This window comes from uncultured Gelidibacter sp. (assembly GCF_947500795.1).
Classification (GTDB): Bacteria; Bacteroidota; Bacteroidia; order Flavobacteriales; family Flavobacteriaceae; genus Gelidibacter.
On the sequence record NZ_CANMTE010000002.1, the window covers coordinates 346,030 to 403,700 of the forward strand.

The window sequence follows — 57,671 nt, forward strand, 5'->3', positions numbered from 1 at the left end:
GGTATCGGGTCAGAAATTATCTTGAAGACCTTTGAGGATTCTCGAATGCTTGAGTTTTGCACACCTATTATTTTTGCATCCATCAAAACTATGTCCTTTTTTAAAAAACATTTTGATAGCGCTATCAATTTTCATGGTATTAATGATTTGACACAGGTCATTGAAGGGAAAGTGAATGTATTGAATGTTTGGAAAGAAAATGTAGACATCGCTTTTGGTGTAGAAGATTTGAAAGCTGGAGAATACGCAATCAAATCACTAGAAAAAGCTACTGAAGCATTAAAGAATGACGCTGTAGATGTATTGGTTACGGCACCTATTAACAAACTGACCATTCAGTCCGATAACTTTAAATTTCCAGGTCATACCAATTACTTGGCAAAGGAACTTGGTGGCAATAGTCTTATGTTTATGGTTACTGATAAGCTTAAAGTGGGATTATTGACTGACCATGTACCAGTAAAAGATGTTCCATCGCATATTACGGCAAAGCTTATTGAAGAAAAAGTGCAAACGGTTTATGATTCCTTAGTCAAAGATTTTAGAGTGAACAGACCTAAAATAGCCGTCATGGGCATCAATCCGCATGCTGGAGATAACGGTGTAATAGGAGAAGAAGACGATAAAATTCTAAAACCGACACTTCTAAAACTAAGAGAAAAAGGTAAATTGGTGTATGGTCCATATTCTGCTGACAGCTTTTTCGGATCTAAAAACTATCAAAATTTTGACGCCATTATCGCTTCATATCACGATCAAGGCTTAATTCCTTTTAAGACTATTACATTTGGCGAGGGTGTTAATTACACTGCCGGACTCAATAAAGTAAGGACATCGCCGGACCATGGTACTGCATTTGAAATCGCAGGAAAGGGAACTGCGGACGAAACTTCATTTAAAGAAGCGGTTTTTACTGCCATTCAGATTTTTAAGAACAGAAAGGAATATTTAGAGCTTTCTAAAAACCCTTTAAGAAAGGCGCCAAAAAAGATATAAACATTTTTTGTTAATAGCTTCTTTCTAATACAAATATATTTTCTATATTTGCGGGCTCAAAATGAATGCGATCATGAAGCCTTTGAAAGAGTATGATATACAGTTTGTAGGTCTAAAGTTAGGAAAGCACCATTTTGATTATCAAATCGGTAAAAAGTTCTTTGAGTATTTTGAGTATGATGATTTTAATGATGTCGATGTAAAAGTGGATTTGCTTTTTGAAAAGAAAACAACACTTTTAGAGTTGAACTTTAAAGTTTCAGGCACTGCAAATATCAATTGTGACACCAGTAACGAGCCTTATGATCAAGAAATTGAAGGCGAATTTGATTTGGTGGTCAAGTTTGGAGATGAATATAATGATGAAAATGAAGACATTTTAATTCTGCCTCATGGAGAGTATGAACTGAATGTAGCTCAAAACATCTATGAATTGATTATTTTATCGATGCCAATAAAACGGATTCATCCGGGAATAGAAGACGGCACATTGCAGTCAGAAGTACTTAAAAAATTAGAAGAGTTGAGCCCTAAAGGCTTGGAAGAAAAAGAACAAACAGAGGAAATTGACCCTCGTTGGAATACATTAAAAAAACTATTAACGGATAAATAACAATATAAAATGGCACATCCTAAAAGAAAGATTTCTAGAACTAGAAGAGATAAAAGAAGAACACATTACAAAGCGGTTGTTCCTACAATTGCAACGTGTCCTACTACTGGAGAAGCACACTTATTCCACAGAGCTCATTGGCATGAAGGAAAACTTTATTACAGAGGTCAAGTGCTTATTGACAACTCAGAGAAAGAGGAAAATTTAGCATAATTATTATGCATGCATATAATAAAACGCTCAATCTTGAGCGTTTTTTTGTGTTTAATTTTCCAAAGTCTTAAAAACAACTTAATTTGCATAATATTTGACTAGGTTTTTAGTAAATTCAATTATTATTTACTGTTTTTTGCTGTTTTTAGTCAAATTTTAGGTCATTCTAATATAAAATAATGAGTAAAATCACTGCTGCAATTACTGCCATAGGTGGATATGTGCCTGAATATGTATTGACAAACCAAATTTTGGAAACTTTAGTCGATACGAATGATGAATGGATAACCACTAGGACAGGAATTAAAGAGAGAAGAATTCTCAAAGAAGATGGCAAAGGTACTTCTTATTTAGCCATCAAAGCCGCCCAAGATCTCATCCAAAAGAATGGTTTAGACCCTTTAGAAATAGAATTGGTAATTGTTGCAACAGCAACGCCAGACATGAAAGCTGCTGCAACCGCTGCCTATACTGCTACGCAAATAGGTGCTGTAAATGCATTTTCATTTGATTTGGAAGCCGCGTGTTCAAGTTTCTTATATGGTATGTCAGTTGCTGCGCGCTACATTGAATCAGGAAAATATAAAAAAGTCTTATTGATAGGCGCAGATAAAAACTCGTCCATGATCAACTATAAGGACAGGGCAACCTGTATTATTTTTGGTGATGGTGCAGGTGCTGTTTTATTTGAACCAAATATGGAAGGCTTCGGACTTCAAGACGAACTATTAAAAAGTGATGGAACGGGACGAGAGTTTTTGCAAGCCACTTATGGAGGTTCTTCTTATCCATCCACTCCAGAAGCCGTAGCGGAAGGAAAACATTTTATCTTTCAAGAAGGGAAAATGGTTTTCAAGAATGCTGTATTTAATATGGCTGACGTTACTGAGAAAATATTGGAACGAAACAATCTTGTAAACGATGATATTGCATGGTTGGTACCACACCAAGCCAACAAACGTATTATTGATGCCACAGCTAACAGAATAAACCTTGATGAAAACAAGGTCATGATGAATATCCATAAATATGGAAATACAACTTCGGCTACCCTGCCGTTGTTATTATTTGACTACGAAAACCAACTAAAAAAAGGAGACAAATTAGTTTTTGCAGCTTTTGGTGGTGGTTTTACATGGGGGTCAGTTTATCTAACATGGGCATACAATTCATAAACTAACTAACTAACTTTAAATATTTAAAATTCAAATTATTATGGATATAAAAGAAATTCAAAACTTAATCAAGTTTGTGGCTAAATCTGGCGCGAGTGAGGTTAAATTGGAGATGGACGATATCAAAATCACCATTAAAACTGGTGGAGATGATAAAGGAGAGTCCACAACTTATGTGCAACAAATTCCTATGGGAACAGCTCATGTTGCTCAAGCTCCTGCACCAGCAGCTGCACCAGCGCCAACTCCGGCACCTGCGGTTGATGAAAATTCAAAATATATTACTATTAAATCGCCAATTATTGGAACCTTTTATCGCAAGCCATCTCCGGACAAGCCAATGTTCGTGGAAGTTGGTACGTCAATAAAAGAAGGTGATGTTTTATGTGTTATTGAAGCAATGAAATTATTCAACGAAATTGAATCTGAAGTTTCAGGTAAAATCGTGAAAGTTTTAGTTGACGATTCTTCACCAGTTGAATTTGATCAACCATTGTTCTTAGTAGATCCATCATAATATATAATCACTCCTGAATATTCGGGATCAATTCGAGAATTTCGATGTATAAACGTTGGAATTTGTGTTTTGAATAGTGAAAATTTGAAGAATTTATGTTTAAAAAAATATTAATAGCCAATAGAGGTGAAATAGCACTACGTGTTATTAGAACCTGTAAGGAAATGGGCATTAAAACAGTAGCGGTTTACTCCACTGCTGATGCAGAAAGTTTGCATGTTAAGTTTGCTGATGAAGCCGTTTGTATCGGACCACCTTCAAGTAGTGAATCTTATTTAAAAATGTCAAATATCATTGCTGCTGCAGAAATAACAAACGCTGACGCCATTCATCCTGGTTACGGGTTTTTATCTGAAAACGCTAAGTTTTCAAAAATTTGTGAAGAGCACAATATCAAGTTCATTGGTGCCTCTCCAGAAATGATTGAAAGAATGGGCGATAAAGCATCTGCTAAAGCGACCATGAAAGAAGCTGGTGTTCCTTGTGTTCCAGGAAGTGAAGGCATCCTGCAATCTTATGAGCAGACTGAGATGTTGGCAAAAGAAATGGGATTTCCTGTTATGTTGAAAGCTACCGCAGGTGGTGGTGGAAAAGGAATGCGTGCCGTATGGAAAGCAGAAAACCTTAAGGCAGCATGGGAATCTGCACGTCAGGAAGCTAAAGCTGCTTTCGGAAATGACGGAATGTATCTTGAGAAACTGATTGAAGAACCACGTCATATTGAAATTCAAATTGTTGGTGATTCTCGCGGAAAAGCATGTCATTTATCAGAACGCGATTGCTCTATCCAACGTCGTCATCAAAAGTTGACAGAAGAAACGCCTTCGCCATTTATGACGGACGAGCTTCGTAATGAAATGGGATTAGCCGCCGTAAGAGCTGCAGAATACATTAAATATGAGGGTGCTGGTACAATAGAATTTTTGGTGGATAAACACCGTAATTTCTATTTTATGGAAATGAATACACGTATTCAGGTTGAGCATCCAATTACTGAGCAGGTGATCGATTTTGATTTGATTAGAGAGCAAATCATGGTGGCCGCTGGCATTCCAATCTCTGGTAAAAATTATACTCCAAAATTACATTCTATAGAATGTCGTATCAATGCGGAAGATCCGTATAACGATTTCAGACCTTCACCAGGAAAGATAACAACACTTCATGCGCCAGGTGGTCATGGTGTGCGTTTGGATACTCACGTATATTCAGGATATACAATTCCTCCAAACTACGATTCTATGATTGCAAAGTTGATTACCACTGCGCAAACACGTGAAGAAGCTATCAATAAAATGAAGCGTGCGTTGGATGAATTCGTCATTGAAGGCATTAAAACGACGATTCCGTTTCATAGACAATTGATGGACCATCCTGATTATTTGGCTGGTAATTATACTACCAAATTCATGGAAAGCTTTAAAATGGAAGCACCGGTTGAAGAATAACAATAAAAACTCCGAAAGTCATTTTCGGAGTTTTTTTATGCACCAAACTTGTCTACTTTTATCCTCACGTTCTGTTGATTTACAGCCGTAATTTTTATAGAGCGATTTAATAATTCTTACTTTTATATCCTTAAATCCATTGATCATGAATCTTTCTTACTGGGAAATAAAGAGCTATCTCTCCAATGTCGATTATACAATTGTTGGAAGTGGCATCGTAGGACTTAATTGCGCTTTACGATTGAGGCAACGTTTCCCAAAAGCCAAAATTCTGATTTTAGAAAGAGGTTTTTTACCTCAGGGCGCCAGTACTAAAAATGCAGGATTTGCATGTTTTGGAAGTCTTAGCGAGATTTTAGATGATCTTAAATCGCATTCAGAGGAAGAGGTTGTAAACTTAATTCAAAAGCGACGTAGCGGTTTAGATCTCTTAAGACAAACGCTATCCAATGCAGCCATCGGTTATAAACAATATGGAGGGTATGAATTATTTGATCAAAATGATGAAGGTCGTTATGAGTACTGCATGTCACAAATGGGAAAAGTAAATGCGCTGTTAAAACCTCATTTTAAGGCTGATGTATTTGAAGTTAAAGAAAATTTATTCCAGTTTATAAACATTCAAAATCTACTTAGTTTTACGCCTTTTGAAGGTCAAATTGATACTGGAAAAATGATGCGTTCGCTCACCGATTTGGTATTGAGTAAAGGCATTCAAATCTTGAATTCCGTAGTCGTAGAACATTTTGAAGAATTGAATGAAAAAATACATATCAAAACTAATTATTTCGATTTTAAAACGAAACGAATGCTAATTTGCACAAATGGTTTCGCATCAAAACTAATTGATGTTGAAGTAAAACCTGCTAGAGCACAAGTGCTGATTACGAAGCCAATCAAAAATTTACATATCAAAGGAACTTTTCACCTTGAAGAAGGGTATTATTATTTCCGTAATATTGATGATCGAATCTTACTGGGTGGCGGACGTAATCTCGATTTCAAAACTGAGGAAACTACCGAAATGGCCCAAACAGAACTCATTCAAAACAAATTAAAATCACTTTTACAATCGACCATTTTGCCTCATACGCCTTTTGAAATAGCCCATAGTTGGAGTGGTATTATGGGTGTTGGCAGCACCAAAAAACCTATTGTAAAACAGTTAAGTGCCAATGTGTTTTGTGGCGTCCGAATGGGCGGAATGGGTATTGCCATAGGTAGTCATGTTGGTAGAGAATTAGCCGACTTGGTAAATTAACATGTAGGCCGTACTTTTTTAACTTTGCTCATCTATTCTCATAAAAATCCAAATCAACTAACTGACCCCAAGTTTATACTATGATAAAAACATTATTCAAATTCATCTTCAAACTAATCTTATGGTTTTTGGCGATTCCTTTAATTGGAGTTGTCATTTACAAATGGGTGCCCGTACCAGCAACACCGCTTATGGTGATCAGATATATTGAACAAAAACAGGCAGATGCTGAGACCGTTTGGAAACATGATTGGGTGCCTATTGAAGAGATTTCTAAAAATTTGCAATTGGCAGTTATATGTAGTGAAGATCAAAATTTTTTGCAGCATAATGGTTTCGATATGAAGGCGATTGAAAAGGCTTTTGATAATAACAACAAAGGCAAAAAGGTTCGAGGTGCCAGTACCATCAGTCAGCAAACCGCTAAAAACGTGTTTTTGTGGCCACAACGCAGTTGGGTTAGAAAAGGAATGGAAGCTTATGTGACATTTCTAATCGAGTTGATATGGACAAAGGAACGGATTATGGAGGTTTATTTAAATAGTATTGAAATGGGCAACGGTATTTATGGTGCCGAAGCAGCATCGCAGCATTGGTTTAAAAAATCGGCTTCAAAGTTATCGAAGAGTGAAGCAGCGGCTATTGCGGCCATCTTACCGCGACCTTTAAAATACCGCGCTAATCCAGCCACGCCTTATATTGCTGGACGTAAAAACTGGATTGTTAGGCAAATGGGATTCTTCGGAGTCTTGAATTATGAAAGAAAAGATGACAAGTAATTTGGACATAAAACAAGTGCTCTATACCCAATGTGCTGCTTTTGTAGAGGAACGCTTTACAAAAATTCAGGCTCAAATTAATGAAATTCAGGAATCGTTGACTTCGGAAACCAAAAGTAGTGCGGGTGATAAACACGAAACAGGAAGAGCGATGCTACAATTAGAGCGTGAAAAAGTTGGACAACAACTGGCTGAGATAGAAAAAGTAAAGGAGAACTTATCTAAAATTGATGTTACTATAACTGTTGACCGCATTGGTTTAGGAAGTGTGGTTTTTACTTCTCAGGCCAACTATTTTATAGCCATTAGCGCTGGTCAATTAAAATTCAATACTGATTCTTTCTATGCTATTTCACCTCATACACCTATTGGCTTACTGCTCATGGGGAAAAAAGTGAATGACATCCTCAATTTTAGGGAACAACAATTTGTAATTAAGTCTGTATTTTAAAATTTACATGGTTTTTTATTCGTTTTTAGGGACTTAGAATAAATCTAATGCACCATTCTCTAATCATCACAGTATCTTTTTCAAACAAAACCTTTTATCTTTAGTAAAATTAATTGCAAAATAATTTTGTCTGAAGAATCTAGAAAACACATTTGATGTACTGATTATCGGGGGTGGATTGGCTGGACTTTCGGCGGCAATTCATCTTCATAAAAAGGGTATAAGTGTCGGACTCATTGAGAAAAATGACTATCCTAAACATAAGGTTTGTGGGGAGTATATTTCTAATGAGGTCCTTCCATATTTGAATTATTTAGGAGTCGACGTCTTTAGTTTGGGAGCGAAGAAAATTACAAAGTTTCAAGTATCTAGCGTTAAAAGTAAACTCCTGACAGCAGATTTGCCATTGGGCGGATTTGGAATCAGTCGTTACTCTTTAGATGAAGCGCTTTTTTTAGAGGCTAAAGCAGTAGGTGTGCAAGTGATTCAAGATACAGTAATGGAAGTACGGTTTTCAGATGATAAATTTATGATAGAGACTAAAGATAATGGGAGTTATGTCGCGAAAATTACTATTGGCGCTTATGGTAAACGCACAAATTTAGACGTCAAATTAAACCGTGATTTTATCAAAAATAAATCACCTTATTTAGCTGTCAAAATCCATGTAAAAGGTGATTTTCCTGAGGATGTAGTGGCCTTACATAATTTTGAAGGCGGTTATTGTGGCGTTTCTAAAGTAGAAGATAATAGCATTAATCTCTGTTATATTACGAATTTGGAAGCGTTTAAAAAGTTTAAGGATATTGACGAATTTCAGCAACAAGTAATGTTCAAAAACACCCATCTAAAATCCATATTTGAAAATTCCATACCTGTCTTTGACGCACCGTTAAGTATCAGCCAGATTTCTTTTGACAGGAAATCGCCTGTGGAAGCGCATATGCTTATGTGTGGCGATTCCGCAGGAATGATCCATCCTCTGTGTGGTAATGGCATGAGTATGGCTATTAGAAGTGCTCAAATAGCTTCAGAACTTGTTCTTGACTATTTTGAAAATGCCATATCTCGAAGTAATCTAGAGATAGCTTACGCTAAAGCTTGGAATCAACACTTTAAGAACCGCTTGAAAGTGGGTCATATCGTTGCTAAGGTATTCGACCATCAGAACTTATCGGAAACAGCGCTTAGTGCACTTAAAAAAATGCCGTTTCTGATGCCTTTTATTATCAAGCAAACCCACGGCAAACCAATGCAAATAAGATGAGTTTATTAGTAGACACTAGACATCGGACTGACGCGGAAGAACTTATGGATGATTTTTCCATTCAGGGTCCTATGCTTACCGATGCGCTTGATAAGTTAGCAACAATAAATAAGTTTTTGGGTGGGAATGCGGTGACTATAAACGGACTTAAAACACTCTTAAAGCACCATCCAAAAGAGACTCCTATCACAATTATCGATTTGGGTTGTGGGGGCGGTGATATCTTGAGAGCGATTGCAGATTTTGGTAAAAATGAAGGATATCAGTTTCTGTTGATTGGAATCGACGCCAATAAAAATGCCACAGCCTATGCTAAAACCTTATCTTCAGCCTATAAAAATATTGAGTTTCTCGATATCGATGTTTTTTCTGAACCCTTTAAACAGATGCAATATGATGTTGCGATCAGCACATTATTTCTGCATCACTTTAAGGAGCGAGAACTGAATGAACTCTTAAAACATCTCTTAGAAACTGCAACGTTAGGAGTCGTGGTCAACGATTTACACAGACACCGATTGGCGTATTATTTGTTCAAACTGATTACGATTCCGGTACACAATAAAATGATTATTGAAGACGGATTAATCTCCGTTTTGCGAGGATTTAAAAGAAAAGAGCTCGTTGCCTTAGCATCACAATTACATTGCAACTACCAACTCAAATGGAAATGGGCATTTAGATACCAGTGGATTTTGAGAAGGAGGTGCGAGGATTGAGGTTTTGGGTTTGAGGTGAATGGAAAAGACATTGAAGTTATATAAAGATTTGAGATTTCTCCGTATTAGAGTATCGGGGCAACTATTTAAAAATATCCATTAAAATCAGCAGTATCAGCGTCATCAGCGTTCCATAAAAGTATCATTATCATGAAAGTAAAAATTACGGCCGTCGCCAAGCAATTACCAAAATATTCTAGAAACACTAAGGATATCATTCCCTATTTAAACGTGTGGTTGGAGGGTCAGGAAGAACGTTTTCAGCGTAAAGTGAACAAGTTATTCGAAAATGCAGGTGTGGACAGGCGGTATTCCATTATGGATGCAGAAGAAGTATTTTTGAATAGCTCTTTCGAAGAAAAAAATGACATTTACACCCGCGAGGTGATCAAATTAGGTGAACAAGCTTTGTTAAAATCCTTGGAAAAAGCCAAGCTTCAGCCTACAGATATTGATTATATTATTACGGTCAGTTGCACCGGCATTATGATTCCCTCTTTGGACGCTTATCTCATCAATCGGTTAAAAATGCGTCAGGATATCATCCGCTTGCCGGTGACAGAAATGGGTTGTGCCGCCGGAGTTTCGGGCATTATATATGCCAAGAATTTTTTAAAGGCGAATCCCAACAAACGCGCTGTAGTCATTGCGGTAGAATCGCCCACCGCGACCTTCCAACTCGACGATTATTCCATGGCAAATATTGTAAGTGCTGCTATTTTTGGTGACGGCGCCGCAAGCGTGATCTTGTCTTCTTATGAAGCGGATTCAGGTCCGGGAATTCTCGACGAAGCCATGTACCATTTTTACGATGCGGAACAAATGATGGGGTTTAAGCTTGTTAATACGGGATTGCAAATGATTTTGGATAAAGCAGTCCCCGAAACCATTTCAAACCATTTTCCTAAAATTGTTTATCCGTTCTTAGAGCGGAATCAGATGCATATTGACGATGTTGACCATCTCATATTTCATCCTGGCGGTAAAAAAATAGTACAAACGGTGGAGGAACTGTTCGGTAGTTTGGGAAAAAACATTGATGATACCAAAGAAGTCCTTAAATTGTATGGCAACATGAGTAGCGCGACCGTGCTCTATGTGTTGGAACGTTTTATGGAACGTGACTTGCCGAAAGGCGATATCGGACTGATGTTAAGTTTTGGACCGGGTTTTTCAGCGCAACGGATTTTGTTACAATGGTAGATTACAAGAGCAGCGTTAGCATGGCAATTTAGTTTGGATATGAAAAAGGATTTTGAAGATAAAAATTATTGGGCGCTTATTTTGGGTGGCTCCAGTGGATTGGGTTTGGCCACGGCTAAGACTTTAGCCAATCACGGTATGAATATTTGTATCATCCACCGTAACCCACGCGCCCAGGAAGAGCGCATTGAAGCGGAATTCCATAGTATCCGCAACACCGGCGTGGAGTTTAAAGCCTTTAATGCCGATGCTTTTAGAGTTGAAAAGCGCAACGAATTGGTGTCAGAAATAAGCAAGCTTTGTGGTTCAGAAGGGCGCATTCGGACATTGGTGCATAGCGTAGCCAAAGGCAATTTAAAACCGATGCTTTCAGAAGATCAACCTAGATTACAAACTGACGATTTTAATTTGACCATCAATGCAATGGCCATTAGTTTATACGATTGGACGCAAGCCATTTTTGAAGCAAAACTATTTGCTGACGATGCCAGAATCATCAGTTTTACGAGTGAAGGTAATACCAAAGCTTGGAAGAATTATGCCGCAGTTTCCGCAGCGAAAGTGACCTTAGAAGCGATTACCAGAAATATTGCGTTAGAATTTGCACCCTTAGGAATTCGGGCCAATTGCATTCAAGCGGGTATAACAGACACGGCATCTTTGAGAATGATTCCCGGCAGTGAAGCACTTAAAACGCATGCCCTAAAGAGAAATCCGTTCAAACGCTTAACCACTCCAGAGGATGTAGCCAATGCGGTGTATCTGCTGAGTAAAGACGAGGCGCGTTGGATTAATGGCTGTGTGATTCCTGTGGATGGCGGCGAACATATCTCTTAAAAGCTTTAAATTAATCTCAGAGATTTTATGATAATGGATACAGAGCACATTCTTAAACTTTTGCCCTACAAACCGCCGTTTCTTTTCGTGGATGGACTTTCCAGAATTTCAGAAGCAGGGGCGACCGGGTACTATACCTTTAAAGAAACGGAATATTTTTATAAAGGACATTTTAGAAATCAACCTGTTACTCCTGGCGTCATTTTAACCGAGTGTATGGCGCAAATTGGTGTGGTATGCTTAGGAATCTATCTGTTAAAGGATCAAATTACTGAGAATTTTAAGCCAGAAATCGCCTTAACCTCAAGCTTAGTGGATTTTTATCTGCCTGTTTTTCCTGGCGAAACCGTAACTGTTGTTTCAGAAAAAGTGGTTTTCCGATTTCATAAATTAAAATGTAACGTCAAACTTTTCAATCAAAAAGAGGAATTGGTTTGCAGAGGCACCATTTCAGGAATGTTAAAACCTAAAGGGAATGACTAGAGTTGTAATTACGGGTATGGGGGTTGTAGCACCAAACGGTGTGGGCTTGGAAGCGTTTACTAAAGCGATTAAGTTTGGGACATCCGGCATTGCCTATCATGACAATTTAAAAGCGGCTAATTTTTCATGCTGCATTGGTGGAATTCCGCAGGTTTCAGAAGAAAAAAAACTGGAATACCTCACACCATTACAACTCCGCGGATTTAATAGCTCAGGGATTTTATATGGGTGTATGGCAGGAATGGATGCTTGGAAGGATGCCGGTTTAGAAATTGATGCGGAGAGTGATTTGGATTATGACAGCGGCTGTGTGTTTGGAACTGGAACTTCGGGGGTTGATAAATTCCGCGAAGCGATTTATAAAGTGGATGCCGGTGAAGTGAAACGCATGGGCAGTACGGTGGTCTTACAAACTATGGCCAGTGGCATCAGCGCATATCTTGGTGGGATTCTCGGATTGGGAAATCAGGTGACTACCAATTCGTCCGCATGCACCACTGGAACGGAAGCTATTTTGATGGGATTTGAACGGATCAAAAACGGTCAGGCCAAACGAATGTTAGTGGGGAGTTGTAGTGATGATGGACCTTATATTTGGGGCGGATTTGACGCCATGCGGGTCATGACTTATAAACATAATGATTCCCCGCAGGGAGGATCGCGACCAATGAGCGCGTCGGCAAGCGGATTTGTACCCGGAAGTGGCGCCGGTGCCATGGTGTTAGAATCATTAGAAAGCGCCTTAAAACGTGGCGCTACCATTTATGCAGAGGTCTTGGGAGGTCATGTCAACTCGGGAGGCCAACGCAACGGCGGCACATTGACAGCTCCTAATGCGGAAGCTGTGCAACGCTGCATTGTAAGTGCTATTAAAAATTCAGGAATTGAAGCCAGCGCGATTGATACGATTAACGGCCATTTGACCGCCACTTCAAAAGACAGTCTCGAAATTGAAAACTGGACCAAAGCCTTGGGTCGTGAAGGTGCTGATTTTCCGTATATCAACTCTTTAAAATCGATGGTGGGCCATTGCCTTGCAGCAGCGGGAAGCATTGAAAGTGTGGCAACAGTTTTGCAATTGAAGGAGCAGTTTGTGTTCCCAAACATTAATTGTGACGATGTGCATTCTGAAATTTTAGAGCTCATTGCTGACGAAAAGATTCCGAAACAAATGCTCAATAAACCGTTGAACATAGCCGCAAAAGCGAGCTTTGGTTTTGGTGATGTTAACGCTTGTATTATCTTTAAGACTTATAACTAAATCTTTATACAAATTCTAGAGCCTACAATTTATGAAAAACGAAGATTTAATTGCCAAATTGAAAACTATTGTCCAACCTTATGTGCAGGATGAAGACGCTTTTAATAATTTGTCAGAAGAAACAACTTTTGTGGGCGATTTAAAAATAAATTCCGCGAATTTGGTGGACATTATTTTAGATGTGGAGGACGAATTTGACATCCGCATCGAGAATGAGGAAATGGAACAAATGCTTTCCGTAAAAGCAGCTATGGCCATTGTCAATTCTAAAATCGCTTCCTAATGATTGGTAACGATATTGTCGATTTAGAATTTGCGAAACGCAATTCCCGTTGGCAAGAACAACGCTTTTTAAACAAGTTATTCACTATTGAAGAACAGGATTTCATTCGTTCTGACGACCAGCAATTTCAAAGTATTTGGCGCTTATGGACGATGAAGGAAAGTGTTTATAAAATCACATCAAGAGCTGAGGGAAAGATCCGGTTTAATCCAACCGATTTTAAATGTATTGTGTTAGATTCTAATCAAGGACACGTCATTTATAAAAATCATTCTATAGCAACAGCTACAACAACGAATCTGAATTTTGTCCAGACTACGGCGTGTTTAAATCCGCAATGGATTTCAAAAATGTTTCAATGTTCAAGTTTAGATTATCCTACCCAACATTCTGAAAGTGTCCAACAGGCTATAAAAGCCTATGCTGCTTATAAAAATGTAGTTGACAAGTCTGTCGCAGTTATCAAAAATAGTAGAGGAATTCCGCAATTTTATATGAACGGGCATTTACAACCCGAACAGCTTTCTCTTACACATCATGGCCTTTACGGCGCGTTTGCGATTAGCGTGACAGAATCTTAAGGAAAACTTCTGAATCAACTTCTAAAGCCGTAGGATGCTCAAATCTGAGGATTATATCCTCATGTTCAGCTTCAATTAAATAATACGGCCCTTTAAAATAGTTTCGAATCACTCGAGCTTTAAGATTCGATTCTTCAACAGATTGGAGTTGATGTGCATATATAATTTCGGTATTCAGCATATTTACTTCACCAAAAAAAGATGCAATTAATGGTGTTTCTGGGTTGCGATACAGCTCTTGAGGCGAATTGTTAGCGATAATCTTAGAATCGTGAATAACTAACATCCGATCTGCGAAACCTAACACATCTTCTTTATCATGCGTGGCCACAAGGCAAGTGATTTGCTTTTCTTTCAAATACTTAAAAACACTTCGACGTAAGGATTGTTTCTGAAAATTATCAATATGACTAAAAGGTTCATCTAAGAGAATAATCTCCGGTTGTTTTGCTAATGCCCTTGCCAAGGCGACACGTTGCTTTTGCCCACCACTTAAAGTTTTGACCTTCGTTTTTGCAAAATCCTCTAATTCGACAACTTCTAAAAGTTCCTTAATACGCTCCTTTTTCTCTTCCGGGAAAAAGTTGGATAAGTGTTTGCCCACATTTTCTTCAACGGTGATATAAGGCATCAAATCAAATTCCTGAGCTACGTATTTCATATACTCATAACCTACAACGAGATTGTATTTAGGGCCTAAAATTTCATTGTCTTTCCAAAATATTTGACCTTCATTTAAATCATATTCGCCGTAAATCAGTTTTAAGAGGGTCGATTTTCCCGAACCACTTTCCCCAATAATGGAGAGGTGTTCACCTTGTTCTACCACAAACTCTAAATCCTTCAACACAGGATTTTCCGTGTCTTTGTCGTTGTATGAAAAAGTAATGTTTTTAACGTTTAGCATGTTGTCTATAAAACAAAACCTTTCAATCCATAGAAAAGACTGAAAGGTTTTTATAGTTTAAAAATTGATTTTATTATCCTTTAATCTTTGCCTTAGTTTTATTTGGCAAAACTTTATAACCCATGTTGTAAAGTGTGAAACCGAATATGTCAGCATATTGCTCAATGGTTTTGCTTACAGGAGTTCCTGCACCATGGCCTGCATCCGTTTCAATTCTGATTAAGGTTGGATTCGTACCCGTTTGTTTACTCTGTAATTCCGCAGCAAATTTAAAACTATGAGCAGGAACCACGCGGTCATCATGATCTCCAGTAGTAATCATGGTTGCTGGATATTCCACACCTTTTTTCACATTGTGAACAGGTGAATAGCCTTTTAAATAATCAAACATTTCCTTGTTGTCTTCAGATGTCCCGTAATCATAAGCCCAACCTGCACCTGAGGTAAACGTATGGTAACGTAACATATCCAACACTCCAACTGCAGGAAGTGCCACTTTAACTAAATCTGGACGTTGCGTCATGGTTGCACCAACTAATAATCCACCGTTAGATCCACCACGAATTGCTAAATAATCTGATGAGGTATAGTTGTTATCAATTAAATATTCTGCAGCAGCGATAAAATCGTCAAATACATTCTGTTTTTTCAACTGAGTACCTGCATCGTGCCATTTTTTTCCATACTCGCCACCACCACGAATGTTAGGAACGGCATATACGCCGCCTTGCTCCATCCAAACAGCATTAGCAATGCTAAATGAAGGCGTCAATGAAATGTTGAATCCGCCGTAACTATATAAAATAGTCGGGTTCTTTCCATTCAGTTCGGTACCTTTTTTGTAGGAAATAATCATCGGAATTTTTGTGCCGTCTTTAGAGTTATAAAACACTTGCTTGCTCTCAAAATCGTCAGGGTTATATTTAATTGCAGGCTTTTTATACACTTCAGAAGCTCCCGTATTAGGGTTTAGAGCGTAAATTGTACTTGGTGTGATATAGTTAGAAAACGAAAAATAAATTGTTTTATCTTCTTTTTTACCTCCAAAACCTCCTGCGCTACCAACTCCTGGAAGCTCAATTTCTCTCACCAATTTACCATCGTAGTCGTATTGTTTCACTTGTGATACAGCATCAACCATATAACTCGCGAAAATATAGCCGCTTCCCGTAGATGCGCTCAATACATTTTCTGTTTCAGGAATAAAATCTTTCCAGTTTTCTTCACTAGGATTTGAAGCATCAACAGTAACGATTTTTTGATTAGGCGCCTTTCTATTAGTGATTAAATATAAGGTGCTGCCTACGTTTTCCATCACCATAGTATCACTGTCAAAATCGTCTAAAATAGTAACGATTTTACTGTTTGGCTTGGATAAATCTTTCATCAACAATTTAGATCCTGAAGTAGAACTCTTAGGATAGATGAACAAATAGTTGCCATCTTCCGTAACACTTCCGCTTACATAACGGTGCTTTTCTTCAGGTGTACCGCCATAAATTAAATGGTCTTGCTTTTGGGATGTTCCTAATTTATGATAGTAAAGTTTGTGTTGATCTGTTTTAGCTGAAAGTTCACTTCCCTTAGGTTTGTCATAACTTGAGTAGTAGAAACCGTCATTGTCTTTCCATGAAATACCACTGAATTTTACGTCAACTAAAGTGTCTTCGATTTGCTCTTTGGTTTCGATGTCCATAACGATTACTTTACGCCAATCGCTACCACCTTCTGAAATAGAATAGGCCAAAATTTTACCATTCTTAGAAAAACTAATGCCTCCCAAAGACACGGTACCATCTTTACTGAAAGTATTTGGGTCTAAAAATACCTCTTCTTTATCATCGTCATTTTTCTTTCTGTAAATAACCGATTGGTTTTGAAGGCCGTCATTTTTATAGAAATAGGTGTAATCGCCTTCAATGAAAGGAGCGCCAACTTTTTCATAGTTCCAAATTTCCTCCAAACGTTCTTTCAATTCTTGACGGTAAGGAATGTTTGCTAAATAGTCGCCAGTAACCTTGTTTTGAGCTGCTACCCACGCCCCAGTTTCCTCGCTTCTATCATCTTCGAGCCATCGGTATGGATCATTTACTTGTTCTCCAAAATAGGTATCTATAGTGTCTACTGTTTTTGTTTCAGGATAAGTCACAGCAATTGCATTGGAATTTTTAAGTTCATTTTCGTTTTTGCAGGCGGTTATTGTAGTAAGAATTACCACTGCAAGCGCTAAGTTTTTCATAAGTGTAAACGTGTTAAGTGTTGTGTTTCAAAAATAAACAAAAAAGCCCCTACAAACGGATGTAGAAGGCTTTTTAATATTTCATTAAGAAATAAATTATACTCTAAAATGGCAACTAATCATTAAAGCAGATTGTTAGCAATAAGATATTCAGCAATCTGAATGGTATTGGTCGCAGCACCTTTTCTTAAGTTGTCGCTTACAATCCATAAATTCAAAGAATTTGGCTGTGAACCATCACGACGGATTCGGCCCACAAAGACGTCATCTTTTCCATTGGCGTAAATTGGCATCGGATACGTGTTGACGTCAGTATTATCTTGAACCACAACACCTGGGGTTTGGCTTAATAATTTGCGAACTTCAGTAACATCAAAATCATTTTCAAACTCAATGTTTACAGATTCACTATGGCCACCTTCCGTAGGGATTCTGACTGCCGTTGCAGTAACAGCGATTGTGCGATCATCAAGAATTTTTTGCGTTTCCCTAACGAGTTTCATTTCCTCTTTTGTATATCCATTTTCTTCAAACACATCACAATGTGGAATGGCGTTTTTATGGATTGGGTAATGGTAGGCCATCTCACCTTGAATTCCTGCCATTTCATTTTCTAATTGTTTTACGGCTTTCAATCCTGTACCTGTAATAGATTGATAGGTTGAAACAATAATGCGTTTAATGCGGTATTTTTTATGAAGCGGCGCCAAAGTCATCACCAATTGAATGGTTGAACAATTTGGGTTCGCAATAATTTTATCCTCCTTTGTAAGTTGATCTGCATTGATTTCTGGAACAACTAATTTTTTAGTGGCGTCCATTCTCCAAGCTGAAGAATTATCAATAACGGTCGTTCCTGCTTCAGCAAATTTTGGAGCCCATTCTAAAGACGTGTCGCCACCTGCAGAAAAAAGGGCGACGTCTGGTTTACTGGCAACAGCATCGGCTAATCCAATAACCTTATAAGTCTTATTTTTAAAAACAATTTCTTTACCCACCGACCTTTCTGAGGCAACAAGCATCAATTCTGTAAATGGAAAATTACGTTCTTCAAGAACTTTTAACATCACTTCGCCAACCATTCCAGTGGCACCAACAACAGCTACTTTCATAATAAAAAAATTTAAGGAGCTAATGTAACCAATAATTGAGCGGGGTAAAAGAAGTATTTTAAAAAAAAGAACCCGATTCTTTTAAGGAATCGGGTTTAATTAGAATATGAGGTGTAGCGGAATTATTTTTTTAACGCGTCTCTGATTTCTTTCAATAAATCAATTTCAGTTGGTCCTGCTGGAGCAGCTGGAGCAGCTGGTTTTTTAGTTTTATTGTAAGCTTTAACAATTACAAACAATACGAATCCAACAATTAATAAGTTAATGATAGAATTTACCCAATTCCCGTACATAATTGCGTTTTCTGGTTTAGTAATCGTACCATCAGCAGCAATGTCAGCTGGAGATAAAACATATTTTAAGTCAGCAAAATCTACTCCTCCTGCAAAATTACCTACAATTGGCATCATGATGTCAGTAACAAATCCATTAACCACAAGGCCAACGGCACCTGCAAGAATTACAGCAACTGCTAAATCTATGACGTTGCCTGTCATAATAAAGTCTTTAAATTCTTTCCACATAATTATTGTTTTTTAAGTTAGTTATTGAGAAGCTAAAGTATGAAAAATAAAGAAATGTTAAAATTTTAAGATGCTATTATTTTTTTATGACCCGTTTTACACGTTGGGATATTGCACTGATTAACTCATAGGAAATGGTATTTGCAGCATTCGCTAGATCTTCTGCAGTATGCGCGCCATCAAATATGATTACTTCATCGCCTTCTTCACAATCAATTCCTGTAATATTAACCATAATCATATCCATACACACGTTGCCCACGATGGGTGCTTTTTTGCCATCAATGATTACAAAACCTTTACCTTGTCCGTATTGTCTTCCAATTCCATCAGCATGCCCAATAGGAATTGTCGCTGTGGTTATAGCTTCTTCACTTTTATAAGCACGATTATAGCCTACCGTTTCGCCTTTTTCAATGCGATGGATTTGGGAAATAACCGATTTCAATTTAGCAATAGGTTTGAAATTCTTATTTTCTTCTTCCGAATTTCCAAAACCATAAAGTCCAATGCCGCTCCTAACCATATCCAGATGCGCTTCAGGATAGTTTAAAATTCCGGAAGTATTGCTCAAGTGAAGAAAAGGCGCGTAATTGAAAACTTTTGTAAAGGTTTCAGTGATGGTTTTAAAAGTGCTTATTTGTTGCTCCGTAAATTCCTTTTCCTTTAAATCTTCACTTGCCGCCAAATGCGAAAAGATGGATTTAATATGTATGGCTTCCGTAGAATTTGTTTTAGAATGTATCGTTTCAATATCTTCAAGATCAAAACCTAATCGATTCAGTCCTGTATTAAATTTTACATGAACAGGATAGTGCTTTTGATTTTTTTCTGTGGCAACTTCCAAGAATTCATTCAAAACTTTCCAATTATAGATGCTTGGTTCTAAACAACGCTCTATAATAGTATGGAAACTTACCGGTAACGGGTGCAACACTAAAATAGGTTTTGTAATCCCAGCATTTCTGAGGGCTACGCCTTCGCTTGTATAGGCGACTGCAAAATAATCGACACCTAAATCTTGAAGATAAAGTGCAATATCATCAGCATCATTGCCATAAGCAAAAGCTTTTACAACCGCTAAAAATTTAGTTTCCTTTTGGAGTTTTGATTTAAGGTATTCAAAATTGTGTTTTAGAGCAGAAAGATCAATTTCGAGTACCGTTTCTTGCGCTTTAGGCATTGGGATTGTTTAATTTATCAGTAGGTTCTTTTTCAGTGTTTACCTTAATAGAGCTTGCTTTGTCTAGTGCCATCGCTTTATAAAATGCAGCACGACTCAATGGCTCATATTCGTCCACTTCGCCCAGCATCACTAAAGCATCATTTCTAGATTTTCGGTAACTGTATTGTGCTAAATTTCCGGTGCGTGTACAAATAGCATGTACTTTGGTAACATACTCGGCTGTAGCCATTAAATTTGGCATCGGACCAAAAGGATTACCCTTAAAATCCATATCTAATCCAGCAACAATTACCCTAACACCTTTGTTGGCTAAATCATTACAAACACGAACGATTTCGTCATCAAAAAACTGAGCTTCGTCAATGCCAACCACCTCGCAACCATCTGCCAAAATAGGAATATTTGCTGCTGCAGGAACTGGTGTAGAACGGATTTCGTTAGCATCGTGGGAGACTACCATGCCTTCATCATAACGTACATCTATAGCAGGTTTAAAGATTTCCACCCTTTGTTTTGCAAATTGTGCGCGTTTGAGACGTCTGATTAATTCTTCGGTCTTCCCCGAAAACATTGACCCACAAATAACCTCAATCCACCCAAATTGTTCTTTAGGATTTACTGTATTTTCAAGAAACATTTCGTAATTTTAACACTAAAACAAAGGTCATCCTTGTTTTACTTAAAGGTGGTGTAAATTTATTAAAAATCATAAGCATAAATTAGAATAAAAGTTAAAAGTTATGAAGAAGAAGTTGGAGTCGGAATTAATGAGCATTGCACATAGAATTCTTAGATTAAAGGGGAAAGAGAACGTTACCGAACTGCATCGTGAAACAGGTCTATTATATGAAAAATTAAGTGTTTTAAAGTTTGCCCATGAAAATTTAGAACAAGGGTTGCCTACTATTGGAGTGGATTCTTCATTCTTTGAAATGTTAGACGTGGCGTTTAATAATGAAGTCAGTGATAATATAGAGCGTGGTGATAAAATATATGTAAATCTTGATGAAGTTGAAGATGATGGCATTATGGAGCCGGTAATGGAGAAAATTAAAGATTTGGTAGCGCAAATGCCTCATGAAACGCGTGAAGTAGATGCGCTATTTGAGGAAACACCGCCACCAGCGGCACCTGAGCCTAAAGACCATTTTGAAGAGTTAACTGCAGGATTTAAGGATATGCCGGTTTTTGAGCCAGTTTCTGCTTCAAAATCTAAAGAACAGCTTAGAAAATCTTTAAATGATAAACTAAAACACGGCCTTAATATTGGTCTTAACGATAAAATAGCTTTTATAAAACACCTTTTTGATGGTGAGCGCGAAGATTATGAACGCGTCCTTTCACAAATCAATACTTCAAGTTCTTTTGAGGAGGCTAGAAATTTAATTCAGAATATTGTTAAGCCAGAATACAACAATTGGGAAGGCAAGGAAGCGATTGAAGAACGTTTTATGGGTGTTATAGAAGGTAAGTTTGATTAATAAATGAGTAAATTATATATCGTACCAACACCTATAGGCAATCTCAAGGATATGACCTTTAGAGCTATTGAAGTTTTAAAAGAAGTTGATTTGATTTTAGCCGAAGACACGCGCACCTCCGGAAAGCTCCTAAAACATTATGAAATTTCTACCCGTGCTCAATCACATCACATGCATAATGAGCATAAAACGGTGCAAAATTTAATAGACAAAATTAAATCAGGCACCACAGTTGCTTTAATTAGTGATGCTGGTACACCTGCAATTTCGGATCCTGGATTTTTATTGGCACGTGCCTGCATTGAACATAATATTGAAGTGGATTGTCTTCCAGGAGCAACGGCTTTTGTGCCTGCTTTGGTGAATAGCGGGTTGCCTAACGACAAGTTTGTTTTTGAAGGTTTTCTGCCGGTTAAAAAGGGCAGACAAACCCGATTTCTCCAACTTGCTGAAGAAACACGAACCATGATTTTTTATGAAAGTCCGCATAAACTCATCAAAACGTTGGGGCATTTTTGCGAGTATTTTGGTGAAGAGCGGCCTGTCTCCGTTTCTCGCGAATTGACAAAACTCTATGAAGAAACCATCAGAGGCACCGCTAAGGAAGTTTTGGAACATTACACACAAAAACCACCAAAAGGCGAAATTGTAATTGTAGTTGGTGGGAAACCAAAAGAGTAATTAATTCTTAATCAGCTAACATTTAGATTTTTCATAACATATTCTGACTAAAACTTCAGTATCTTTTTAGTCTTATATAGAGCTTATGAAAAAGAAACATTACAACGTATTTATAATTGGTAGTGGCGTTGCGGGTCAAACTGCGGCAGAAATTTGTGTGGAAAACAATTTGAGTGTTGCCATTGCTGATAATAGAGAATATGGAGGCACTTGTGCGAATAGAGGCTGCGATTCAAAAAGAATATTACTTCAATTTTCAAAACTGATTTACCAATGTCAGAATCTGAAAGGTTCTGGTGTGGAAAAGCTTCCTAAACTCAATTGGAAAAAAGTCCAAAAATTTAAAAACTCGTTTTCAGATCCCATTCCGCCAAATACCGAAGATAAAATGAAAGGTATGGGGATTGATATGTACCACCAATCGCCAAAGTTTATAAGTAAAAATGAAGTTGAGGTAGAAGGTAAAGTGGTATCTGCCGATTATTTTGTGATCGCTACCGGAAACATTCCGAGACCACTTGATATTGATGGCAATGAGTATTTGAACGTCAGTGAAGATGTTTTGAACTTGAAGAAAATCCCCAAATCCATCACCTTTATTGGGTCTGGTTACATCACCATGGAGTTTGCCTGCATGTTGGCAACCTTGGGTTCCAAAGTGACCATTTTGGAACGGGCAGAAACTGCGCTGGGCGATTTTGATCAATATTTAGTGAAAAAATTGATTGCGAAACTGGAAAGCTTAGGTGTGACGTTTGTGTTTAATGCTGAGGTTACTGGGGTAGTGCAATTGAAGAAAAATAAAAAGATTTCTTACACCTATGATGGCAACTCCAAAACCCTTAAATCGAGAATCGTTATTAATGCCACGGGTAGAATCCCTGCCATTGAAGCTTTAGAATTGGATAAAGCGGGTATTGAAGCCGATAATAATGGGATTGTCGTTAATGATTATTTGCAAAGTAAATCCCATCCAAATGTTTATGCCTGTGGAGATGTTTCCAATAAGTCGCCGTCATTGACGCCACTTTCTGGACTTCAAGGGTATATCGTAGGGAACAATGTGGTAAAGGAGAAATCAAAAATTTTGGATGTGCCGTGTGTGCCGTCCACTGTGTTTACAACGCCAAATCTATCGTCAGTAGGCTATGGCGAAGAAGAAGCGAAGGCACGCTACAAAAATGTTAAAGGCTATCAAGGTGATACAAGTGGTTGGTATAATGCCAAAAAGGAAAACGAAGATACCTATGCATACACCATATTAGTAAATGAACGCACCGATGAAATTGTGGGCGCTCATATTTTAAGTTCTGAAGCAAATGAAAGCATCAATGTGTTTGCGGCCGCTATTTACAATAAAATGACTACCAAAAATTTTAAATGCATGATGATGACCTATCCTTCGTTTGGTATGGATATGAAAAAAATGATGGAAAATAAGTAATCATTGGTATGCAAGATTTACATCATCGCATAAAAAACTGCACGCTGTGTAAGGCCCATTTGCCATTAGGCCCACGACCTGTGGTTACTTTCAATACAGATTCAAAAATCGTAATTATTGGTCAGGCGCCAGGAACAAAAGTGCATAAATCTGGAATTCCATGGGATGATGCTAGCGGGAAGCAATTACGGAGTTGGTTAGGTGTAACCGCTGACGAATTTTATAATGATCAGAATTTTGCGATTGTCCCGATGGGCTTTTGCTATCCCGGTCGTGGAAAAGGTGGCGATTTACCACCGCGACCGGAATGTGCCCCGCAATGGCATGAGCAATTATGGGACGTGATGCCAAATGTAGAGTTGGTGCTGCTAATTGGAATGTATGCGCAAAAATATTATTTAAGGAAAGATGCAAAGAAAACTTTAACGGAAACGGTTGATAATTTTCAACAGTACCTGCCGAGGTTTTTTCCGTTACCGCATCCTTCACCGAGGAACCGATTTTGGTTGACACGGAATCCATGGTTTGAAAAGGAAGTTGTGCCTGAGTTGAGGCAAAAAATATATATTATACTGAGAAATTAACTTGGTCACTAAATAATTTTAAGATTGTTATGAATTCATTTGTTTCAAGACCTAAATAAAGTAAGTTCAGAATTAAGATAATCACGCAGCTAAACCAAACCGCGATAAACTTTAGAAATTTTAAGATTATTTTTAGGCACTTCAGCGTATATTTTCCATTTAAATTTATTTTAATTAGTTCCATAATTAGATTATTTAGTATCAAAATAGAGTTTGTTAAAGGTGTTTCTTTAGATCAATGATTTTAAAAATTTCTTTTTATTTATGTCATAAGTAAAACTAGCATAATTGAAAATGTTCACTCGTTACAAATAATGAAAATAAGGGTTTCGTTCTGCCTTGATTATCTATGGACTGGCTTTTCACCAACTTTGTTGGGGATATTGCTTGCTATTTTCAAAGATCATATTAGTTCTTAAATGGATAGGTAAACAAAGTTTACTTTCTATATAACTTTTTTAGGTACTATTCTATTTATTGAAAATATCTACGGCTGCATTCTTGATATTATGTAGTATTTTTGATTACTCAAATTCATTATTAAAAATCATTAAAAACTCAAAATATGGATCATAAAGTTATTACCCATTGGAAAGGAAATTCTCAATTTGAATCTGATAATCCAAGTGGAAAAACCCTTTTAATAGATACTTCAGAGGAAGATGGCGGCAACAATTCAGGCTTACGTCCAAAAGCGATGATGCTTTCGGCTTTAGCAGGTTGTTCAGGTTTGGATGTGGTTTCTATTTTAAAAAAGATGAAAGTTGAAATTTCAGATTTTAGAATGGATACTTATGGCGAATTAACTGAAGAACATCCTAAAACTTACCATACGGTGTCTGTAGAATATCACTTTTACGGAAAAGATTTAAATGAGGATAAAATCAAAAAAGCAGTTGATTTGTCCATTGAAAAATATTGTGGTGTTATGGAAATGTTTAGAAAGTTCGCTAGAGTGAACACGTCCATTCATTATCATAATGACTAAATTTTTTACCAAGACCTCACAGGTTTTCCAATTCTGTGAGGTCTGATTTATTACAAAACCATCCAACCAGAAACCTTCATGACCTATGCGCTGGACTTTAAAACCAAAACCAGAGCTTTCTAAAATTAAACATTTATCTGAAGTCCTTCAGGTGGAGGATTCCATTGCTTCGTTATTGCTGCAACGTGGCATTGAAACCTACGAGGCCGCCAAAAAGTTTTTTAGACCAAGTCTGAGTGATTTGCATGATCCTTATTTAATGAAAGATATGGACAAGGCAGTTGCGCGTATTGAGCAAGCTTTTGCCAATGGCGAAAATATTCTGGTTTTTGGCGATTATGATGTAGATGGTACTACCTCTGTGGCGTTAATGGCATCCTATTTAAAAACCCGAATCGATACGGTGGCTACCTATATACCAGATCGGTATGAGGAAGGGTATGGCGTCTCAATAAAAGGAATCGATTTTGCAGACGATAATGATTTCTCATTAATCATCGCACTCGATTGTGGCATAAAAGCCATTGATAAAGTGGCCTATGCGAATGAAAAAGGCATCGACTTTATTATCTGCGACCATCACAGACCTGGTGCTGAACTTCCAGATGCTGTAGCGATTTTGGATCCGAAACGGGACGATTGTCATTATCCTTATGACGAATTATGTGGATGTGGGGTCGGTTTTAAATTGGTTCAGGCCTTAGCTTCAAATGAAGGCAAATCTATCGAAGATTTAACGGAATATCTTGACCTCGTGGCGACCGCCATTGGTGCCGATATTGTCCCTATTACCGGCGAAAATAGAACCTTGGCTTATTTCGGACTGCAAGTGATTAATGCATCGCCTCGTGCAGGAATTAAAGCAATCATTGATCAAACCAAGAAAACCGAAATGACCATAACTGATGTGGTCTTTATAGTCGCGCCAAGAATAAACGCTGCAGGACGTATGAAACATGGTAATTATGCGGTGACCTTGTTGACAGAGGAAAATGAAGTGCTTGCGCAAACCTATGCTGCACAAATTGAAGAATTTAATTCGGATAGGAAAGAAACAGATCAACAAATAACCCAAGAAGCTTTGCTCCAAATTGAAGCGTTTAACGAGCAAGAACGTTTTACTTCTGTGGTGTATCATGAATCTTGGCATAAAGGGGTGATTGGTATTGTAGCTTCAAGATTGATTGAAACCTATTACAGGCCAACGTTGGTGTTTACTAAAAGTGGCGATAAATTGGCTGCTTCCGCACGTTCTATTAGCGGATTTGATGTCTATAATGCCCTTGAAGCCTGTAGTGAACATATTGAACAGTTTGGAGGTCATAAATATGCCGCCGGCTTGACTCTTAAATCTCAAAATTACGAAGCATTTAAGCAAGCTTTTGAAGATGAGGTTTCCAATACCATAGACAAATCGTTGATGACTCCGGAAATCAAAGTAGATATGGCGATTGACTTTAAGGACATCACACCGAGATTTTATCGTATTCTCAAACAATTCGCGCCTTTTGGGCCAGGAAATATGGCGCCTATTTTCATGACTGAAAACATACAGGATACAGGTTATGGAAAATGTGTGGGAGGTGACGATAAACATTTAAGAATTACCGCCAAACAAGCAAATTCTGAATCTATTGTGGGAATTGGGTTTAATTTGGGAGATAAATTAGAACTCATTACCAATAGAAAACCGTTTAAAGCAGTCTATTCCATTGATGAAAATCATTGGCAAGGTAATGTGAGTTTACAACTGAAATTGCGGGATATCAAGCCTTAATTCTATATTTTTCTTCCCATCAAACAGTAGTAATAGCAGTTTGTTTTATTTTTGCATTCAATTAAATAACCTTTAAGGATGAACAATCCTGTATCTCGAAAGGACTGAAGCTCATGCAGAAAGAAAAAACCAAGAAGGATCCATACGCTGCGCTTCGCATTAAGGAATTCAATATATTCTTATTAGTTCGTTTTGCACTTGTTTTTGCTTGGTCCATGCAGTTTATTGTAATTGAATGGCAAGTATATTCCATAACAAAAGATCCGTTGTCTCTAGGTCTTATTGGACTTATGGAAATTATTCCAGCCTTGTCAATGGCGCTGTTTGCGGGACATATTGTAGATCAAAATGAAAAACGCGGCCTGCTCATCAAATGCATAATCGGGTTTTCAGTGATCAGTTTTGGATTGTTTTTACTGACTTGGCCTTTAGTAGTTGGCAACTGGTCTACCAATTCAATTCTCTACAGTATTTATGCCTTGGTGTTTATGGGCGGGTTGGTGCGCGCCTTTATCGGACCGAGTGTATTTTCTTTAATCGCTTTAATCGTTCCTAAAAAACTATACCCAAATGCAGCTACATGGAGCAGTTCCACTTGGCAAGTAGCCTCCGTTTTAGGACCTGCATTAGCGGGCTTTAGCATCAGTTGGATTGGTGTGCATTGGTCTATGTGCTTGATTATGGGGTTTGCATTATTGGCGTTGATCAACTTGCTTCGTATTTCTAAAAAGCCAATTTTGAATCCGAAAATCGGCGAGCCTATGATGCAGAGTTTAAAGGAAGGCGTCAAGTTTGTATTTAAAACAAAAGCGGTATTGGGAGCCTTAACCTTAGATATGGTGGCAGTACTCTTTGGAGGCGCCATAGCTTTGTTACCTATTTTTGCACAAGATATTTTAAAAGTTGGTTCAGAAGGATTTGGTGTGCTAAGAGCAGCGCCAGCTGTAGGAGCGTTCCTAACCATGTTGATTACCGCTTACATTCCAATTAGTAGAAACGCCGGGATGAAACTCTTGGCCGCTATTTTTGGATTCGGGGTTTGTATAATCGTATTTGGATTGTCATCCATCTTTTGGGTATCCGTCCTTGCCTTATTTTTCAGTGGGGTTACGGATGGCGTTTCAATGGTGATTCGTCAAACTATATTGCAGTTGAAAACTCCAGATCATATGCGCGGGCGTGTAGCTTCCGTAAATTCGATGTTTGTAGGGTCTTCAAATGAGCTTGGGGCTTTTGAAAGTGGCTTGACGGCAAAGCTTATGGGGACGGTGACTGCCGTTGTTTTTGGAGGTACGATGACCATAATTACTGTGGTGACTACAGGTCTGGTTTCGCCTTCATTTAGAAAATTAGACTTGCGAAAAGACTTAGAAGAGCATGAAAAAGAAGGCTAGTATGTCTTTAATTCAAACTTTTCACCATCAAAAACACCGTAAGTGTAATACTGAATCCAATCGCCTAAGTTGACATACGTTGAATTGTCATTTAACTTAATCTCCATTGGTAAATGGCGGTGACCAAAAACAAAATAATCGCGGTGTTTGTCTTCTAGTTTTCGCTTGCTATAATGAACGAGCCACTCTTTTTCTTCGCCTAAAAATTTCGCATCGTCATCTCCAGAAATCAACTTATTTTTTACCGAGAGATGTTGGGCGAGCCTAACACCTAAATCAGGGTGTAGCCATCTAAAACACCATTGAAAAAACGGGTTTGTAAACACTTTTTTCATGCGTTTATAACCTTTGTCATTTGGCCCTAAACCATCGCCATGGCCTATAAAGAAGCGCTTGTCATTAAAGACGAATTCCTTTGGTTTATGAAAAACCTCAATGTTTAGTTCTTCCTCAAAATAGCCATCCATCCACAAATCATGATTTCCGACAAAAAAGTAAATAGGAATTCCAGAATCGGTTATTTCTGCAAGTTTTCCTAAGGTTCTGGTGAATCCTTTTGGGACAACGGTTTTATATTCAAACCAAAAATCGAATAAATCGCCCACAAGAAATATAGCCGCCGCATCGTGTTTGATCTCGTCTAACCAAGCCACAAATTTCTTCTCGCGCGGACGCGATTGCTCTTGTGTGGGCGCTCCCAAATGGTTGTCAGAAGCAAAGTATATTTTTTTTCCTGTGGGAATATTCATCAAACAAATATATTAATTCCTGCTAAAGCACGAATTTCATAATTAAAAACGATAGACTAAAACTGCCAACTGCCAGCTGAGTACTGTCAACTGAATTCTGCCTACTGCCAACTAAACCCTAGTTGTCACTCGCAAACCATTCTGCAAAACTGGTATCCGTTTCCTGAAGTCTTAACGAATACAATTGAATAGTTTCTGGTAAATGTTTTTTGATTTTTTCGGCAAAATCAATCACCATCATTTCACTTGTAGGTTGATAGTCCACTAAAAGGACATTATGCTCTCTATCTGCCAATTCCTTAGCCAACTCAACATGTGGTGTGTTTTTGTTGAACACTGTTGCGTGATCAAAGACATCAACGATTTCAGTTTTAACGATTTTTTTCAAATCAGAAAAGTCAATGACCATTCCGTATTTTACGTTAGACGCATCACTTATTGGCGTCCCAATTACGGTAACCGATAACTTATAACTGTGTCCGTGTACGTTTTTGCACTTGCCATCATAACCATAAAGGGCGTGGCCGGTTTCAAAAGAAAATTGCTTGGTAATTCTGATTTTGCTCATATAGCGTCAATTTAATGCAAAGATATTCAAATTGTAAAAGGAAACCGTTTTTAGATTACTTTTGACCGATAATTACCGATATTTTATTTGAATTTTGTGGTTTTAATTCGCTTTTAAATGAGTCAACTTTTTGAAGACATCAACTATATTGAGAATCCTTTATATGAACAGATTATAGAGGATATCATTGCACAAAAATATGCTATTGTTGAAGACTTTTTTACCGATGATGAGGTACAGTTGATAAGGCAATCTTTAATTGAAAAACACGAGGAAGATATTTTTAAAAAGGCGGCAATTGGTAATAGAGTGAACGAGATTATCGTAAAATCTATTAGGGGGGATGTTATTTTATGGATTGATGAGGCGCATACTAACGCTGCAGAATCCTTGTTCTTCAACAAAATTAATAGTCTTATTGGGTATCTTAACAAGACATGCTTCTTAGGGATTCTTCGTAAGGAATTCCATTATGCGGTATATCCGCAAGGTACTTTTTATAAACGTCACTTAGATACGTTTCAAAATGACGATCGTCGTAAACTTTCTTTTGTATGTTATTTAAATGAAGCAGGTTGGTTGCCAGAAAATGGTGGCGAACTGGTGTTGTATTTAGATGACAATGGCAAGGAAGTGGAAAAGGTTATTTATCCGCTGCCAGGGCGAGTCGTTATCTTTGAAAGCCAAATCCTTGAGCACGAAGTAAGACCTGTTATTAATGCCCAAAGATTGAGTATTACAGGATGGTTAAAAACGCGATAGCGCTATTTGTTTTTTCTGCGGTTATAAACATACACCACAATCAATACGATAGCTAAGATTAAAAACAAGCCGTTACCGCCTAAAAAGTTTAGAAATTCCATAGTTTTTTAATTATTCGTTGTCAAAGTTAATCGTTTTGATGAGCTGGCAAAAAGAGTTGTCTAAATTTTATGATCAATGGTAAGCCTCTTGCGATCATCCAAAAGGTCATCGCAATAAAAATGGCATAGAGCTGATATTCCAAATAATCTAAGTAGAGCAGGATTGGTAGAAATACTAAAAACGTGGCACCAAGTAAAACGTTACGTAGGTATTTCATTTTTCCTAATCCTTTAAACATACCGTCAAAAATAAATGCCAGGGCACAAATGGGTTGCATGGCGAGGACAATCCAAAAAACGGAATAGAATGCTTCCAACACTTCAGGGTCATTGGAAAATAAATTCCCTAGCGGATAGTACAATAAGGCGCCAATAGCGGCGAGAACCACGCCTATTAAAATCCCGTATTTTATAAGTTTATTGCTAAATTCTATCAGTAAGTCTGATCTTTTTGCACCATATAGTCTTCCTGAAAGTATGTTTCCAGCACTGGCATAACCATCAATAATAAAAGCGCCCAAAAACCAGAGATTGATGGCAATTGTATATGCCGCAATATATTCTTTTCCGTAGCTCGTGGCATAGGCATTCGCAAAGTATAAGGTGACGTTTAGGGCCAATGTACGCACGAAGAGATTCGCAATCATCAATAAGAATCGGTTGATTTCTTTATTGAAAGGAAATGTTACTCGTAAAGGAATGATTGTTTTTTTGATTAGGAAATAGGCCGAACACAACGCCATCAACAATTGTGCAGCAACACTGGCATAAGCTGCACCTTCAATGTTCATGGGGTCGATATAGCCACTCACGCCGTACACAAGAATAATATCTAAGATGATATTTGTAGAAGCACCTATAATGGCGATAATCATTGGGTAAAACGTGTTTTGAAGCCCTCTAAAAGCTCCAAATACGGCAATTGTAAATAAGGTAAAAGGAAATCCGAAAACGCGGATTCTGTAATAGGCAACGCAATATTCTAATATTAAATCCGAAGCGTTATAAAGTTTAAAAATAAATTGTGCAAACGGATAGGTGCCCAAAATAATCAAAACACTTAATGAAGTAATGATAAAAATAGCTTGAGCGGGTAAATTTTTAATGTCATCCAATTGGTCTGAACCCACATATTGTGAAACGATTGATGAAATAGCACTACGTGTTTGGCCTAGAACCCAAATGAGCATCGAAATAAATGCTCCAACAATGCCTACTGCTGCGAGAGATTCTGTAGCATTCACGTCAATATTACCTACAATTGCCGTGTCTGTAATGGACAGAATGGGTTCTGATACGCCTGCAATTAGTGCAGGTATCGCAATCCGGTTGATATTTTTAAAACTGATTATGGAATTCACAGAATGTATTCGTAACAATAAAATGGATGTTCACTTTGCTTAGGGAAATAAATTGATCCCAATCGCCTATATCCGCGAAGTTCGTAAAATTTTTGATTTCTATCGTTTTGAGAAAAGGTATCTAACCGAATAGAAGCGTATCCATTTTCTTTTCCATAATGTTCAGCAAAATCCATGAGTTTTTGTGCATATCCGTGTCCTTGAAAGTCAGGATGCACAGAAAGTCGGTGGATGTATAAATTGTTATTATTGGGCGTTAACCAATGGATAGGGTGATATTCTTTATCCATGTAGGTTGAAATCACAATCGTACCAATAACCTTGTTTTCTTTTGTTAAAACATACAGTTCATTTCTATGGATATCCTTTGCAAACGCAGCGGCATTAGGGTAGTATTCGTTCCATTGATATATGCCTTTATCCACCATGTTTTGGGCGCAGGCTTTAGTTATTGATATAATATTTTCTATATCGGAAGATGTCGCTTTACGAATCATTTTTAATGTCTATTTTAGCCTAAATTTAGTATATAAATTAGATATGAAAACTATTTTAGTTCCAGTAGGGTCGTCAAAAAATGCAGTAAGTCATTTGCAATATGCAGTTGATTTTGCACGAGCGTTTGGGGCTAGGTTATATGTTGTTCAGATATTCAATGTGGCTGCTAAAGCGGGCACACTGATTAAGGTTGATGCTATCTTAGAACGCGAAAGTATGGCTTTTTTAAAAGCCCATGTTGAAAAAGTTGATACCACAGGTGTTGAGGTCGTGATAAAATCTTTCAAAGGAAAACTTATAAAAACCTTAGAACTGGTTTGTCAAACTGCCGATGTGGATTTAATTTTAGTGGAGCCAAGAACAAATTCGGTCAAGGATGAGGTGTATTTAGGCAAAACTTCAGGGAAAATTATTAAGCAAACTAAGATTCCCGCTTTAATAGTGCCTGAAGATTTTAAGTTTGAACCCATTGACACTATTTTAATTGCTTTAAAATCAGCTATCCTTAAAAAAGATGATGTTTTTAAGCCATTAATTTCTATAAAAACCCAATTCAATTCAAAAATTAATTTACTTTTGATCAAGACTCAGTTCTATCACGAAGGCGACTTTGTTGTAAATAAAGAGTTGTCAGATTTGTTAAGCCACACAACATATAGTACGAATGCTACAACATTTCAGGGCGTTTTGGAAAATTATAAGGAGAGTAAACCCAATATGCTATGTGTGGTAAGACGAAAACGAGGATTTTTTACTAAGATTTGGGAAAATAACACCATTCTAAAAAAAGATTTTAATAGTTCCACGTTGCCAGTTTTGGTGTTAAATGGAGTGAAATAAAACTCATGTCTAATGTTTTTTTAGATGGAGAAAAACAGTTAAAATCTGCCGCCGGTAGAAGGTGTCGCAAAAATAATTTGGGGATGTAGCCCGCCTAAACGAATTTTATTCGGGCAGGCTCAGTTGGCTACCCGCCCGAACGTACCGTTTGGTACGGGCGGGGAGCGCTTTAGGGCTGGATATTATGCATGTTGTTTATATCTTATTTAGTATTAAATTTGATCGCTATTATGTAGGTTTGTCTTCAGATTTTGGAGAGAGGCTGAAAACACATAATTCTGGACGAGTTACGTCAACCAAGGCATTTAAACCTTGGGAATTATTTCATTTAGAAGAATTCGAAACAAGGATAGAAGCCAGAACGCGAGAAAAATATTTAAAATCTGCCGCAGGTCGAAAGTGGCGCAAAAATAATTTGGGGATGTAGCTCAGTTGGCTAGAGCGCTTGGCTGGCAGCCAAGAGGTCGTCGGTTCGAGCCCGATCTTCTCCACCAATGAAACCAATGCTTTCAAGAATTTTTGAAAGTATTGGTTTTTTTATTTGCACACTATTTGCACACTAACCGAAAATTAAGTTAGTTTTGAAGATTAATAAAATTCTATTTACAACATAGATAAGTGTAATAAATTATATTATCTAATTAATTACATCCTGCTCTTTTCTTTCTTTCATTATATTGTTGAGTAACTTGATCGAGAGCAGCTTGACTACCACCCGTGTAATTTAATGCCTTAATATATTGCGCATGTAACTCAGCACACTCCTCATCATTTGCATCATCACTTGAGCAATTGAATAATAGAATTGAGATAAAAAGTACGAGAAATTTTTTCATAATTTTAAATTTTAATTGGTTGAGTATTTATCTAATAAATAATATTTCTTAAACTTCTAACGTATTTTATTTTAGTATGCATAGGATATAAACATTTCTTTGTAAGATTATCTTATCTCTTATATCCTTTAAAATTACTTTTCATTTCATCGTTTTCTAGCATAATTATTACATCCATTCCACTTTGAGGTTTTATGCAAATAGCTGTATTTCTACCTCTATCATCGGTGGCTAAAATGTTGCATAAAGGGTCATCACCAAAATGTTGAGTAGGAGTATATCTGAAAATTGCACCATCACCCGTTTTTAATTCTAAAGTGTTGTCACTTTTTACAGTAAAATATGCTTTTTCTTCCAATTCTCTACCATTCATTTCTGTTAGCACAAACATGGGTGGATCTCCATAATTATTGTTGTTAGAGTTTTCGTATTCACTATTTTGAGTGTCAGAACTATTATTCTTAGTAGATTCAAAACATGTAATAGCTAAGACTGCTATCAATGCAATAAGAATTATTTTTTTCATTATAACAGATATTTAATTGAAATTATTTTTTTTTAGATATTACAAATTCCACTACCAAATAATTTGAGATTTATCCTTTTGTGTATGTGTATCATTAATCTTTGTACTTTTTTGCAACAAGATAGTTATTTTTAATTGTTAGTTATTTCTAAAAATTAAATATTAAGTTATTGTTTATTAATATATTAAGGACATGACTACGGGAGTATTGGTTTTTTAAACCTTATTAAGAAATATGTTACCAAATACTTTAAAAAGTAGCGAAAATTTTTTACATCCACTTGTAAGCCTTATTATACTTCTTCATTGGGGGGGGTGTAGGTGCTCTTTTATTTGTTAGTTTAATTTAAGTCAGGTTTTATCATAATTAAGTAGTCTGCAATGTCTAAACCTTGTTCTTTTTCACATTCTGTTGATTTATCTCTTAAAAGTGTTGAGGTTCTAAAGGTTGCTAAACTGGTAAGCTGTGGAATTTTATCGTTCCATAAATCAAAACATTTAAGGTCGGGAAAAAGCACCACGTTACGCCCTTTTAAGCATCTTGTTCTGGTTTCGTTTAGGTTGTTGGCACTTCCACACGCTAACCAAATAAATTCGGGCAAATAAACGCTTGAAATAATAGCGGTTTTTTCGCTTTCAACTATGGCAACGGGTTTACTGGCATCTTCATTTAGTAAGTGTTCACCAAAATAGCATTGTTCCAAATTGAAACTGTCAAGTTTTAAAGCCTTATGTGCCCAGTTAATATGATTAAAAGATTCTTTTACTCTTTTACCATTTGAAGCATTGTAAAGCATTATTTTACCACTTCTAACATTGTTGCTCTTATCTACTTGCCAAAATACGGTTGCACCTTGCCAATACTTTGAAGTGCCAATATTGTATTTATCTGCTAAGTTATAAGCTACTTCATAACTCCAAAGACTGGCTAAGTAATCAATAAAGTAATTAGGGCTTTTACTGGCTTTGCTTTTATCCATAACCTCAGCATTAACAAAACTGGTTTTAGGTTTTGGTTTAGGTTTTGCCCTTGTTGTAACGTTGTGGTTAATCGGGGTATCAAATGAAATATTATTATCATTAAAATACTCCTTTGGCTTATAGTGATAACCACATTTTACAAGCCTATTGCAGTAGCCAACGGCATCATTCAAATACTCGTTAGCTTGTAGATCAATGTACTTTGTAAACACGCCTTTTTTATTACAGTTTGGGCAATGGTAACGGGTTTTCATTCCGTTGTATGGTTCTAATGTGTATCTGTAACCATTCAATGTGCTAATATTTTTTTTTTAAGAGGTGCATTTAGTACACTTACTACATTAAAATATGTTTTCTGAAACATTTGTATCTCTTTCGATATAAATCGGATAACCGAAACTCTGCCTAATACCCAACTTAAATCCGTTTTTCTTTAATCTACTCGAAAAGGTACGACTTGAACATATTCCATAACCACTATCTAAACAATAGGTTTTATATTCCGTATAAAGGTCTATTAAAGGTCTTGTTTGGTTTATTGAAATTTCATAACCCTTATCATCTAAAAACATTAATACGCTGTCGCTTTCCTTTTGATATTGCAATACTTCATTTTGAACTATATCACTTTGTGAAAAGTCTTTGTTTTTTAGAAGTCGAGTTAAGCCATTCAAAACCCAGTTGAACACGCCCGATAATTCCGTTTCGATGATTCGTTGTGAAAGTTCTTTGTCTTGGTTGTTCGGTGCTATGGTAACCCTAAAAGGTAGGATTATAAACCTGCGAAAAAATGCGTTCGTATTTTCGACCTCTTTGGGCAACTCATTACAGTTAAACATAAATCTTGCATAGTCTGAAATGATTTGAGTATTCTTATAAAGTAACCTTGCTTCGACTGGTTCGCCCGAAATAAGAAGTTTAAAAATATTGCTTTCAAGTTTGCCGTTTATTTCACTTGCATAGTTGAGTAGCTTATTTACTAACATTGCCCTTGAATTACCATTTTCTGCCGTTAAGGATTGCAACGAATAGTTTGCAACGTTTTGACTACCTAATAAAGCCATTAGCACCTCAAATAAAACGCTCTTACCATTTGCACCAGTACCAAATAACAACAAGACTTTTTCAAGCTTTAAAACGCTGTTCTTTACAAAAATGTAACCCAAGTATTCTGCAAGTATATTCTGTAATTCGGGTTCGGGCAATACCTCATCTAAGAACTTCTGAAACTGTGGTGCTGTTGCTTCGCTATCATAAGCAAAGGGTAATTGATAGGTCAAAAAGTCGGACTTCTTAAACGTTCTTAAAAACTGTTTCTTTGGCGTTATTTCAAAAGTGCCATTGTTGAGGTTTATTAAAGTTGTTCCAGTTGTCGGCTTAATCTCTTTTAATCCTGCATCTGCAATAAACTGTTTATACAGTTCATCTTTGAAAAGGTGGTGTTTAGCATCAAATTTATCAACTCCCATTTTTAGGGCAACTTCGCCTAAAAAGTCTTTAAAAACCTCATCGCTTACATTCTTCCAGTATTCGGAATTAAACAAATAAATAAATTCACTTTTACGGCAAAGACTAAACCCATTATCGTTTACATTCTTTAATAGCAATTCAATACAGGCAACTAAATAATGTTTCTTTTGTAACTTGTCTTTGTCATTATCCAGTTTGCAATACTCCCTAAAGTTTACTGGTTCAATACCTTTTAGCACTTCATTTAAAATATTATCAACTTGATTTTGCTTTAGGTGCTCTTTATCCATTTTAACCGCTTCTAATATGGTTTTCGCTTCGCTTAGTATCTCATCAATACCAATACTTGATTTTTCTGTTTCCATAGCTTAAAACAGTTTTAATTGGTTCGACTTCGGGAAGTGTTTCGGGTTTGTAGTAATGTACCAAGCCCAGTAATTTGTTATTTTACATCTTTGGCGTTTTACTTCTGCTAAAAGCCCTAATTTTTCTAAATCTCGCTTATACCTTGTTATACATTTTTGCGGTATTCCAGTTGCTTCAAAAACCATTGTAGCGGTTGCAATGTGATTTTGCAAATAGATAAATATGGTTTTTAGTTGTGTTCTTTTATTATTACCTTGCCTTTGTCTTTTATTCGGGTTGTTATTTTGGTTTTCCATTATTTCGACCCGTTTTTATGATTAGATAAAAACTCATCCGTTTCAGCATGTATCTCTTTTAAAGTTTTCTGCTTTCCAGTTTTAATCCAGTCTATAATTTCAGACTTAAAGAATTTTAAACGATTGCCCTTTTTATAATAAGGTATATCGTTACGTTGTACGTATGAATATAATGTTGGTATGCTTAATTCGGTAAGTTTTGAAACATCTTTAATATTTATAGGTGCTTCAATTTCGGGTTGTTGTTCTGCCTTGTTGAGTAGTAAGGCTAAAATTTCGCTTTGTCCTTTTTGAAGTTCAGCGACTGCGTTTGGCAGATTTTCAAATTTTAATGCTTCCATTTTACACTTGTATTATTGTTACAAGTGCAATGTTATCTGTTTGTTATGAAGCCATAAAGACTTCCGTAAAGTACGTATTCAAATACGTAAATCTGTATTAATTCCGTATTCATTACTTGCTTTTTGCAAAATTACCCATGACTTTTTTAGTTGAAAATCCTTTGAAATATTCGCCTAAAAGCTTAGCATATTTTATTTGTTTTCCGTGTGTGTTTTCTGCATCCGCATAATATTTATAGAAGATAGAAGTTATGTTTCCGATATGTTTATTTGAAAAGATAATTTTTTCTTTTGGAGGTGTTTCATCTTGAAAGGCAAGGATTAAATAACTTTCTAAATCTTCTTTTGACAAATATCCTTTTTCGACTAATTTGATGAAATGATCATAAACTTTTTTAGGTTCAGCTTGATCAAATTTATTTTCAAATTTAAAGTCTGCTTTTTTTGGCGTGAATATTTGAGGATAACAAGCTGTAAGATAATATAGAATAATATTACATTTTTGAACTATTTTAGGAATGGAATAATGATTAATATAAAAATAATATTCTTTGAAAAACTCGACTTTTCCTAAATCTGAATTATAGAATTCAAATTTTTCATCCAATAAGTAAATTGCAAGAAACTCAGAATCTATATTAATAAGTTTAAGGTTTTCTTTATCTGAAAGATCAGAATAAATAAATCGCTCTTTAAGGGTTTTATGTGGCAAATCATTTAAATCATTATTCCATAGCTTATTAATATTGAAGCAATGATTACAAATCGATTTTAAAAAGGTAAGATTTTCTATTTTTGTATTTGTCAGGAATTCTTGTAAAGAATGTTTATCAAGTAGTTTTGTGCTTTTTTCGCAAATAAAATAATTATAAATAATTTCTTTGTTTTGTAAATTGTCTCTTAAAATTTTTTCAATGTAAGAAACTTGAAAGAGTGTTCTGCTAATTATATTCATTGTCTTCTATTGTCAATTATGTAGGTAATGTATTAAATGTAGGCTAAAACAAATAAAATATTTCAATAGTTATAGGCTAAAAGTCAAGTAATGAATTGGCAAACTCTTTTTTTGCTTCATCTTCAAAACCTGCGAAGTAGTTTTTTGTAACGTTAAGGTCGCTATGGTTTAAAGCTTCGCTTACAAACTCCATACTTGCACCTTTACGAAGTGAATTGGTGGCAAATGAATGTCTTGCCCAGTAGGTTGAAATGTCATTTGGCAAATCGTTTCTTTTGGCTATTCTTTTTATGTGATCATTAACTAAACGAGTAAAGTTTTTGATTTTTTTGTACTGCGTTTGTATTGAGTCTCTTGAAGTGATAATATTAAAAACAAAATCACTTTTATCTTTATTGCCATAGTTTGAAATGATGTTATTTGTGAAGTCTGTTAAGTAGATTGTTATTGCTGTTTTTTCAGCTGACTTGTCAAATGTTTTAGCCCTGTAATATGTAAACTTATCATCTTTAATATCTGAATATTTTAAAAGGGCAATGTCTTTAAAATTCATTCCGTTACTGGCATAACTAAAGAACCAAAAATCTTTTGCTTGTTGCTCGTTTTCATTTTCAGCATCAGCACCAAACAAAGTTTTTAATTGTTTTGCGTTTAAAGCCTTTTTTACTTTTTTGGATTTTGGTATTCTGTATTTGTTTTTAGTAAAAGGGTAAATGTCAATGCTTATGTCATTGGCTTCAATAGCATTATTAAAAATAGCTCTTAATGCCTTTGTATAAATACCTATTGTGGTGTAGCTTCTACCTTTGGCTAACATAGATTTTTCATATTCTTTTAACCAGTCGGCTGTAATAGTATCAAATGTTAGCTTGTTGATTTTGCTAAGTTCTTTATTGGCGTTTTCTTTATCAATAAAAACTGCTAATGAATTTAATGTGTATTTATAGCTTTCTGCAGTTCCGATTTTATCATTACTCATATTCTTTTGAATAGCTAAGTTAAAATGATACTTAACATTGTTTTTATCAGAAGATTTGCGAAAGTATTTAGTTTCAAATTTAGCAATGTCAAAAACGGTCATTGCTTCTGCTTCGTCATTTGCTCTGGTTTCAAACTCTAATAGTCGTAAGCGTGTTTTTTTATTTGCACCTCTTAAACTTTTGTTTTCAGGGTTTATCCAAATTGTTTCAAATTCCTTTTCTGTCAAATCAATATCCAGTGAATAGAGTTTAACTGTCTTTTTGTTATTGGCTTTGTTGTAGACTCTTAATTTAACAGGAAACTTGCCGTTTTCTTTTTCACGTCTTGTATCTAATACTATCGAAATAATGTAACTCATTGCCTTTCATTTTCTCAAATATAATCATTTGCACACTATTTGCATACAATTTGCACACAATAGATATGAACTAACAAATAATAGATAGTAATTGAAATGCGTATATTAGCCGTAAACGTTAGAGTTTATCAGTGATTGAATATAAGCCGTATAAGAAAAAAATAAGTTAATTCTTGACTGGCAGCCAAGAGGTCGTCGGTTGGAGCCCGATCTTCTCCACAAAAAAAAGCAACGTGTAAACGTTGCTTTTTTATTTTGTAGGATGTTGAAAATCGACAATTCAAGTTGTTTTAAAGACTCACGTCTTTTTCAATAAAATCCATTTCCGGATTCATAATTTCCAGAATCAATTTTTTAAGTTCCAAATGAAACGCTTCTAATGTTTCTGAAGTGATGTCGTTGTCTTTTGCTCTAGTTCCTATAGTTTTCTTTCCAAATTTCAGAAAATAGTCGCCTTGTAGGCTTTTGAAAGAGATGATTCCAGCTTCAATAGACTGCGTAAATTTCTCTGTTTCATTTAGCATATAGGCATAGGCCAAAATTTGAAAACTTTTGCTGTATTTCTTATAATCCGTGGTGATGTCTTTCCAGTCTGTGATTTCTACCTGGCTTTGGGTGACTTTTCCGGTCTTATAATCAATAATTCGTAGTGTGCCATCAAATTCGTCAATTCTATCCACAGTGCCTCTTAAATGGACAGGAAAGTCTAATTCAGGAATGTCGAGTTTTATGTTCAATTCCTTTTCTAGATCAATGATTTTAATTTGATGTCCTGCTTTCAGCGTTTCTATTTCCTTAGTTATGAAATTGGACACATAGCGTTTAGCCACTTCGAGAATAATCAAATTCTTTCCTTTGGTCATGTCGCCTTCCTTGTAAAGTGATTTAAAATGAAGCGTGACAGTATCACTAATTAAGGTTTTCATATGTTTTAAATCCGCTTCTGTCAAGAATTGACCTCTGTGCGGAATATAGAAATCTTCCAAAGTCTGATGGATGACACTTCCTAAAGTATTGGCCGCGACAGTTTCTTCAACATCTTCAAAACTCTGTATTTTCAATACTTTTTGGTAATAAAAATCAATAGGATTTCTAACAAAATTTGTAAGCGACGAAGGAGAAAATCCGTTGGTTGCAATTTGCTGCAATCTTTGGCAAACCGATGCTGTTTTTTCGATAATGATAGGCGATTTTTGAGCCACTTCTACTTTTGGAACCACAATGCTGTGTTTGATGTTGTGGATATTCTCAATTTGCAGTTGGGTTATAAAGCGGCTCTTCTCCCCACCATTTAGTACATCAGGCTCTGTATTATAAATGATGTAGACGTTTTTAGCGCGTTGCAGGAGTCGGTAAAAGTGATACGTATAAACCGCATCTTTTTCCTTATAGGTTGGCAATCCATTCTCTAATTTTACATCAAATGGAATGAATGAATTGGTGCTTTTCCCTGCAGGAAGAATCCCTTCATTAACTGAAGAAATAATCACAGTTTCAAAATCGAGCACACGAGATTCCAACATTCCCATAATTTGAAGCCCTTGTAAAGGCTCGCCTTTAAAATCTAGAGTTTCACTACTTAATAATTCTTTATATAGATAATATAGCGTCGTACTGTTACTGATGAGTTTGTACTTTGAATTATAACGTTGGAGCTCATTAAAAATCTGATTAAAGCGATACAGATATTCCAGTGCCAATAGGTTTTTCGATTTATCTAAATCGAGGTGTGCTTTTAGCGTTAAAATGAGTTGTGCGCAGTTTTTAAGTGCTTTTTCAGGATCATTATACCAAGATTGAAATAAGAGCCTCACAACCTCTTGTTTTGACTCTGCAAGCGAAATCAGCTTTTCTACGCTTATGGTAACAATATTATTACTCTGAATGTAATTGATGATGTCACTGCTATAATTGCGCGTTTCTGCCATTAATACAGGTTGAATTGAAGCATGCGATAAAATAGAAACCACATCCTTGTAATAAAGTTCATTGTTATGGTTTTTTTGAATCTTAAATAACGCATCAAATAAAGAGGCTAAAGGCACCGATTTCAGAGGAAGTCCCATGGTGATGTTAATGGCTTCTACTTTCTCAGGAATGGAATTTAGCAACGGCATTAAAAGTGTTTCATCACCTAATACAACGGCAGTCTTTTTTAAATCGGCCATTGGTAATGTGTCTAACAATTCCCCAATATATTTTACCTGTCCAATGTTTTTTGGAACGGCAATCGTATGGATGTTCTTGTCAGCAGTGTAATTCTCACCAATCCATTGGATGTTATTCTCTTTAAAATACGACCAGTTTTTGAGGTGTTGTCTTATAAACAATCCAGCATCATGTATCGGGTTGTTTAGGAATGCCTTGTCAATATCCCAATAGATGCTTGCTAACTGATGGTGTAGCAATTCCTGAATGATGCGTTCTTCAGCTTTATTAAGAGCGTTAAAACCTATAAAAACATGTGTTTTGTCAGGATTGGAAGCAATGTAAGGAGCAATGCTGTTTACAGCCTCTCTGTAGACTAAACCTTGATAGCCTTTTTTATTTGAAATTAACTCCTCTCTAAATTTGTTGTAGTACACCTTGAGTCGGTTCCAAAAGGCTAAATAGTTTTCAATATAAGGTGTTTGTGGTTCTGATACAGACCAATGATTAAGCTCTTGGATGGATGTGAGGTACTCAAAAATTTGGTGCGGTTCTATCAGGTACCGATCAATTTCATTAAAATCTTGAAGAAGGAGTTGTCCCCATTTTGAAAACTGATCAAAAGTTTCTTGTTGCGATTCAGGTGTAAGTTCTCTGTAAACTTTATAGAACTCAAACAGCAGCTCCGTATTGGTCGCGTAATTAAGTTCTGAGAGTTGTTCAACAAATTCTTCAATCGATAAAATCTCTGGCGCAAAAATGGTTTTATTGATGCTTTGCGAGAGAATGTTTTTAAGGAATGTGCCTGCTCTTTTGCTAGGCAAAATAAAGGTAAGATTGGCTATATCTAGCCCTTCTTTTTGTATGTGGTCTATTACTTCTTTTAGAAAACTTGTCATTTTATAAATATAAAAAACGCCCCGAATATCGGAGCGTTTTTTCTAAATATTATGTGGTTTTAAAACTTAGTTTGTAAGTTTTACTTCTACACGTCTGTTGTTAGTTCTACCAGCAGCAGTTTTGTTAGAATCAATTGGGTTAGATTCACCGAAACCTTTTGCAGTTAAACGCTCTTGTTTGATACCGTTAGCAATTAACCAGTCTCTTACTGCGTTAGCTCTTCTTTCAGACAATAATTGGTTAGATCTTTCTGATCCAACGCTGTCAGTGTATCCTTCTAAAGCGAAAGTAGCTTCTGGATATTTGTGGAAGATAGCGTGCATAGACTCTAAAGTTTGGATAGACTCTTTTTTGAAGGTAGATTTACCTGTGTCAAATAAGATAGTTCTAGCGTACTCGTTAAGAGTTTTCATTTCTTCAACAGTTGGCTTAACTTCAGGACATCCGTTGTTTGCGACAGTACCTGGTTCGTTAGGACATTTGTCATCTTTGTCTAATACACCGTCACCGTCTGTATCTTTCCAAGGACAACCTTTGTTTGCAGCAGGACCAGCTTCGTTTGGACACTCATCATCTTTATCAGCTACACCATCGCCATCAGCATCAGGACAACCGTTTAATGATTTCAAGCCAGCAACTGTAGGACATTCGTCTTTGTTATCTGGAACACCGTCACCGTCAGTATCAGGACAACCGTTGAACTCAGCTAAACCAGCTTCGTTAGGACAATCATCTTTAGAATCTTCGATACCATCGTTGTCAGAATCTGGACAACCATTGAAAGCTGCTAAACCAGGAACATCTGGACAAGCATCATCTTTATCATATACACCGTCTCCATCAGTGTCTTTTCCACCGAATTTAAGCGCTAAACCAACAGTGTGTTGGAAATGTGTAGCTAAATAATCTTCAAATGCATGTTTGTAAGAAGACTGTACAGTCATACCAATGTTTTCAGAGAACCATAAGTTGAAACCTAAAGTTCCGTTTGCAGTACCTGCACCTATGTCATCAACCCAAGTGTAACCACCACCTACTCCTAGGTAAGGCTCAAACACTTTTGAGTTTAAAAGGTGACCAAAGCTGTATTTAACTGTACCATCTAAACCATAGTAAGATAAATCATCAGCTGAAGTATCACCAATTTTGCTGATTTCGTTGATAGTACCTGCAGCGGTTAAAGTAAACCCGTCAGATAAATATCTAGAAACAGAGATAGAAGATAAAGAAGGTAATACGTTGTAATGATCTCCATAGTTGAAGTACTCATCAAATATTTTACCTTGACCAGTTTCCCCAGTTGGATAAAAATCAACTGCATTCACTCCAACACCAATAGCCCATGGGTTGTTGCTGTCTTGCGCGTTGACGTTGCTAAAGCCTAATAAAAGCAACATAGCGAAAAATAATCTGCTAAGATTTTTCATATTCTAATAATTTAATTTTTAAGTGTTAATTAATGAACAAAAGTAAGTTGTAAAATGTTATTAACAAAGACAAATATATAAAAATATCAGCCAATTGCCTTAAAACATCAGTGTTTGGACTGATTTTAAATAATTTCTAAGCTTTTGCCCACTTTGATAAAAGCAGCAATTGCCTTGTCTAAATGTGCTTTTGTATGAGCTGCTGATAGCTGTACTCTAATTCTTGCTTTTTCCTTTGGAACTACAGGGAAAAAGAATCCAATTACGTAAATGCCTTCTTGCAGCAACATGTTGGCCATAGTTTGCGATAATTTCGCGTCATACAGCATGACTGGGACGATAGCAGAATCTCCATCTATAATATCAAATCCAGCATTCTTCATACCTTCTTTAAAATATTTGGTGTTTTCAGCCAACTGATCTCTCAACGTTGTATTATTAGCGAGCATGTCAAATACTTTTATAGAAGCTCCAACAATGGCTGGCGCAAGAGAATTTGAGAATAAATATGGTCTTGAACGTTGACGTAACAAGTCTATAATTTCTTTTTTACCAGTTGTGTAACCACCCATAGCACCACCCATAGCTTTACCAAGGGTTCCGGTAATGATGTCAATACGGCCCATAACACCTTTTTCTTCTAAAGTACCACGACCTGTTTCGCCTATAAATCCGGTGGCATGACATTCGTCAATCATCACCATCGCATCGTATTTGTCAGCTAAATCACAAATTTTATCTAAAGGCGCTACAATACCATCCATCGAGAATACACCGTCAGTTACAATAATCTTAAAGCGTGCACCATTTTCATTTGCAGCGATAAGTTGTTGCTCCAAATCTTCCATATTGCTATTTTCATAGCGATAACGTGCCGCTTTACACAAACGCACCCCGTCAATAATAGAAGCATGGTTTAAAGAATCTGAGATAATGGCGTCATTTGCATCCAATAAGGGTTCAAATACACCACCATTAGCGTCAAATGCTGCTGCGTATAAAATGGTATCTTCAGTGCCGTAGAAGTCAGCAATTTTTTTCTCTAATGTTTTATGAATGTCTTGTGTTCCACAGATAAATCGTACTGACGACATACCAAATCCATGAGTATCCATGGCATCTTTGGCAGCTTGTACCACTTCTGGGTGAGAAGAAAGTCCTAAATAATTATTAGCACAAAAGTTTAAAACCGTTTCCCCAGTGTTCAGTGTAATTTCTGCACCCTGTGGTGAGGTAATAATGCGCTCTTCCTTATAAAGTCCCGCCTCTTTAATGTCTTTAAGTTCTTTTTGTAAATGTTGTTGTAGTTTGTTACCGTACATGATTCATTTGATTTTATGCAAAGTTAAAATTCTTTTAATTGAATGTCCTCATTTATGTAAACAAGTATTTTTTTAGCCACACTAAAGCCCATTTCCTCAAGGATAGCTTGGTATTCTCCTAATTGATCATGATGTTTGGGATGTGCCGAACCTGTTTTGTAATCTATTATTACCGCTTCATGGTTGCTGTTGACCACAATTCGGTCTGGCCTTAAAATAAGCCCGCCGGATGCTAAAATGTCTTTTTCATTATAAACTTTTAGTCCTGGTTTAAAATAGTCATTTAATTTTTGATGCTGCACAATATTCGCAATTGTGGACCTGAGTTCCAAAGTTTGTTGAGGATTCAAATCGCCATTGTTTTCTAATTCCTCAAAAACCAGATTAACGTCACTCTCATGTTGAATTTTTGACATGATTAAATGCACCAAATTCCCTTTTTCAATAGCGGCTTCTTGCTCCGTATCCCATAAATACCCCGCATTGGTCACTATTTTTAAATCATGATCTTCCTTGGCAATGGATATAAACTGCTCTTGTAGCGTGGAAGTCTCTATTTTTTTAGGCGTCAAGATGCGTTCAGGAGAGCCAAACGTATAGGTCTTTTTAGAGCTATCCCATAACCCGGCCGATTTTAGATAATTTATAAACAATCCTGAATACCACCCTAATTTTTCCTTTTGGCTTGTGTCAAAGTCATATTCCGAAAAGATATAAAGTTGTTCGACCGCTCTTGTAAGTACCACATATAACATGTTCATGCTGTCCAATTCCAATTGGGTGCGGTATTCGGTATATAGAGATTTTCCTAAATCGCCTTGATCCTCCAAATCCTTATTCACATTAATAAAGACATTGGGAAATCCATTAAATGCCTCGGGAACTACAGGGAACCATATTTTTGGCGTTTGGTCAAAATAAATGTGCTGATTGGCATAAGGGAAAATTACCACCGGGAATTCCAAACCTTTAGATTTGTGAATGGTCATAATCTGCACCGCATTGTTTCCTTGTGGAGAGGCGATGGACAGTTTTTCTTTTTTAATGTCCCAATGCGCTGTGAAACTTGAAAAACCTGCATTGTATTTCTGTGAAAAATCTAACACTTCATCCAAGAAAAATTGAATGTAAGCATTGGACGTTTTATTCAGGTGAAACTGCCTTACTAAACTTTCTACAGCTTCATAAAATGGAAGTTGCAAAAATTGATTAAAATCGAAATGTAGGCCGTACTGTTGGAGTTTTTGGAACATTTCAACAGTGCTTAAATGCACTAGATTGTAAAAAAACAAATGCTTATCCTCAAGTTGAAGTTGATGGTCAGCCAAATAGCTGAGCACATCAATTTTTAGCATGTCATTATTGGGCTGTGACGCCAAAGCGATGATACTGCTTAAGAAATGTACTTCAGGCGAATTTTTAAGCAATAAGGATTCTGAAGAGATGATCGGAATACCTTCAACACTCAAATATTCAGCAAGTGCAGTACCTTCTTTGGATTTTCTTGTGATGATGCAGATGTCGCGCAACTCAAAATTATGGTCCTGTGCTTTTTTAATGGCTTGTAAAACGTTGAAACCATACGTGTCATCTTTGTCTTCCGATTCAAATTCCAATAATGATAACTCTATATAACCTTCGCCTTTTAATGATTGGTCTTGACGACTTGCTTCATAAATTTCTCTATGCGAAGGGTCCGTAACCACGAAAGATGATAAATGTTTAAAAAAGTCATTGTTGAAGCTTACGATGGTTTCTAAGCTCCTATAATTTGCAGGTAGGTTTTTAACCTCCTGTGCTATTTGAAAAGGCTGCTGTTTTTTTGTGTATAAATCGATAAATTGTTCTGCCTTGCCACCGCGCCATCTGTAGATAGCCTGTTTGGCATCGCCCACCAACATAGCGGAACCTGTTTCTCCTTTTAGGTTTTGACCTGCGAGTGCGTTGTCAATTAAAGGGATTAAATTTTCCCATTGTTTTACGGAAGTATCCTGAAATTCATCAATAAAATAATGCCTGAATTTTTCGCCCATACGTTCATAAATAAACGGCGCCGGTTGCGATTTAATTTCATTGCTAATAAGCGAATTGAATTCTGATATCAGCACCACATCTTCATCCGCTTTAATATCTTGAAGGCTGTTGTAAATGGCATTCAAAACGGATAATGGCGTGATATTTTTAAGCACATTCTTCAGGAATTTAAGCTGAATTATCCCTTTTCGTGTTTCCTCGAATGATGCGCTAATGCTTGGTTGAAGCATATCAATAGTGGTCATTTTTGAGGCATCCAATTTTTTTAAGGCATAAAGTCGGTTGCCTTCCACAAGATCTTCTTGCCACTTTGCATCATAACTGACCTCAAAATTAGATTCGGATAACTTTTGAAAATATAATGGAAGGGATCCGCGCAAGAAGTCCGTAGTAGCCAATCCATTGGCTTCTAAAAGTGATAAAACCTCTTGTCCTGTTTGGCTGATGGCGGTGTCTAATTGCGTGATTTGTGAAATCAGCTGACTTTTAAGCGCTTTAAAATCATCCAGCGTTTTGTCTTTTAATAATTCGATATGCGGAATGTCATTCTCATTAATCAACAGCTGCGCAATTTTATTAAAATCAAGGGAGACATCCCAACTTTTATCTTCATCAGCTTTTTCAATGGCAAAATCGACCAGTATTTTTGTGAGCTCCTTTTCCGTTCCGGCTTTGTCAATGAGTTGATCTACCGCTTTTGCAAGAATTGTTTTGGTATCCAATTCTACTTCAAAATTTAGCGGCAATTTTAAATCATGGGCAAATGTTCTAATGAGTCGGTGGTTAAATTTATCGATGGTAGATATGTCAAATGCAGCATAATTATGGGCAATGGCATTTAAAATTACCTGCGATTTTTTATGGAGTTCATCAGGATCCAATTGGAGTTCTTCAGAAAGCATGCTGAACATTGGGGTTGGCTTCTCTAAAATGGAAGTGTCTGAAAAAGCGATTAGCATGTCTACCACACGCGCTTTCATTTCGGCAACCGCTTTGTTCGTAAAGGTTAATGCCAATATGTTTTTAAAGGCGTTTTTATGACTGGAAGTCAATAGGATTTTTAAGTACACTTTTACGAGTGTGAAGGTTTTCCCGCTTCCCGCAGAGGCATTATATATTGAAAAAGGATGTTGGATTTCCATTTTTATGATTTTTAGACAAGATAAAAACTAAAGCGGATTTATTTGATGATTTTTCAAGAATTCAATGTGTAACTTTTTATGACGATTTAGGGCTCGCCAACGTTAAACTTTTCTTAACTCTCAGAGACGAAGTGTTTAATATTTTTAAATGCTCAGTTTTATGTGTAAATTTGGGTAGAATAAATATTAACACTTAAATACTTACACACTATGGCTTTCGAATTACCGAAATTGAAATACGCTTATGATGCTTTAGAGCCTCATATTGACGCACAAACGATGGAAATACATCACAGTAAGCATCATCAAGGTTATACCAATAATTTAAACAGCGCTATCGAAGGAACTGATATGGCTGGGAAAACTATCGAGAATATTCTTATCAACTTAGATATGGATAATAAAGCCGTTAGAAATAATGGTGGTGGATTCTATAATCATTCTCTTTTTTGGGAAGTGATTAATCCTCAAGGAAAAGGAGAATTGTCTGGAGACCTTAAGGCTGCAATTGAATCAGCATACAAATCATTTGATGCTTTTAAAGACGAATTCAGTAAAGCTGCAGCTACGCAGTTTGGTTCTGGATGGGCGTGGTTATGCGTGCACAAAGGTGGAAAAGTTGAAATATGCTCTACGCCAAATCAAGACAATCCATTAATGCCTGGTGTAGGATGTGGAGGAACTCCAATTTTAGGATTGGATGTTTGGGAGCATGCTTACTACCTGAAATATCAAAATAAGAGACCTGACTATATCAATGCATTTTTTAATGTGATCAACTGGAACGAGGTTGAAAGACGTTACGCAGAGGCTAAATAGGTTTCAATAACATCATAATAAAGAGCAAACTCAAATGGGTTTGCTTTTTTTTTTGGAATATACTGAAGGGGAATGGAATTATAAAAGATGAGATACCTGTCTTCGCAGGTATTCATGAAAAAAGGCGGACGAATGTCCACCTTTTTTGCCCCAAATCTACCATAAACTTAACCTACTTATGTTATGGTGCAACAAAGATAAGCCTACAGTGCTTGAATACTTGAATAAATTAGATAAACTACGGATAAATTAGGCCGAATGCTATTTTTGGTCGGAAAATCACCTTGAAAAGTCTTCTGCTTTACGTAATGTTAGGGGTTCATAATCAGATATATAGAAATGGGGTCAAAAAACAAGAGGGCATAAAAAAAGGTAAACCTAAGTTTACCTTTTTTTGCCCCAAATCTACCATGAACTTAACCTACTTATGTTATGGTATTGCTAATGTAAATCGAATTTGAATAACTTTAATAATTATTAGACTAACTACCAAATTATCCGATTAAACGAATATATTTCGGATAATTGGTGTAAATCGTTCGTTATCAATCTAGTACGCGCGATCGTTTTTTCCTTCATAAAAGTTAATAAACGCTTTGTTAACGACGCGATTACCTCCTGGTGTAGGATAATTTCCTGTAAAGTACCAATCCCCGAGATTTTTAGGACATGCAAGATGTAAGTTTTCAATCGTTTGGAAAATGGTTTTCACTTCAGTTTTCACTGATGGATCACAAATAAGCTCTGCAATTTTATCTGAAATTTGTTCAGCACTAAACTGACTGTATAATTCCTTAACGAAATTTTGAACCTCTTTATCTTCTAAGTTGACTTGTGCCACACATTTATGATAGACTTCCTCTACAAGGTGGTATTTATTGTTTTCTTTCAATAGCTCTAGCATCGCTCTAAAGGCAATAAGATCTTCCAGTCTTGCCATGTCTATACCATAACAATCTGGGTAACGAATTTGAGGCGCTGAAGAGACAACAATGATCTTCTTAGGATGAAGACGGTCCATCATTTTGATAATACTTTTCTTTAAAGTAGTACCACGTACAATACTATCGTCAATAATTACCAAATTGTCCGTTGGTTTAATCACGCCGTAGGTCACATCATATACGTGTGCCACTAAATCATCCCTACTACTGTCTTCTGTAATGAACGTTCTCAGTTTGACATCTTTAATAGCGATTTTTTCTATACGAGGCCTTTCTGAAAGAATCTGTGTTACTTTTTCTGCAGATAAGCCACCGTTACCATCTAAAATGGCTTTTGTTTTCTTCTTATTGAGATGGTCTTCAACAGTTTCGATCATTCCAAAGAATGATGTTTCAGCGGTATTTGGAATGTAGGAGAAAACACTGTTTTTAGTGTCATAATCAATAGCTTCCAACACTTTAGGCATCAATAATTTTCCTAATTGCTTACGCTCTTGGTAGATTTCAGCATCACTTCCTCTAGAAAAATAAATGCGTTCAAAAGAACATGCTTTACGCTCTAAAGGCTCTAATATTTTCTTAATTGAAGTTTCTCCTGATTTTTTGGTGATGATTGCATGACCTGGTGTCAATTCCTTAACATCATCATACTCTACGTTAAAAACGGTTTGAATGACTGGACGTTCTGATGCTACCACTACAATTTCATCATCTTGATAGTAATACGCAGGACGTATACCAGCAGGATCTCGTAGTACAAAAGAATCTCCATGCCCTAACAGTCCGGCCATGGCATAGCCACCATCCCAATCTTTTGCAGAACGTTTCAATATTTTAGCAACATTAAGACGGTCCGCAATTAATGGTGAACATTCATTTTTACTATAGCCTTCATTTTTAAGTTGCTTATATTTTTTAGCAACCGCATCATCTAAGAAATGACCAATTTTTTCCATTATGGTCACCGTGTCAGCCTTCTCTTTAGGATGTTGCCCAATTCTCACAAGACCTTCAAATAACTCATTAACATTGGTCATGTTGAAATTCCCTGCCAGAATTAAATTTCTGTGCATCCAATTGTTCTGTCTCAAAAATGGGTGAACGCTTTCCACGCTATTTTTCCCGTAAGTGCCGTAACGTACATGGCCTAAAAGCAATTCTCCTATATAAGGAATATTCTTTTTTTGCAAATCTACATCATCAACATACTCAGGGTTTTCTGTCAGTTCTTTATTGATGCGCTCATTTATTTGCGCAAAAATATCCTGAATAGGTTGTTGTGCAATAGATCGTACGCGACTGATGTAGCGTTCTCCAGGAGCAGTGTCGAGTTTAATACTTGCAAAACCAGCGCCATCTTGCCCACGGTTGTGCTGCTTTTCCATCATCAAATACATTTTATTAACACCGTAAAAGGCGCTACCGTATTTCTGCTTGTAGTAATCTAATGGTTTTAAAAGTCTGATGAGGGCTATGCCGCACTCATGTTTTAACGCATCACTCATTGGGTTTGTTTAATTTTAGATTTTTTAAAAAGTAATAATTTGTCGCAATACAGTTGAGTATATTACAAACAAAGGCTATAAAAAAACGCGCTCCATTTGGAGCGCGCTAAATTGTGTTAATTCAATAGAATATTCTTCAGATAACTGTTGTTTAAATGTTATATCGAATAAGGTTAATATCATAATTGTAAATCGTTCATTTCAAGACTAAAGATGATTCCGTTAAAAGGGCATTCCAGACGTCTTGATTTTATGCGTCAGTAATTAATTATTCAAGGACGATTTCAAATTGAGTCAATTGCTTAAACTGATTCAATCGACGGTAAATTTCTTTATCTTCTAAGGTTTGCATGCGTTCCGTTCCAAATTTCTCCACACAAAACGACGCTAAAGTAGATCCATAAATAACTGCATTTTTCAAGTTTTCAAAAGAGTAATCTTCAGTTTTGGCTAAAAATCCAGCAAATCCACCAGCAAAGGTATCTCCAGCTCCAGTTGGATCAAATACTTCTTCTAAAGGAAGGGCAGGGGCAAAAAAGACATTTTCATCATGGAACAATAGCGCGCCATGTTCTCCTTTTTTGATCACTACATATTTTGGGCCCATCTCATGAATTTTACGAGCAGCCACCACTAAAGAATATTCGCCCGTTAACTGGCGTGCTTCTTCGTCATTAATGGTAATGACGTCTACTTTTTTAATCACAGCCTTTAACTCATCAAGAGCGCAATCCATCCAAAAATTCATCGTGTCTAAAATCACCATTTTTGGTTTTTTGGTCATTTGCTCTAAGACACTCATTTGAACCAATGGGTGCAAATTGCCTAACATGACTACGTTAGCATCTTTATAAGCTTCAGGAACCGCAGGTTTAAAATCGGCAAGTACGTTAAGTTCTGTTGCCAAGGTATCGCGGGTGTTCATGTCATTGTGGTATTTGCCACTCCAAAAGAAAGTTTTACCTTCTTTTACGATTTCAACACCTGAGATGTCAACATTTCTATCTGATAATAGATCTAAATATTCTTGAGGAAAATCTCCACCAACAACTGAAACTACTGCTGCATCAACGTTAAATTGGGAAGCTGCCAGCCCTATAAACGTAGCGGCACCACCTAATATTTTATCGGTTTTTCCAAAAGGAGTTTCAATAGCGTCAAAAGCAACGGTACCTACAATTACTAATTTACCCATAATGCGGTTTAAAATTTGCTGCAAATATAGGGTTTTTTAGCCACGAATTAGGCACTATTTTTTGATAAAATAATCTAAAGAAGTCAATTATTTCCTCCCAAAATCCGCAGGAATCTCCCCCCATGCTTTGGTTTCCCATTTCACAATAGTAGTGGTGTAAGTGTTTGTTTTAAGCCAATTTACGGCCCTGTCTACCAATTCAAAAAGCTTTTCGTTCTTGGAATTACGTGGTAATTTGGTGTTGCAGGTTTTCTTTTTTACCCAACTCATTGCAGTTTTTGAGTCGGTATATATAATACGTTTACTGTCATTCTTTTTAAGTAACGCCAACCCATGGACAATGGCCAAAAACTCTCCAATATTATTTGTGCCTTCCGGGAAAGGCCCTTGAATGAACAATTGTTTTTTGGTTTTGGTATCCACACCTCTGTATTCCATAATTCCAGGATTGCCACTCGAGGCGGCATCTACAGAAATGGAGTTATAATTAGGTTGCCCGATTTTTTGGAGTTCTACTCCCGATAAGCCACTTTTAAAAGTCTTAGACTTACCAATATAATCTCGGTAGTTTCCGTCCAATGCTTTTTTTGCCGCCTCAAACGTTTCAAAAGACTTGTACTGGGCGCCTTGGTAGTCTTTGATTTGGGCTTTGCAGTCATTCCATTTCTCAAAGATGCCCGTTTTATGGCCTTTCCAGACGGTATAATATTTTTTCTTTTTTTTTGACACAAATTTCACGAATTTACACTAAAGCTTTTCGGATAAAAGTAATTTTTCAACCACTTGTGGAAAATGTTCCATTTCCAGATCATGTATTTTGGCTGCTACCGTTTCTGCAGTATCAGTTGTGCTGACCTCGCATTTTTGCTGAAATATAATGGCGCCTTCATCATAATGTTCATTCACATAATGAATGGTAATACCCGTTTCCGTTTCTTTATTCGCAACCACCGCCTCGTGCACAAAACTGCCATACATGCCTTTGCCACCAAACTTAGGGAGCAGTGCCGGATGGATATTGATCACCTTATTAGGGAATTCATGTAGTATAAAGTCTGGGAACTTCCATAAGAACCCCGCCAATACAATTAAGTCCGGTTTTGAAGCTTTCAAAATGTTGAGTACATCATCACTTTGGGTAAAGGCGATTCTGTTAAAAGACAGTGCGCTTACCTTAAGATTTTTACAACGGTCTAAAACTTTGGCATGAGGATTGTTGGTCAGTACCTGAATGACAGAACCAGTTTCTCTGTTGTGAAAATAATTGATTAAATTTTCAGCATTAGTACCACTTCCGGACGCAAAAATTACAATACGTTTCATCTGCTACGATCTCTATTTATATTATTGTCAGATGCTATTCGCTATCAAATTAAAAAATGTTCAGCAAAATTCCGTAATCTCATTTCATTTACAGATATTCGCCTCTAGAATTCAAAACAAAAAAAAGAATAATAATTAACAATTGGGAGGTAAAATAGAAATACTTCAATGTATATTTACTAAATTACAAACACATTCTAGAAATAAAAATGGGTTTTAAAATAAAGTTTTTTATTTTTGCCAATCAATAAAACTTAAAATTAAAGATTATGTCAGACATTGCATCAAGAGTAAAAGCGATTATAGTAGACAAATTAGGTGTAGACGAGAACGAAGTTGTCACTGAAGCGAGCTTCACAAACGATTTAGGAGCAGATTCTTTGGATACTGTAGAATTAATCATGGAATTCGAAAAAGAATTCGATATTCAAATTCCAGATGACCAAGCAGAAAACATTGCGACAGTTGGTCAAGCTATCTCTTATATAGAAGCAGCAAAATAAGCAACAAACTTTATGGAATTAAGGCGAGTTGTAGTTACGGGTTTAGGTGCTTTAACACCAATCGGGAATACCAAAGATGAATATTGGGAGGCCTTGGTTAGTGGGAAAAGCGGTGCTGGACCAATAACTTATTTTGATGCTGAAAAGTTCAAGACTAAATTCGCTTGCGAATTAAAAAACTTTGAACCAACCAAATTTATTGATAGGAAGCTAGTCAACAGAATGGACAGGTTTACGCAATATGCTATGGTGGCTTCTGATGAAGCTATCTTAGATGCGAAATTAGACCTCGATGTGGTTGATAAACTTCGTGTTGGTGTCATTTGGGGTGCTGGTATTGGAGGGTTAGAGACTTTTCAGGACGAAGTTCTAAACTTTGCCGCTGGCGATGGAACTCCGCGTTTCAACCCTTTCTTTATTCCTAAAATGATTGCAGATATAGCACCAGGAAACATTTCCATTAAACATGGATTTATGGGTCCTAACTATACCACGGTTTCAGCCTGTGCATCGTCTGCCAACGCAATGATTGACGCTCTTAACTATATTCGTTTAGGGTATTGTGATGTCATTGTTACCGGTGGAAGTGAAGCGGCAGTTACCAAAGCAGGAATGGGTGGCTTTAACGCCATGCATGCTTTATCAACCAGAAATGAAAGTCCAGAAACAGCTTCGAGACCTTTTGATGCTACCAGAGATGGTTTTGTCTTGGGTGAAGGTGCTGGAGCAATTATCTTGGAAGATTATGAGCACGCTAAGGCGAGAGGAGCAAAGATTTATGCGGAAGTACTTGGAGGCGGATTGTCTTCAGATGCTTACCATATGACTGCCCCACATCCTGATGGAATAGGTGTTATTGCCGTAATGAGAAATTGTTTGGAAAATGCAGGATTAAAACCTGAAGATGTTGATCATATCAACACACACGGTACATCCACACCTTTAGGTGACGTTGCTGAACTAAAAGCCATTACGGAAGTTTTTGGAGAACACGCCAAGAACATCAATATCAATTCGACTAAGTCTATGACTGGTCATTTATTGGGTGCTGCAGGTGCTGTAGAATCTATTGCTGCTATTTTGACAATGGAACACGGTATCGTACCTCCAACAATTAACCATACGGTAGTTGATGAAAATATTGATCCGCAATTAAACTTAACACTTAACAAAGCTCAAAAGAGGGATGTTAGAGTGGCTATGAGTAATACCTTCGGATTTGGCGGACATAACGCCTGTGTATTATTTAAAAAATTAGATTAAATCCCGAATGAAATACATTCGTAACATATTAAATTCCCGTTCTAAAAATAACGGGAATTTTTTTTTGCAAATCCAAAAAATCGTAGGGTATAAGCCGAAAAACAAATCGCTTTACGTTAAGGCGTTTACGCATCGTTCAATGAATGTGAAGGATGAAAAAGGTATGGCACTCAATTACGAACGACTTGAATTTGTGGGCGATGCTATGCTCGGTGCTGTCATAGCGTCCTATCTGTACAGCGAAGTTCCTGATGGTGATGAAGGCTACTTGACTAAAATGCGCTCAAAAGTGGTGAGTAGAGAGCATCTTAATGAGTTGGGGAAAGAATTAAAGCTCATCGATTTTGTGGAATCTAAAATCCCAAAGAATAATTTTGGCAGTAACATTCACGGCAATTTATTTGAAGCCTTAGTGGGTGCTATTTTCCTTGATAAGGGCTATAAACAATGCGAAAAATTCATCTATAAAAACGTCATTGATAAGCATATAGATATTGAAACCCTAGAAGGCAAGGTAATCAGTTACAAGAGCTTATTGATCGAATGGTGCCAGAAGGAAAAGAAAACGTTTGATTATAATGTGTATGAAGATACTGGAAATGATAATATCAAGCATTTTTCGGTTAAACTTTCCATCGATGGGAAAATAGTTGCAAAAGCAAGAGCCACTTCAAAAAAGAAAGCAGAAGAAAAAGCTTCCAAAAGGGCATTTTTTGCTTTTCAAAATAAGATCAATCAGTCTTTTAAAGAATA

General features: G+C 36.6%; 57 protein-coding genes and 1 tRNA gene (2 of these 58 only partly in view). 32 read left to right on the plus strand and 26 right to left on the minus strand.

Going from position 1 to position 57,671, the window contains the following annotated elements; all coding sequences use genetic code 11:
• The 17 genes from pdxA to Q0947_RS06800 all read left to right on the plus strand — a co-directional run.
• Positions 1-996, plus strand: partial view of a 4-hydroxythreonine-4-phosphate dehydrogenase PdxA gene (gene pdxA / locus Q0947_RS06720; protein ID WP_299394064.1) — the 3' portion only. The gene continues 51 nt to the left of window position 1, outside the view; the window shows 996 of its 1,047 coding nt (coding positions 52-1,047); its start codon lies off the left edge, out of view; its stop codon occupies positions 994-996.
• A gap of 73 nt (positions 997-1,069) precedes the next feature.
• On the plus strand, positions 1,070-1,609 hold the full coding sequence (locus tag Q0947_RS06725; protein WP_299394068.1) for a DUF177 domain-containing protein: 540 nt from the start codon (positions 1,070-1,072) through the stop codon (positions 1,607-1,609).
• A gap of 9 nt (positions 1,610-1,618) precedes the next feature.
• A complete protein-coding gene (gene rpmF, locus Q0947_RS06730) occupies positions 1,619-1,822 on the plus strand; it encodes a 50S ribosomal protein L32 (protein WP_027127661.1) in 204 nt (67 codons plus the stop codon).
• Positions 1,823-2,001: 179 nt separating this feature from the next.
• The gene (locus Q0947_RS06735) at positions 2,002-2,997 is read left to right on the plus strand and encodes a beta-ketoacyl-ACP synthase III (RefSeq protein WP_299394079.1); all 996 of its coding nucleotides are present in this window, start codon (positions 2,002-2,004) and stop codon (positions 2,995-2,997) included.
• Positions 2,998-3,037: 40 nt separating this feature from the next.
• Positions 3,038-3,514: an acetyl-CoA carboxylase biotin carboxyl carrier protein gene (accB, locus tag Q0947_RS06740; protein WP_299394084.1), complete on the plus strand. Its 477-nt coding sequence runs from the start codon at positions 3,038-3,040 to the stop codon at positions 3,512-3,514.
• A gap of 95 nt (positions 3,515-3,609) precedes the next feature.
• Entirely contained in the window at positions 3,610-4,962 is a 1,353-nt protein-coding gene (gene accC, locus Q0947_RS06745) for an acetyl-CoA carboxylase biotin carboxylase subunit (protein ID WP_299394088.1), read from the plus strand.
• A 145-nt stretch (positions 4,963-5,107) separates the two neighbouring features.
• Positions 5,108-6,223 carry an FAD-dependent oxidoreductase gene (locus Q0947_RS06750; protein ID WP_299394092.1) on the plus strand — a complete coding sequence of 372 codons (1,116 nt, stop codon included), beginning with the start codon at positions 5,108-5,110 and terminating at the stop codon, positions 6,221-6,223.
• An 80-nt stretch (positions 6,224-6,303) separates the two neighbouring features.
• Complete coding sequence (gene mtgA / locus Q0947_RS06755) at positions 6,304-7,002, plus strand: monofunctional biosynthetic peptidoglycan transglycosylase (RefSeq protein WP_299394096.1); 699 nt, start codon at positions 6,304-6,306, stop codon at positions 7,000-7,002.
• Complete coding sequence (locus Q0947_RS06760; RefSeq protein ID WP_366915494.1) at positions 6,980-7,453, plus strand: 3-oxoacyl-ACP synthase; 474 nt, start codon at positions 6,980-6,982, stop codon at positions 7,451-7,453. The genes mtgA and Q0947_RS06760 overlap by 23 nt, the downstream gene beginning before the upstream one ends.
• A gap of 163 nt (positions 7,454-7,616) precedes the next feature.
• Positions 7,617-8,720 (plus strand): NAD(P)/FAD-dependent oxidoreductase, encoded by a 1,104-nt coding sequence (locus tag Q0947_RS06765; RefSeq protein WP_366915496.1) that lies wholly within the window; start codon positions 7,617-7,619, stop codon positions 8,718-8,720.
• Complete coding sequence (locus tag Q0947_RS06770; RefSeq protein WP_299394100.1) at positions 8,717-9,439, plus strand: methyltransferase domain-containing protein; 723 nt, start codon at positions 8,717-8,719, stop codon at positions 9,437-9,439. The genes Q0947_RS06765 and Q0947_RS06770 overlap by 4 nt, the downstream gene beginning before the upstream one ends.
• Positions 9,440-9,589: 150 nt before the next feature.
• A complete protein-coding gene (locus tag Q0947_RS06775) occupies positions 9,590-10,642 on the plus strand; it encodes a type III polyketide synthase (protein WP_299394105.1) in 1,053 nt (350 codons plus the stop codon).
• A 39-nt stretch (positions 10,643-10,681) separates the two neighbouring features.
• The gene (locus Q0947_RS06780) at positions 10,682-11,479 is read left to right on the plus strand and encodes an SDR family oxidoreductase (protein WP_299394108.1); all 798 of its coding nucleotides are present in this window, start codon (positions 10,682-10,684) and stop codon (positions 11,477-11,479) included.
• Between the two features lie 33 nt (positions 11,480-11,512).
• Positions 11,513-11,962, plus strand: a complete 450-nt coding sequence (locus Q0947_RS06785) for a hydroxymyristoyl-ACP dehydratase (protein ID WP_299394112.1) — start codon at positions 11,513-11,515, stop codon at positions 11,960-11,962.
• On the plus strand, positions 11,955-13,223 hold the full coding sequence (locus Q0947_RS06790; RefSeq protein ID WP_299394117.1) for a beta-ketoacyl-[acyl-carrier-protein] synthase family protein: 1,269 nt from the start codon (positions 11,955-11,957) through the stop codon (positions 13,221-13,223). Before Q0947_RS06785 ends, Q0947_RS06790 begins: the two co-directional genes overlap by 8 nt.
• A 31-nt stretch (positions 13,224-13,254) precedes the next feature.
• A complete protein-coding gene (locus Q0947_RS06795; RefSeq protein WP_133756877.1) occupies positions 13,255-13,506 on the plus strand; it encodes an acyl carrier protein in 252 nt (83 codons plus the stop codon).
• Entirely contained in the window at positions 13,506-14,087 is a 582-nt protein-coding gene (locus Q0947_RS06800) for a 4'-phosphopantetheinyl transferase superfamily protein (protein WP_299394124.1), read from the plus strand. The genes Q0947_RS06795 and Q0947_RS06800 overlap by 1 nt, the downstream gene beginning before the upstream one ends.
• Here the strand turns inward: Q0947_RS06800 and Q0947_RS06805 are convergent.
• The 6 genes from Q0947_RS06805 to Q0947_RS06830 form a co-directional block, all read right to left on the minus strand.
• On the minus strand, positions 14,068-14,994 hold the full coding sequence (locus Q0947_RS06805; RefSeq protein ID WP_299394129.1) for an ABC transporter ATP-binding protein: 927 nt from the start codon (positions 14,992-14,994) through the stop codon (positions 14,068-14,070). The two genes, Q0947_RS06800 and Q0947_RS06805, sit on opposite strands and share 20 nt — an antisense overlap.
• Before the next feature lie 73 nt (positions 14,995-15,067).
• A complete protein-coding gene (locus Q0947_RS06810) occupies positions 15,068-17,233 on the minus strand; it encodes a prolyl oligopeptidase family serine peptidase (RefSeq protein WP_299394134.1) in 2,166 nt (721 codons plus the stop codon).
• Positions 17,234-17,355: 122 nt separating this feature from the next.
• Positions 17,356-18,345, minus strand: a complete 990-nt coding sequence (locus Q0947_RS06815; RefSeq protein WP_299394139.1) for an aspartate-semialdehyde dehydrogenase — start codon at positions 18,343-18,345, stop codon at positions 17,356-17,358.
• Between the two features lie 122 nt (positions 18,346-18,467).
• Entirely contained in the window at positions 18,468-18,869 is a 402-nt protein-coding gene (mscL, locus tag Q0947_RS06820; RefSeq protein WP_299394145.1) for a large conductance mechanosensitive channel protein MscL, read from the minus strand.
• Between the two features lie 76 nt (positions 18,870-18,945).
• Positions 18,946-20,052: an alanine racemase gene (alr, locus tag Q0947_RS06825; RefSeq protein WP_299394150.1), complete on the minus strand. Its 1,107-nt coding sequence runs from the start codon at positions 20,050-20,052 to the stop codon at positions 18,946-18,948.
• Complete coding sequence (locus Q0947_RS06830) at positions 20,045-20,692, minus strand: thymidine kinase (protein ID WP_299394154.1); 648 nt, start codon at positions 20,690-20,692, stop codon at positions 20,045-20,047. The genes alr and Q0947_RS06830 overlap by 8 nt, the downstream gene beginning before the upstream one ends.
• A gap of 103 nt (positions 20,693-20,795) precedes the next feature.
• Between Q0947_RS06830 and Q0947_RS06835 the strand changes: the two genes are divergently transcribed.
• The 7 genes from Q0947_RS06835 to Q0947_RS06865 all read left to right on the plus strand — a co-directional run bounded on the left by Q0947_RS06835 (position 20,796) and on the right by Q0947_RS06865 (position 28,404).
• Positions 20,796-21,536, plus strand: coding sequence for a hypothetical protein (locus Q0947_RS06835; RefSeq protein ID WP_299394159.1), 741 nt, complete (start codon positions 20,796-20,798; stop codon positions 21,534-21,536).
• Positions 21,537-21,539: 3 nt separating this feature from the next.
• Positions 21,540-22,217, plus strand: coding sequence for a 16S rRNA (cytidine(1402)-2'-O)-methyltransferase (rsmI, locus tag Q0947_RS06840; protein ID WP_299394164.1), 678 nt, complete (start codon positions 21,540-21,542; stop codon positions 22,215-22,217).
• A gap of 85 nt (positions 22,218-22,302) precedes the next feature.
• Positions 22,303-23,661 carry an NAD(P)/FAD-dependent oxidoreductase gene (locus Q0947_RS06845; protein ID WP_299394168.1) on the plus strand — a complete coding sequence of 453 codons (1,359 nt, stop codon included), beginning with the start codon at positions 22,303-22,305 and terminating at the stop codon, positions 23,659-23,661.
• Between the two features lie 8 nt (positions 23,662-23,669).
• Positions 23,670-24,245 (plus strand): uracil-DNA glycosylase family protein, encoded by a 576-nt coding sequence (locus Q0947_RS06850; RefSeq protein ID WP_299394172.1) that lies wholly within the window; start codon positions 23,670-23,672, stop codon positions 24,243-24,245.
• Positions 24,246-24,810: 565 nt separating this feature from the next.
• Positions 24,811-25,233: an OsmC family protein gene (locus Q0947_RS06855; protein WP_299394177.1), complete on the plus strand. Its 423-nt coding sequence runs from the start codon at positions 24,811-24,813 to the stop codon at positions 25,231-25,233.
• 85 nt (positions 25,234-25,318) lie between these two features.
• Positions 25,319-27,010, plus strand: coding sequence for a single-stranded-DNA-specific exonuclease RecJ (gene recJ / locus Q0947_RS06860; RefSeq protein WP_299394181.1), 1,692 nt, complete (start codon positions 25,319-25,321; stop codon positions 27,008-27,010).
• A gap of 113 nt (positions 27,011-27,123) precedes the next feature.
• On the plus strand, positions 27,124-28,404 hold the full coding sequence (locus Q0947_RS06865) for an MFS transporter (RefSeq protein ID WP_299394186.1): 1,281 nt from the start codon (positions 27,124-27,126) through the stop codon (positions 28,402-28,404).
• Here the strand turns inward: Q0947_RS06865 and Q0947_RS06870 are convergent.
• Entirely contained in the window at positions 28,401-29,153 is a 753-nt protein-coding gene (locus Q0947_RS06870; protein WP_299394190.1) for a UDP-2,3-diacylglucosamine diphosphatase, read from the minus strand. The genes Q0947_RS06865 and Q0947_RS06870 overlap by 4 nt on opposite strands.
• 118 nt (positions 29,154-29,271) lie before the next feature.
• Positions 29,272-29,721: a 6-carboxytetrahydropterin synthase gene (locus Q0947_RS06875; RefSeq protein ID WP_299394194.1), complete on the minus strand. Its 450-nt coding sequence runs from the start codon at positions 29,719-29,721 to the stop codon at positions 29,272-29,274.
• Between the two features lie 117 nt (positions 29,722-29,838).
• Between Q0947_RS06875 and Q0947_RS06880 the strand changes: the two genes are divergently transcribed.
• The gene (locus tag Q0947_RS06880) at positions 29,839-30,483 is read left to right on the plus strand and encodes a 2OG-Fe(II) oxygenase (RefSeq protein WP_299394198.1); all 645 of its coding nucleotides are present in this window, start codon (positions 29,839-29,841) and stop codon (positions 30,481-30,483) included.
• A 127-nt stretch (positions 30,484-30,610) separates the two neighbouring features.
• Here Q0947_RS06880 and Q0947_RS06885 read toward each other — a convergent pair whose 3' ends face one another.
• Positions 30,611-31,945: an MATE family efflux transporter gene (locus Q0947_RS06885; RefSeq protein WP_299394202.1), complete on the minus strand. Its 1,335-nt coding sequence runs from the start codon at positions 31,943-31,945 to the stop codon at positions 30,611-30,613.
• On the minus strand, positions 31,942-32,442 hold the full coding sequence (locus tag Q0947_RS06890) for a GNAT family N-acetyltransferase (protein ID WP_299394207.1): 501 nt from the start codon (positions 32,440-32,442) through the stop codon (positions 31,942-31,944). Before Q0947_RS06890 ends, Q0947_RS06885 begins: the two co-directional genes overlap by 4 nt.
• A 43-nt stretch (positions 32,443-32,485) precedes the next feature.
• Here Q0947_RS06890 and Q0947_RS06895 point away from each other — a divergent pair, with 43 nt between their 5' ends.
• From Q0947_RS06895 to Q0947_RS06905, 3 genes are all read left to right on the plus strand, one after another.
• Complete coding sequence (locus Q0947_RS06895; protein ID WP_299394211.1) at positions 32,486-33,283, plus strand: universal stress protein; 798 nt, start codon at positions 32,486-32,488, stop codon at positions 33,281-33,283.
• 184 nt (positions 33,284-33,467) lie between these two features.
• Positions 33,468-33,710 (plus strand): GIY-YIG nuclease family protein, encoded by a 243-nt coding sequence (locus Q0947_RS06900; RefSeq protein WP_299394214.1) that lies wholly within the window; start codon positions 33,468-33,470, stop codon positions 33,708-33,710.
• Positions 33,701-33,777, plus strand: a tRNA-Ala gene (locus Q0947_RS06905). The genes Q0947_RS06900 and Q0947_RS06905 overlap by 10 nt, the downstream gene beginning before the upstream one ends.
• Before the next feature lie 147 nt (positions 33,778-33,924).
• Here the strand turns inward: Q0947_RS06905 and Q0947_RS06910 are convergent.
• The 12 genes from Q0947_RS06910 to Q0947_RS06965 all read right to left on the minus strand — a co-directional run bounded on the left by Q0947_RS06910 (position 33,925) and on the right by Q0947_RS06965 (position 49,366).
• Entirely contained in the window at positions 33,925-34,119 is a 195-nt protein-coding gene (locus tag Q0947_RS06910) for a hypothetical protein (RefSeq protein ID WP_146892036.1), read from the minus strand.
• Positions 34,120-34,231: 112 nt separating this feature from the next.
• Positions 34,232-34,645, minus strand: coding sequence for a hypothetical protein (locus Q0947_RS06915; RefSeq protein ID WP_299394224.1), 414 nt, complete (start codon positions 34,643-34,645; stop codon positions 34,232-34,234).
• 341 nt (positions 34,646-34,986) lie between these two features.
• Positions 34,987-35,919, minus strand: a complete 933-nt coding sequence (locus Q0947_RS06920) for a DUF6371 domain-containing protein (protein ID WP_299394228.1) — start codon at positions 35,917-35,919, stop codon at positions 34,987-34,989.
• Positions 35,920-35,967: 48 nt separating this feature from the next.
• Positions 35,968-37,461 (minus strand): phage/plasmid primase, P4 family, encoded by a 1,494-nt coding sequence (locus Q0947_RS06925; RefSeq protein WP_299394232.1) that lies wholly within the window; start codon positions 37,459-37,461, stop codon positions 35,968-35,970.
• Positions 37,462-37,464: 3 nt separating this feature from the next.
• On the minus strand, positions 37,465-37,758 hold the full coding sequence (locus Q0947_RS06930) for a hypothetical protein (RefSeq protein ID WP_299394236.1): 294 nt from the start codon (positions 37,756-37,758) through the stop codon (positions 37,465-37,467).
• On the minus strand, positions 37,758-38,099 hold the full coding sequence (locus Q0947_RS06935) for a helix-turn-helix domain-containing protein (protein WP_299394241.1): 342 nt from the start codon (positions 38,097-38,099) through the stop codon (positions 37,758-37,760). The genes Q0947_RS06930 and Q0947_RS06935 overlap by 1 nt, the downstream gene beginning before the upstream one ends.
• Positions 38,100-38,211: 112 nt before the next feature.
• Positions 38,212-39,054, minus strand: a complete 843-nt coding sequence (locus Q0947_RS06940; protein ID WP_299394245.1) for a hypothetical protein — start codon at positions 39,052-39,054, stop codon at positions 38,212-38,214.
• Positions 39,055-39,130: 76 nt separating this feature from the next.
• The gene (locus tag Q0947_RS06945; RefSeq protein WP_299394249.1) at positions 39,131-40,393 is read right to left on the minus strand and encodes a phage integrase SAM-like domain-containing protein; all 1,263 of its coding nucleotides are present in this window, start codon (positions 40,391-40,393) and stop codon (positions 39,131-39,133) included.
• Between the two features lie 290 nt (positions 40,394-40,683).
• Positions 40,684-43,440: a PD-(D/E)XK nuclease family protein gene (locus Q0947_RS06950; protein WP_299394253.1), complete on the minus strand. Its 2,757-nt coding sequence runs from the start codon at positions 43,438-43,440 to the stop codon at positions 40,684-40,686.
• A 66-nt stretch (positions 43,441-43,506) separates the two neighbouring features.
• Complete coding sequence (locus tag Q0947_RS06955) at positions 43,507-44,868, minus strand: OmpA family protein (protein WP_299394257.1); 1,362 nt, start codon at positions 44,866-44,868, stop codon at positions 43,507-43,509.
• 125 nt (positions 44,869-44,993) lie between these two features.
• The gene (gene kbl / locus Q0947_RS06960; RefSeq protein ID WP_299394261.1) at positions 44,994-46,190 is read right to left on the minus strand and encodes a glycine C-acetyltransferase; all 1,197 of its coding nucleotides are present in this window, start codon (positions 46,188-46,190) and stop codon (positions 44,994-44,996) included.
• Between the two features lie 23 nt (positions 46,191-46,213).
• Positions 46,214-49,366 carry an exodeoxyribonuclease V subunit beta gene (locus Q0947_RS06965; RefSeq protein WP_299394265.1) on the minus strand — a complete coding sequence of 1,051 codons (3,153 nt, stop codon included), beginning with the start codon at positions 49,364-49,366 and terminating at the stop codon, positions 46,214-46,216.
• A gap of 210 nt (positions 49,367-49,576) precedes the next feature.
• Here Q0947_RS06965 and Q0947_RS06970 point away from each other — a divergent pair, with 210 nt between their 5' ends.
• A complete protein-coding gene (locus tag Q0947_RS06970; RefSeq protein ID WP_299394270.1) occupies positions 49,577-50,185 on the plus strand; it encodes a superoxide dismutase in 609 nt (202 codons plus the stop codon).
• A gap of 550 nt (positions 50,186-50,735) precedes the next feature.
• Here Q0947_RS06970 and Q0947_RS06975 read toward each other — a convergent pair.
• The 4 genes from Q0947_RS06975 to Q0947_RS06990 form a co-directional block, all read right to left on the minus strand.
• The gene (locus tag Q0947_RS06975) at positions 50,736-52,634 is read right to left on the minus strand and encodes an amidophosphoribosyltransferase (protein WP_299394273.1); all 1,899 of its coding nucleotides are present in this window, start codon (positions 52,632-52,634) and stop codon (positions 50,736-50,738) included.
• A 268-nt stretch (positions 52,635-52,902) separates the two neighbouring features.
• Positions 52,903-53,829: a PfkB family carbohydrate kinase gene (locus tag Q0947_RS06980; RefSeq protein WP_299394278.1), complete on the minus strand. Its 927-nt coding sequence runs from the start codon at positions 53,827-53,829 to the stop codon at positions 52,903-52,905.
• A gap of 87 nt (positions 53,830-53,916) precedes the next feature.
• Complete coding sequence (locus Q0947_RS06985; RefSeq protein ID WP_299394283.1) at positions 53,917-54,558, minus strand: ribonuclease H family protein; 642 nt, start codon at positions 54,556-54,558, stop codon at positions 53,917-53,919.
• Between the two features lie 18 nt (positions 54,559-54,576).
• Positions 54,577-55,152, minus strand: a complete 576-nt coding sequence (locus Q0947_RS06990) for a phosphoribosylglycinamide formyltransferase (protein WP_299394287.1) — start codon at positions 55,150-55,152, stop codon at positions 54,577-54,579.
• A gap of 269 nt (positions 55,153-55,421) precedes the next feature.
• Here Q0947_RS06990 and Q0947_RS06995 point away from each other — a divergent pair, with 269 nt between their 5' ends.
• The 3 genes in view from Q0947_RS06995 to rnc are tightly spaced (at most 12 nt apart) and all read left to right on the plus strand, a layout consistent with a single transcriptional unit that may run on beyond the window.
• A complete protein-coding gene (locus Q0947_RS06995) occupies positions 55,422-55,655 on the plus strand; it encodes an acyl carrier protein (protein ID WP_007647141.1) in 234 nt (77 codons plus the stop codon).
• Positions 55,656-55,667: 12 nt separating this feature from the next.
• Positions 55,668-56,918, plus strand: coding sequence for a beta-ketoacyl-ACP synthase II (gene fabF / locus Q0947_RS07000; RefSeq protein ID WP_299394296.1), 1,251 nt, complete (start codon positions 55,668-55,670; stop codon positions 56,916-56,918).
• A 7-nt stretch (positions 56,919-56,925) separates the two neighbouring features.
• Positions 56,926-57,671, plus strand: the 5' portion of a protein-coding gene (gene rnc / locus Q0947_RS07005) for a ribonuclease III (RefSeq protein WP_299394300.1). It continues 1 nt past the right edge of the window; 746 of the gene's 747 nt are visible here — the first part of the coding sequence; it begins with the start codon at positions 56,926-56,928; only part of the stop codon is in view: it crosses the right edge, with 2 bases visible at positions 57,670-57,671.

Bases quoted from the DNA above. Each gene is read 5' to 3' on its own strand.
- Q0947_RS06725 (WP_299394068.1), top strand. From the start codon at position 1,070: ATGAAGCCTTTGAAAGAGTATGATATACAGTTTGTAGGTCTAAAGTTA.
- rpmF (WP_027127661.1), top strand. From the start codon at position 1,619: ATGGCACATCCTAAAAGAAAGATTTCTAGAACTAGAAGAGATAAAAGA.
- Q0947_RS06735 (WP_299394079.1), top strand. From the start codon at position 2,002: ATGAGTAAAATCACTGCTGCAATTACTGCCATAGGTGGATATGTGCCT.
- accB (WP_299394084.1), top strand. From the start codon at position 3,038: ATGGATATAAAAGAAATTCAAAACTTAATCAAGTTTGTGGCTAAATCT.
- accC (WP_299394088.1), top strand. From the start codon at position 3,610: ATGTTTAAAAAAATATTAATAGCCAATAGAGGTGAAATAGCACTACGT.
- Q0947_RS06750 (WP_299394092.1), top strand. From the start codon at position 5,108: ATGAATCTTTCTTACTGGGAAATAAAGAGCTATCTCTCCAATGTCGAT.
- mtgA (WP_299394096.1), top strand. From the start codon at position 6,304: ATGATAAAAACATTATTCAAATTCATCTTCAAACTAATCTTATGGTTT.
- Q0947_RS06760 (WP_366915494.1), top strand. From the start codon at position 6,980: ATGAAAGAAAAGATGACAAGTAATTTGGACATAAAACAAGTGCTCTAT.
- Q0947_RS06770 (WP_299394100.1), top strand. From the start codon at position 8,717: ATGAGTTTATTAGTAGACACTAGACATCGGACTGACGCGGAAGAACTT.
- Q0947_RS06775 (WP_299394105.1), top strand. From the start codon at position 9,590: ATGAAAGTAAAAATTACGGCCGTCGCCAAGCAATTACCAAAATATTCT.
- Q0947_RS06780 (WP_299394108.1), top strand. From the start codon at position 10,682: ATGAAAAAGGATTTTGAAGATAAAAATTATTGGGCGCTTATTTTGGGT.
- Q0947_RS06785 (WP_299394112.1), top strand. From the start codon at position 11,513: ATGGATACAGAGCACATTCTTAAACTTTTGCCCTACAAACCGCCGTTT.
- Q0947_RS06790 (WP_299394117.1), top strand. From the start codon at position 11,955: ATGACTAGAGTTGTAATTACGGGTATGGGGGTTGTAGCACCAAACGGT.
- Q0947_RS06795 (WP_133756877.1), top strand. From the start codon at position 13,255: ATGAAAAACGAAGATTTAATTGCCAAATTGAAAACTATTGTCCAACCT.
- Q0947_RS06800 (WP_299394124.1), top strand. From the start codon at position 13,506: ATGATTGGTAACGATATTGTCGATTTAGAATTTGCGAAACGCAATTCC.
- Q0947_RS06805 (WP_299394129.1), bottom strand. From the start codon at position 14,994: ATGCTAAACGTTAAAAACATTACTTTTTCATACAACGACAAAGACACG.
- Q0947_RS06810 (WP_299394134.1), bottom strand. From the start codon at position 17,233: ATGAAAAACTTAGCGCTTGCAGTGGTAATTCTTACTACAATAACCGCC.
- Q0947_RS06815 (WP_299394139.1), bottom strand. From the start codon at position 18,345: ATGAAAGTAGCTGTTGTTGGTGCCACTGGAATGGTTGGCGAAGTGATG.
- mscL (WP_299394145.1), bottom strand. From the start codon at position 18,869: ATGTGGAAAGAATTTAAAGACTTTATTATGACAGGCAACGTCATAGAT.
- alr (WP_299394150.1), bottom strand. From the start codon at position 20,052: ATGCCTAAAGCGCAAGAAACGGTACTCGAAATTGATCTTTCTGCTCTA.
- Q0947_RS06830 (WP_299394154.1), bottom strand. From the start codon at position 20,692: ATGTTTCTTGAAAATACAGTAAATCCTAAAGAACAATTTGGGTGGATT.
- Q0947_RS06835 (WP_299394159.1), top strand. From the start codon at position 20,796: ATGAAGAAGAAGTTGGAGTCGGAATTAATGAGCATTGCACATAGAATT.
- rsmI (WP_299394164.1), top strand. From the start codon at position 21,540: ATGAGTAAATTATATATCGTACCAACACCTATAGGCAATCTCAAGGAT.
- Q0947_RS06845 (WP_299394168.1), top strand. From the start codon at position 22,303: ATGAAAAAGAAACATTACAACGTATTTATAATTGGTAGTGGCGTTGCG.
- Q0947_RS06850 (WP_299394172.1), top strand. From the start codon at position 23,670: ATGCAAGATTTACATCATCGCATAAAAAACTGCACGCTGTGTAAGGCC.
- Q0947_RS06855 (WP_299394177.1), top strand. From the start codon at position 24,811: ATGGATCATAAAGTTATTACCCATTGGAAAGGAAATTCTCAATTTGAA.
- recJ (WP_299394181.1), top strand. From the start codon at position 25,319: ATGCGCTGGACTTTAAAACCAAAACCAGAGCTTTCTAAAATTAAACAT.
- Q0947_RS06865 (WP_299394186.1), top strand. From the start codon at position 27,124: ATGCAGAAAGAAAAAACCAAGAAGGATCCATACGCTGCGCTTCGCATT.
- Q0947_RS06870 (WP_299394190.1), bottom strand. From the start codon at position 29,153: ATGAATATTCCCACAGGAAAAAAAATATACTTTGCTTCTGACAACCAT.
- Q0947_RS06875 (WP_299394194.1), bottom strand. From the start codon at position 29,721: ATGAGCAAAATCAGAATTACCAAGCAATTTTCTTTTGAAACCGGCCAC.
- Q0947_RS06880 (WP_299394198.1), top strand. From the start codon at position 29,839: ATGAGTCAACTTTTTGAAGACATCAACTATATTGAGAATCCTTTATAT.
- Q0947_RS06890 (WP_299394207.1), bottom strand. From the start codon at position 32,442: ATGATTCGTAAAGCGACATCTTCCGATATAGAAAATATTATATCAATA.
- Q0947_RS06895 (WP_299394211.1), top strand. From the start codon at position 32,486: ATGAAAACTATTTTAGTTCCAGTAGGGTCGTCAAAAAATGCAGTAAGT.
- Q0947_RS06900 (WP_299394214.1), top strand. From the start codon at position 33,468: ATGCATGTTGTTTATATCTTATTTAGTATTAAATTTGATCGCTATTAT.
- Q0947_RS06910 (WP_146892036.1), bottom strand. From the start codon at position 34,119: ATGAAAAAATTTCTCGTACTTTTTATCTCAATTCTATTATTCAATTGC.
- Q0947_RS06915 (WP_299394224.1), bottom strand. From the start codon at position 34,645: ATGAAAAAAATAATTCTTATTGCATTGATAGCAGTCTTAGCTATTACA.
- Q0947_RS06925 (WP_299394232.1), bottom strand. From the start codon at position 37,461: ATGGAAACAGAAAAATCAAGTATTGGTATTGATGAGATACTAAGCGAA.
- Q0947_RS06930 (WP_299394236.1), bottom strand. From the start codon at position 37,758: ATGGAAAACCAAAATAACAACCCGAATAAAAGACAAAGGCAAGGTAAT.
- Q0947_RS06935 (WP_299394241.1), bottom strand. From the start codon at position 38,099: ATGGAAGCATTAAAATTTGAAAATCTGCCAAACGCAGTCGCTGAACTT.
- Q0947_RS06940 (WP_299394245.1), bottom strand. From the start codon at position 39,054: ATGAATATAATTAGCAGAACACTCTTTCAAGTTTCTTACATTGAAAAA.
- Q0947_RS06945 (WP_299394249.1), bottom strand. From the start codon at position 40,393: ATGAGTTACATTATTTCGATAGTATTAGATACAAGACGTGAAAAAGAA.
- Q0947_RS06950 (WP_299394253.1), bottom strand. From the start codon at position 43,440: ATGACAAGTTTTCTAAAAGAAGTAATAGACCACATACAAAAAGAAGGG.
- Q0947_RS06955 (WP_299394257.1), bottom strand. From the start codon at position 44,868: ATGAAAAATCTTAGCAGATTATTTTTCGCTATGTTGCTTTTATTAGGC.
- kbl (WP_299394261.1), bottom strand. From the start codon at position 46,190: ATGTACGGTAACAAACTACAACAACATTTACAAAAAGAACTTAAAGAC.
- Q0947_RS06965 (WP_299394265.1), bottom strand. From the start codon at position 49,366: ATGGAAATCCAACATCCTTTTTCAATATATAATGCCTCTGCGGGAAGC.
- Q0947_RS06970 (WP_299394270.1), top strand. From the start codon at position 49,577: ATGGCTTTCGAATTACCGAAATTGAAATACGCTTATGATGCTTTAGAG.
- Q0947_RS06975 (WP_299394273.1), bottom strand. From the start codon at position 52,634: ATGAGTGATGCGTTAAAACATGAGTGCGGCATAGCCCTCATCAGACTT.
- Q0947_RS06980 (WP_299394278.1), bottom strand. From the start codon at position 53,829: ATGGGTAAATTAGTAATTGTAGGTACCGTTGCTTTTGACGCTATTGAA.
- Q0947_RS06990 (WP_299394287.1), bottom strand. From the start codon at position 55,152: ATGAAACGTATTGTAATTTTTGCGTCCGGAAGTGGTACTAATGCTGAA.
- Q0947_RS06995 (WP_007647141.1), top strand. From the start codon at position 55,422: ATGTCAGACATTGCATCAAGAGTAAAAGCGATTATAGTAGACAAATTA.
- fabF (WP_299394296.1), top strand. From the start codon at position 55,668: ATGGAATTAAGGCGAGTTGTAGTTACGGGTTTAGGTGCTTTAACACCA.